This is a genomic window from Kitasatospora atroaurantiaca, from assembly GCF_007828955.1.
Classification (GTDB): domain Bacteria; phylum Actinomycetota; class Actinomycetes; order Streptomycetales; family Streptomycetaceae; genus Kitasatospora; species Kitasatospora atroaurantiaca.
Genome location: NZ_VIVR01000001.1, coordinates 7,431,893 through 7,489,563, shown reverse-complemented (window position 1 = coordinate 7,489,563; position 57,671 = coordinate 7,431,893). Strand labels below are relative to the sequence as shown.

Below are 57,671 nucleotides of genomic sequence, written 5' to 3'. Positions count from 1 at the left end.
ATCAGCATGATCACGTCGGCGAGGAGCTGCTGCGCGGCGGGGTCCAGTGTGCTCCAGCCGGTGGAAGGGGGGATCCAGAGATTGTGCCGGCGGGGCTCACCCGCCCACCCCGGCTCGGATCCCACCTGGGAGGCGACACAAGCCTCGTCCATCCACAGGAACCGCTCAGGATGCCGGGTCTCCAATGCCCGGACGGCGAGCTTTTCGGCCGCCTCCACGAACGGATGCTCGCTCTCATGGGAGGGCAGCTCCAGCCACCGCCGGACCAGCTCCTTCGGGTGAGCCCCAGGCCCGTGCGGCAGCCGCTCCTCCGTGATGTCGTCCGGCAGGGCCCACAGGGTCAGCGCCTGCAGAAGAGTCAGCCTGGTGAACCAGAACCTGTTGGCCTTCAGCATCTCCGTGGCCTGTGCGATCAGGAAGTCCCGGGACTCCCGCTGCGAGGACTGACGGAGCCGACGGTTGGCCGAGTGCTTGAAGCCATGGGCCATGGCCACCTCCAGTCCCCGCCTCCCGACCGGGTCCGGCAGCTCCTCACCACCGGGGGCCGAGGCCAGCGTGCTCAGCCAAGTGCCGAGGTTGTCGTAGGGAGTGCCGAGGTGGTGCGCCATCGAAACGGAATCCACCAGCATGGGGATGAGTCGTGCGCTCATCGTGTTGCGGTTCCAGAGGCTGCGCTCCGTCAGGCACTCCCCTTCCTCCAGGTCCCATTCGCCCTGCAGCCGCTCAGCCGCGACCGCCCGCTCCTGCTTGCGGCGCTCACGTTCGCCGCCCTGTCCCGTGACCAGCCCCGGGACCGGCTCGGCCGCGGTCTCGGTGTTGGAGTTGCGAGCCCCCTCGCCGGTGACCGTGCTGGTCGGCGCCCCGAGCTCGCCACGCAGTGCCAGGAAGGCCTTGTCCCCGCCGGCCCCGATTTCCTGCGCGATAGCGATCCGCACCCGGTAAACCGGCTCCTCAAGAGCGAAGGCGAAGAGGAGATCGTAGGCCGGCTCGCCGCCGTTCAGGGCCGCACGTCGTGAGGCAGCGCCCAAGCGCCGCACCAGGGACAGCTTGGCCGCCCGGAGCCGCTGCGGGTCCCGCTCCTGAAGCTTGTTCCACTGCCCGTGGAGTGACTCGGCGATGGCGCGGGGATCGGGCTGGGTGTCGACGCTGTCGACGTCCAGGGCGGCACCGTACATGTCCAGCACCTTGGCGTGTGGCGTACGGACCTCGCGGCCCACCTCCGGGCAGCCGCCCTCCTGCCGGATGCGACCGTCCTGGAGAAGCGCCTGGTCGGCTTCGTCCAGGAGGAGGTTCCGGATGACTCTGATCGGGCACCGCGGATCCGGTTGTCCCGGGGTCAGGCAGGTGCACTGTGCCTTCTCCTTCAGCGAGCGCGAGTGGAAGACCAGGGAGATGAGCATCTCCCGCCCTGGGTTCTGCAGTGCGGCCGGGAAGTAGTCCCCGGCCGAGGACGTGGATTCCCATCCAGGCGGCGCATCGGCCTGGTCGTGTCGATTCAGAACCGCGCCCAGGTACTGGGAACCCAGGTACGCCTGCATGATGCTGTGCTGGAAGCGCACGTACTCGCCGGCCTCCTCGACGATTCCCATCCGGGTGCCCCAGGTCGCGGCGAGCCGAACGTCGATCGCGCTTCCTTTTCTCTTGCCTTCCAGTCTTTTGAATATGGCTGGATTCGAGCCGGGTTCGAGTTCGTCGAAACTCACCGCGGCCGAGTCGCATTTCAGTCCGATGCATGCCAGCGCCTTGAGGTATTCCATCACCACCCGTCGGTCATCCCGGCTCAGTGGCAGCTCGGAATACAGCTCTCTCCCGATGAGGGCTTCGACCCAGGCCTCAAGAAGGTCGAACTTCATCTCCCACATGTTCTGGTCGACGACATTTCCACCTCCGTCGTCGCCGCCGATCCAGATCTGTTTCAGCAGATTCCTGTGGTGCAGGTCCTTCGCGATCTGCAGATACAGCGGGGACTCGGTGACATTGGCGATCTCGATGATCCGGTCGAGGTCCTGCCTGCTGGCGCGCCAGTTGCCGTTCTCGGCGATGTACTCGAGTGCGGCATCCTCGCTGAGCGGTTCCAGCTCGGTGACGGCGGCCTCCATGGCCCGGAGTGGGTCGTGCGGCCGGGAGGTGATGACCAGCGGCAGCCGCGCCTCGCCCGCCGCGCGGATCGCCTTCCGGATCTTGTTGTCCCGGTCGGCCACCATGCTCTTACCGGACAGGGCTTCCTCAAGGCCGTCCGCGAGCACGACGATCTTGTCGTGGCGTCGCAGCAACCGCCAGACCTTCTCCGTTTCGGCCGCCGAACGGGTCTTCGACTCCACCACACTGCTGAAACGTGCGTACGCGAGATCGAGGAAGTCCAGGTCCTTCTGAGCGTCCCGCAGCCGGATCGGAACCGGGAACGCCCCCTTCCTGGCCAGCATCTCGGTGAGGCGCACCACCAGTGCGGTCTTGCCCGTCCCGATCGCACCGACGACCACATGGGGGCGGCGGGCCGTACCGTCCCGCATGTTGTCCATGAGCGCCTTGCACAGCTGATCGCGTCCCACGACATGACCCATGATGCTGCCGGCCGTCTCGACCAGAACGCGCGGTTCGTGTTTCGCCTTGCGCATGTAGAACGACCGGACCGACCGGAATCGCCACACGATGAAGAAGACGGTGGTCAGGGCGAGAGTGAGAACGGGAAGAACGGTGCTGGTGAGTACACCGCACGAATACGACGAGGACGTGCAGCTCCTGTCCGGGGCGAAGCTCCAGGGCCAGGTGGGCCAGATCAGGTCCCCTGGTCCGAAGACCGCTACGGCGGCTTTGACAAACCAGAAGACGAGGCCCAGCGCCAGGAGCCAGGCGAACGTGAGTCCCAAAGTCCTCGGGAATGGGGACCACCAGCGTTTTTCCGGACAAACCCCCCTGGTCAGCAGCCAGACGGAGCGGAATTCCCTGCCGAAAGAGATGAACGGCCAGCGTAACCGAGCCCAGCTCCGCCGGAACACGCCGGAAGCCGGCAGGTCGGGATTCTTCAGAGTGATTCTGATGCGGAGAATACCGGATGCGCGACGCATGTCCCGCTCCCTCTGTCGCATGGGACTCGATACCCCGGTCCACACGATGAATGCTGAAAGCGATCTCTGCCGTTAATTTCAGACTAGGCGTCACTCACGCGGCGCCGCCAGTCGGATGACACCGCGGGCCGGTCCGCGGCCCGGAATCCACCGGCCGTACCCCGGTGCCTGTCGCGGCCGGCCGCGGTGCCTCGCCCTCCCCGACCGGCGGCGCTGGTGAACACCCGCTCGGGCGGTCGGCGGGTCATCATCGAAGTAGATCGGAGGGAGTGCGGTGACATCGACCATCTCCCGCGCGGCGGGGCGCGCTCGCCTGCTGGCCCGGCTGGCGCTGGCGTGCGTGCTGGGTGCGGTGGCTGCGCTGATTGCCGTGAGCGGGCCGGGCGGTCTGCTGATCCTCGCGATCGGGTTGACGGGCCTGGCGGTCACGGCGGCCGGGGCGTGGTGGGCGCTTGCGTACCGTGGGGCCGTACGTGTCGCCGGGACGCTGCTCGCAGTGGCCGCACCCGTGACCGTCGTGGTGCTCTACGCCCGGGCGGACGTGTGGCCGGCCGCGTTGGCAGCGATCGCCCTCATGGGATCAGCGGTGGCCTGCGCGCGGTCGGCACTGCGCCTGGTCCGGCAGCGCGACGGCATGCCCGCGGTCGCGTGCGCCCTCCCCGAGCACCCAGTACTGATCATGAACCCGAAGTCCGGCGGCGGGAAGGTCGGCCGTTTCGGACTGGTGGAGAAGGCCGAGGCGCTCGGCGCCCGGGTCGTGCTGCTGGACACGTCCGTCGAGACGGACGTCGCCGACATCGCCCGTCGCGCGGTGGCCGGGGGCGCGGACCTGCTCGGGGTGGCGGGCGGCGACGGTACTCAGGCCCAGGTGGCCGGGGTCGCGGCCGAGCACGACCTGCCGTTCCTGGTCGTTCCCGCGGGCACCCGGAACCACTTCGCGATGGACCTGGGCCTGGATCGCGAGGACCCGGCCCGCTCCCTGGACGCGCTGACCGACGGGGAGGAACTGCGTGTCGACCTGGGAGCGGTGGGCGGGCGGGCCTTCGTCAACACGGTCTCGTTCGGGGTCTACGCAGAGGTCGTGCAGCGCCCCGAATACCGCGACACCAAGGCGAGCACCGTCCTGGACGCACTGCCCGACCTCCTGCTCGGGTACTCCGGCCACCAGCTCGACGCGGTGACGGACCGCGCCCGGCTGACGTCCGAGCAAGCACTCCTGGTCAGCAACAACCCCTATGCCGGCCCCGACCCGATGGCCGCGGGCGCCCGCAGGCCCCGGCTCGATCTCGGAACCCTCGGCGTCGTCGGCGTACGGGTGAACAACGCGGCCCAGGCAGCCGAGATCGCGATCCTGGGCACCCGTGCGACGAGCCTGCACGTTCTGACATCCCCCCAGGTCACCGTCGACTCCGATGCGGACACCATCCCGGTCGCCGTCGACGGCGAGGCGCTGCACCTGCCCACCCCCGTTACGTGCGACATCCGCCCACGGGCGCTGCGGGTCCTGGTACCCACGCATCGACCCGGCTCCCGGACCGCCGGTCCACCTCTGCACTGGCGCGTGATCGTTGCGCTGGCTCTCAGCCGGCCTGAGTCGGCGTCGACCGCCGAGGATCGACCCGCCGGATAGCACCCCTTCGGCCGGCGCACGGAGACGTACGCGCTCGACCGGTGGCCTGTGGACCTGCCCGGCCCCGTTCCTGCGCTTCTACCCGGCGCCCGCCACAGACGCGCCTCAGCCAGGCCGCGGATCCCGCCCTACCACGAACCCTCCGCGCCGCGTGGCACTTTTCGGACAGACCCCTCTCATGGGCGAACCGAGCCCGAGAAACCTGCACAACAAGCCCGGGGCGACGAAGATCTGGTGCCAGCGCTGTCCGAGACGAAGGCATCAAATCGGCTGCGCTGCAGTGTTATTGATGTTTCGTCAGACAACTCCGAAAGCGGTCATGCTACTTCCGGCTCAGCCCACTGCACCCCATCGCACCAGGTCGGAGAGGACCGGCGCGGGCATCGGGACACACGAGAAACACAGCTCCCACGCCGCCGGAGCCGTCCCCCGTCCGCCCTTCCGTACTTCGATCGTTTGAGGATGCTGATGCTTCGTGCTGGATCGTCACCGAGAGGCCGGCGCTCCGCTCCCGTTCTCGTGTGGCTGCTGCCCACCGTCATGACGGCGGCCGCCGCTGTCGTCGCCGCGTCGGTGGCTTCCACCGGCGCCCGCGCGGGAGTCGTCTGGTGCGGGGTGGTGGGCACCGCGGCGGTGGCCGTGGTGGCCACCGAGGCGGCGCGCCGCGGGCGTGCGCTGGCGGCGCTGCGCGAGCGGTACGCCCAGCAGGAGAGCGAGCTGCGCCACCGGCTGGCCCGACAGGAGGCCGCGACGGTCCAGCTGGCCAGGGTCGCCCTGCCCGAGGCGGTCGCCCGGCTCCAGCGCGGCGAGTTCACCGAGGACGTGCTGAAGACGTACGAGTCCCACGACGGCGTCGTCGGCCCGGAGTTCCAGGCCGCCCGGCAGGCCGTGCTGCGCACCGTCCTGGAGGCCGTCGACAACGAGGAGGGCCTGCGCGAGTCCGCCCAGCGGGCCTTCGTGAACATCGCCCGCCGCGTCCAGGCCATCGTCCACCGCCAGGCCCAGGACCTGCGTGAGATGGAGGACCGGCACGGCAACGACCCGGCGGTCTTCGACGACCTGCTGCGTCTGGACCACGGCAACGCGCTGGTCGGCCGCCTCGCGGACAGCATCGCCGTCCTCGGTGGCGCCCGCCCCGGCAGGCAGTGGGGCAAGGCGGTGCCGCTCTACAGCGTGCTGCGCGGCGGCATCTCGCGAATCCTGGACTACCAGCGGGTGGAACTGCACCCGGTGTCCGAGGTCGCCGTCGTCGGCCCTGCCGCCGAGCCGCTGATCCACGCGCTCGCCGAGCTGCTGGACAACGCGACCCGCTACTCGCCGCCGCAGACCAACGTGCACCTGACCGCCGTCGAGGTGCAGACCGGCATCGCGATCGAGATCGAGGACGGCGGCCTGAGCCTGAGCGAGGAGGGCCGGGCCCGCGCCGAGCGGATGCTCAAGGAGGCCCAGGCCGGCATCGACCTCAACGACCTCGGCGAGACCCCCCGGCTCGGCCTGGCCGTGGTCGGCCGCCTCGCGCAGGCGTACGGCTTCCAGGTCTCGCTGCGGCCCTCCGCCTACGGCGGCGTGCGCGCCGTGCTGATCGTGCCGCAGGACCTCATCACCACGGCGCCCGCGACCGGCCGGGCCCACGGCATCGGCGCCTCCAGCCCCCGGCCGTTCCCGGCCACCGTTCCCCGGTCGGCAGGCGGAGCGCGGCCGTGGGGGTCGAGGACGATAACCGCCACCTCCGCGGGGTCGTCCTTCAGGTCCTCCCCGGGGGCCGTTCCGGAGCGGGCCCCGGCCGACAGCGAGATTCCGGGGGTGAGCGAGCCGACCACGAACGGCCTGCCGCAGCGCCGCCGCCACGCCATGCCCTCCCGGACAGGCGCTCCGGAGCCCTCCAGGGTCCCCGAGCCGGCCCAGGAGCCGGTACAGCCCGGTATGTGGCTGGCCGCGTTCCACGAGGGGGTGAACGGCCACGCGCCGTCCACCGGTGCGGCCGGCCATACCAGTGATGATTCGTCAGGTAAGGGTGAGCAGTGATTCAGCAGCGGACCAACATGGACTGGATGCTCAAGGAGCTGGCGGACGGCGTCCCGCACACCCGCCACATCGTCGTGCTCTCCGCCGACGGCCTGCGGATGGCCCAGTACGGCACCGACACCGACACCGCCGACCGCCTCGCCGCCGCCTGCGCCGGCCTGCAGAGCCTGGCCGCCGCGGTCGGACACGAGTTCCCGCACGGCGACGGCCGGATGCGGCTGGTCGTGATCGAGGTGAGCGGCGGCTTCTTCTACCTGATGGCGGCCGGCGCCAGAGCCTACCTGGCGGTGCTGGCCGACGAAGGCGTCGACGCCGGACTGATGGGCCATCGGATGCGCGACCTGGTCGCCCGGATCGGCGCACATCTCAGCACACCTCCGCGCAACGGCGAGCAGGTCGCGTGAGCGAGCGAACCATGCAGGCGGTACCCGTGCGCGAAGAGCTCGCCGAGCCCTGCGAGGCGGGCACATGAGCGCAGCCGACCAGGACTGGGAGGAAGACAGCCCCGAACGTCTCTATGTGATCACGCGCGGCCGCAGCGGTCTGGCCGAGCGGACCACGTTCGACCTGGTCACCCTGATCGTCTCCCGCTCGGAACCGGAACCCACGATGCAGCCGGAGCACGCGGCGATCCTCCGGATCTGCGGCTCTCCGCTGTCCGTGGCCGAGATCTCCGCCTACCTGCGGCTGCCGATGAGCGTGGTCACCGTGCTGCTGGCGGACCTCCTCGCCGAGGAACGGATCGAGGCCCGTGCCTCCGTCCCGAAGGCGATCCTTCCCGACCGTGCCCTGTTGGAGGCGGTGATGCATGGACTTCAGAAGCTCTGAGCTGGTGATGGGGCCGCAGAGCGCGGACCTGCTCCCGGCCTCGGCCACCATGGCGGTCAAGGTGGTGATCGTGGGCGGCTTCGGCGTCGGCAAGACGACCCTGGTCGGCTCCGTGAGCGAGATCCGCCCGCTGACCACCGAGGAGACGATGACGCAGGCCGGAGCGGGCATCGACGACATCGCCGGGGTCGAACGCAAGACCTCCACGACGGTCGCGATGGACTTCGGCCGGATCAGCATCAGCGACGAACTGGTGCTGTACGTGTTCGGCACCCCCGGGCAGGAGCGGTTCTGGTTCCTCTGGAACGGCCTGTTCGAGGGAGCCCTCGGCGCGGTCGTGCTGGTCGACACCCGCCGGCTCGAGGTCAGCTTCGACGTGATCGGGCGGCTGGAGGACCGCGGCGTGCCCTTCGTCGTCGCGGCCAACACCTTCCCCGAGTCGCCGACCTACCCGATCGAGGACCTGCGGACCGCCCTGGACCTGCCCCCCGAGGTGCCGATCGTCGCGTGCGACGCCCGGACCCGCGAGTCCAGCCGGGACGTCCTGATGGCCCTGATGCGCTACCTGCACAACCTCTCGGCCCCGCCCGTGCGGTGACCGCACCACCGTCGGCCGCCATCGGTCCTCTCACGACCGACCAGCGCTGCACGACGGCTCCCTCGCACCGACCGCCCCCGATGACCGTTCACGACGACTGCCCCACGACGACCGCCTCACGCTGACCCCGGAGATACCGTGACCACCCCGTTCCCTGACGACGCCTCCCTCACCCCGCCGCCCGGCTGCCCCGCCCACGGGCTCGGCGCCGACGGCCTCCGCCGGCTCTACGGGCCGGAGGCCGAGGCCGACCCGGCGGGCCTGTACGAGAAACTCCGCGCCGAGCACGGCGAGGTGGCGCCCGTGCTGCTGCACGGTGACCTGCCGGCCTGGCTGATCCTCGGCCACTCCGCGAACCTCACGGCCATGCGCACGCCCTCCCGGTTCTCCCGGGACTCCCGCCGCTGGACGGCGTTCAAGAAGGGCCTGGTCACCCCGGACTCCCCGCTGATGCCGGTGATCGCCTGGCAGCCGCTGTGCGTGTTCGCGGACGGCGAGGAGCACAAGCGCCTGCGCGTGGCGGTCACCGACAGCCTGAACCGCTTCGACCGGCGCGGGATGCGCCGGTACGTCACCCGCTTCGCCGACCAGCTGATCCAGGACTTCGGGCCCACCGGCCAGGCCGAGCTGGTGGCCCAGTTCGCCGAGCACCTGCCGATGCTCGTGATGACGCAGCTGGTCGGGATGCCCGACGAGTACGGGCCCCGACTGGTCGAAGCCGCCCGGGACTTGATGAAGGGCACCGAGACGGCCATCGCGAGCAACGACTACGTCGTGGCGACGCTGCGCCGGATGATGGACCGCAAGCGAGTGGCGCCCGGCGCCGACCTCGTCTCGTGGCTGATGCAGCACGACGCCGGGCTCACCGACGACGAGGTGCTGGAGCACCTGCGGGTGGTGCTGCTCGCCGCGAACGAGACGACCGTCAACCTGATCGCGGACACCCTGAAGATGGTCCTCACCGACCGGCGGTTCCGCGCGCACCTGTCCGGCGGCCACATGACGCTGCCCGACGCCCTGGACCAGGTCCTCTGGGACTCCGCTCCGATGTCGCTGGTCGCGGGCCGCTGGGCCACCGGCGACACCGAACTCGGCGGCCAGCAGATCAAGGCCGGCGACATGCTCCTGCTCGGTCTCGCGGCCGGCAACGTCGACCCGGCCGTCCGTCCCGACCTGTCGAAGCCGCTCCACGGCAACCGCTCCCACCTGGCCTTCGGCGGTGGCCCGCACGAGTGCCCCGGCCAGGACATCGGCCGGGCCATCGCGGAGACCGGCATCGACATCCTGCTCACCCGTCTGCCGGACCTCCAGCTCGCCATTCCCGAGGACGAGTTGACCTGGACCTCGGCCTGGCTCTCCCGGCACCTGGTCGAGCTTCCGGTGCACTTCACCCCGCGGACGAAGCCCGAGGGGAAGGCGGCGGTTGCCGCAGGTACCGCACCCACGACACCGCCGGCGACGCCGCCCGCACCGCCCGCCGCCCCGCAGGCCGAGCCGACCGAGGCGCCCGCAGGCCCGGCCGCCACTGCCACCATCCCCCGGCAGCGGCGCGGCTGGTGGAGCATCCTGACCGGAAGGTTCCGGCGCTGACGGCGGCGGCCGCCAATCGCACCGTCACGCACGACAGAGCGACCCACGACGACGGGGGCCGTTGACACGGCCCCCGTCTCGCACATTCCCGCCTGCGTGCGGTCCGGGCAGCTCCAGGACGTGGCTGCGCTGTGGGGACACCCAGGGTTGCTCTCGGCCACCCGTCTAATGTGGTGACCGTGATAGATGCCGATGATGTCCGCCGTATCGCGCTGTCCCTCCCGGAGACCGCCGAGAAGGAGGCGTGGAGCATGCCCACGTTTCGGGTGGCCGGGAAGATGTTCATCACGGTCCCCGATGATCAGACGTCCTTCGCCGTGCGGTGCCCCAAGCACGACCGGACGGAGTTGATCGCTGCTGAGCCGGAGAAGTTCTGGGTGCCGCCGCACGAGGCGAGTTCCGCCTGGGTGCGCGTGCGACTCGGCACTCTGGAGGACATGGCCGAGCTGTACGACATTCTGGTGGACTCCTGGAAGCAGGCCGCGCCGAAGCACCTCGTGGAGGCCTTCATCCCGCTGGGCCCCGGTGGGGCCGTTCAGGCCTGACCCGACTCCATCACGACCGGGTGGCGACGCCTGCAGTGCTAGCCACTGACCCCTCGTGTGGAACTTCCGCTCCCCCGCCCGTCCCGGGCCGGGCCCCAGGAAGGCCCGGGACGAGCCGAGCGCTGCTCAGTCGTGACCCGTCGCCCATTTGATGGAGCAGCCCATGCTCGCTCGATGCGGTTCCGGTACCGGCTTGCCCGCCAGCACCGAAGCGATCGCCCCGCGCAGCAGGTTCCCGGTGACCGGCTTGCGGTTACCGGGAGTCGACTCGTCCATCGCACCCCGGTAGGCCAGCTCCCGCTCGGAGTTGAAGAGGAAGAAGTCCGGTGTGCAGGCGGCACGGTAGGCACGGCCGACGGACTGATCGCCATCGATGAGATAGGGGAAGGCCCAGCCGGTTCGTGCGACCTGTGCGCGCAACCCGTCCGGGCCGTCGCTGGGCACGATCTCGGGGCTGTTGCTGCAGATCCCCACCACCGCGAGATCCGGGAATTCGTTCACCAGTTCCCCGAAGGCGTGCTCCACGTGCCTGACGTACGGGCAGTGGTTGCACAGGAACGCAACCAGCAGGGCCGGAGCGGCAGCGAAGTCGTCGCGCGCCACGGTCCGGCCGTCGAGCGCGGGCAGCGAGAAGTCGGCGGCGGGGGTCCCGAGGGGGACCATGGTCGAGGATGCAGCCATTGTCGTGATCCTGTCTGCGCGGACGTGTCGTCATCGTAGGACTCGTCCGCCGGACGGGGCGGGAGCGACAGGCCACCGCTCCGAGGCGCAGGCCTGACCCGCCGCGATGCGGTGCGGGCCGCGTGGCCCAACGCCTTGGTCCGGGTGGGGTGTTGACCCCGGATGACACTGATGGCAGCCATCAGATCCGGGAGCTCGGCGAGCCCGGACGTTCGTCGGCGAGATCGCGGGTCTCCGCAGGGCCTTCCGTCCGGGGTGACGACGCCCCGGCTCCCGCCGCTCCGGTGGCAAGGAACGAGCCCGCCAGGATGAGGCCGAAGGAGAGGAGGATGCCCGCCGTCAGTGGTTCACCCAGGAAGGCGACGCCTGCGCCCACCGCCACCGCCGGGTTCACATAGGTGAAGACGACCGCTCGGGTCGGGCCCGCCTCTCGGATCAGTTCCAGGAAGACGACGAAGGCGAGGGCAGTGCAGACGACGCCCAGGCCGGCCAGCGACACCCAGACCTGGGCGGTGGGTGCGGTCGCCGGCCAGGTTGCCGCGGCCGCCGGGGCGTAGACGACCGCCGCGAGCGCCAGACAGGGAGCGATCAGCTGGAGCGTGGATACCTGCTTGAGGTGGCGGGCGACGATCAGCGGCGCGGTGGCGTACCCCAGGGCCGTGATCAGCACCTCCGTCAGCGACCACGCGTCGCCGCCGGACAGGTGCGGCACGGTGAGCACGGCGACGCCCGCCAGGCCCAGGCCGAGGCCGGTGAGGCGGCGCGCGCCGAGGTGTTCCGCGGCGCCGAGGTAACGGCCGAACGCGCGCGACGCGACGAGCCCGAGGATCGGTACGGCGGCGATGAGCAGGCCCGAGGTGGAGCTGGAGAGGTGGCGTTCGGCGTCGGTCAGTGTCCACCACGGCCCGAGGATCTCCAGGCCGGCGAACACGAGCATCGGACGCCAGTGGGTGCGCAGGACCCGGCCGAGACCGCCCTGGCGCAGGGCGAACGGCAGCAGAAGTACGGCCCCGAGCGCGCAGCGGACGAAGACGACGCCGGAGGGGGACATGCCCTCCACCGCCACCTTGATCATCAGGTACGGGATGCCCCAGATGACGCTCATCAGGGAGAAGAGGAACCAGCCACGTGCAGTCACCCGGACAGTGTCGGGCGGGTCAGCGACCCATGTCTTGAACGCTGTTGCGGTACGCGGCCGGGGTCACCCCCAGCACCCGGCGGAACCAGCGCGTCAGATGCGCCTGGTCCGCGAAGCCGACCAGGCCCGCGACCTCGGCGGGGCGCAGGCCCTTGTCCAGCAGCGCGCGGGCCCGCGTCACCCGGTGCTGGGCGAGCCAGGCGTACGGCGGCATGCCCACGGTGTCGCGGAAGACGCGCAGCAGCTGATATCGGGAGAGGCCGAAGGCGGTGGCGAGTTCGGCAAGCGCGGGCGGCGCGAGGAGTTCGTCGGCCAGCCGGTCCCGGACCGCGCGGGCGATGTCGCCGGCGCCGGGGACCGTGTCGCGTACGGGGCGGGCCGAGCCGTGCCGCCTGGCGAGCGCGGTGAGCAGCCACGGCACCCGCGACTCGGCTTCCAGGGCGTCCAGGGTGTGCGAGCTGAGTTCGGTGTGGGCGGCGCGCAGGGCGGTGGCGAGTTCGGGATCGTCGAGGACGGGTTCGGGGAAATGCGGCAGAGCCTCGGTCCCCTCCGTGAGCAGCGGCCGCGCGGCGTACAGCGCCCGGTACGCGTAGCCGTCGGAGGTGCCCGGCCCGCCGGTGTGCACCTCGCCGGGCTCGAGGACGACGATCGATCCGGGGCCGACGTGGAGACGCCCGCCCCGGTAGTCGATGACTTCTGAGCCTCCGACACAGACCCCGATCGTGTACTCCTCGTGACTGTGCGGCGCGTACACGTGCCGGTCGAAGCGGGCGGTCAGCAGATCGAGCGACTGGCTCGGGCCGAGCGGAGTCCGGGTCCATATCGCCTGTTCACGGCCCGCCCTCGCGCCCATCTCGTGCCTCTCGCCTCATCCGCCGAGCTCGGGCACCCGGCGGTCACCTTCTGGAACGCCGTTGCCCCGTCTTCCATGCCGCGTGCCAGGCTGGGTTCCCGCGGTGGTCTTCGCTGTGGGAGGTGCTCCGGGGCGCACCGCGGTGGGCCGACGGCCGGCATTCACCACTTGCTGATCTGGATGGTGTCACCGTACTGGCCGCCGCTGCGGATGGAGATCTGGACGCGGGCGGTCCAATCCGTGAAGCTCTGGCCAGGATGGTGGGCGGCCATGTCGAGCGAGGTGCAGCCGCTGGGCGGGGTGGTGCCCGGGTTGCCGTTGATCACTCGGATCGGACCGTAGCCGGTCTGGACGGCGGTGTCGACCTTGTAGATGAGGACGCCCGTCGAGCAGGGGTTCGGGTCGGCGTAGGCGGCCCGGCGGGACTCGGCGACGTACGCGGTGGTGTCGCTGGTGCGGATCACCGCGATCTTGGTGCCGCCGGTGTACTCCACCGCGTTGAGGTCGACGGTGGTCCAGCCGGGGCCGGGGAGGCAGGCGACCTGGCTGTCGTCGATCCAGCCCAGCTTCCATCCTTCCCAGCCGACGTACTGCGGCGCCGGGCCGCCGACCTTGCCCATCACGTCCCACCCGCCGACGTAGGCGTGCTGGTCGGTGCCCGTGAAGGCGTACAGGTCGGGCAGACCGAAGGTGTGCCCGGTCTCGTGGTCGGCGATCCTGGGGCCCCAGTACCACATGTCCTGACCGAAGGTCACCGCCCACTTGATGCGAGTGCCGTTGGCGGTGACGCCGGCCGTGCCGGGGTCGTAGACGTAGGTGGGGGTGAAGCTGATCGCCGGGGCGGACCTGGGCGGAACGACGTAGACCAGGTCGTACCGGGAGAAGTCCGCGTACGGCGCGGCGGCCTGGACGGCGTCCCGGACGTACGCCTCGTGCTGTTCGAAGCTGATGCCGCGCTGGAAGCCGTACGAGGTGGAGTACTGCGGCATCCGGAGCCAGCGGTTGAGTGGGGTGATGGCCAGCCAGGTGCGGCCGTAGGAGGCGTTCCACATCCAGTCGGCCGCGGGGGTGAGCTGGGCGGTGTAGGTGGAGGTCGGTCCGTCGGCGGGGGCGTCGGGGAAGTCGACGAAGAGCGTCAGCACCCGCTTGGTGCCCAGTGGCTGCTGGAAGCGGGTGCGGTCGGTCCAGTGCCCCTCGTCGGTCCAGCCGGTGGTGCCGGACAGCGCACAGGACGACGCCTGCGCGGCGGCGGCGGCGGGCTCGGCGGGGGCGATGAGCAGGACGAGCGCGCCGATGAGGGCGAGTACGGCGGCCAGTGGCCGCGCGATCGTGGTGGGGGCTTGCACGGGTGTGCCTCCTGGGGGCGAGGACGGTGTGGGGCGTTCGCGACGGCGGCCGCCGGGACGTGGGGGTGCCCGGCGGCCGCCGTCGCGCGAGGAATGGGGGTGGCTACTGCTTGCTGACCGTGATCGTGTCGGAGAGCGGGCCCCGGCGCAGGACGTCGATCCGGACTCCGGTGGCGGGGTCGGTGAAGGACCGTCCCGGCCCGAAGGCGGCCATGTCGAGCGCCTTGCAGCCGTCCGGTGGTGTGGTGCCCGGGTTGCCGTTGACGACCTGGACGGGCCCCTCACCGGTCTGGGCGGCGGTGTCGACCTTGTAGACGAGCACGCCGGTGGAGCAGGCACCGGCGTCCCCGCCGACGGCCCGGCGGGATTCGGCGACGTACGCGGTGGTCTCGCCGGTACGGATCACCGCGATCTTGGTGCCGCCGGGGCGTTCGACGGCCTCCAGGCGGACGGTGCGCCTGCCGGTCGCCGGCAGGCAGGCGACCTGGCGGTCGTCGATCCATCCCAACTTCCAGCGCTCCCAGCCGAGATGCTGCGGGGCCGGGCCCGAGATGAGGCCCATCAGATCCCAGCCTCCGACGAAGCGGTGGTAGTCGGTGCCGGTGAAGGCGTACAGGTCGGGCAGGCCGAAGGTGTGCCCGGTCTCGTGCGCGGCGACCTTGGGGCCCCAGTGGTACATGTCCTGACCGAACGTCACCGCCCACTTGAGGCGATTGCCGCCCACCACGATGCCGGGGGTGGTCGGGTCGAACAGGTAGGTGGGCGAGAAGCTGATCGCGGAGGCGGCCTTGGTGGGGACGATGTAGAGCATGTCGTACCGGGAGAGGTCGGTGTGCGGCGCGGCTGCCTCGACGGCCTGGCGCACGTAGAGCTCGTGCTGCTCGAAGGTGATGCCGCGCTGGAAGCCGTAGGACGCGGAGTCCTGCGGCATGTGCAGCCAACGGTTCAGTGGGGTGATGTCGAGGCGGGTCCGGCCGTACGAGTCCTCCTTCAACCAGTCGGCGGCCGGTGCGAGTTGGCGGTAGTAGTCGGCGAGGTCGCCGGTGGCCGGGGCGTCGGGGAAGTCGACGAACAGCATCAGCACGTGCTTGGTGCCGACTGCCTGCTGGAACTGCGCGTGGTCGGTGTCGTGGCCCTCGTCGGTCCAGCCGGTTCTGCCGGGCAGGGCGCACGCGGCGGCGGGAGCGCCGGTCGGCCGGGCGGTGTCGGCGAGGGCCGGGGTGGCGGTCACCAGCGGGAGGGTTGCGGCGAGGGCGGCGGTGAGCGGGAGCAGTCTCATCTCTCTCCTTCGGTACGGGTTTCAGATCCGGTCGGCGGCCAGGTCCATCAGGCGGGCGAGGACGCGGCCGCCGGAGGCGGTCACGCCGTCGTGCTCCCACTCGTTGGTGACCCAGGCCCGCAGTGAGCCGATCGAGCGGGCGGTGCGCAGCGACAGGCCGGCGTCCACGTACATGTCGTCGTGGTAGATCGCGGCGGCCACCGGCACCCGGTTGGCGGCGAGCCGGGCCGGGTCGTAGAGGTCGGGCCAGTCGGTGCGTTCGGCGAGCAGCTCGACGGCCTCGGCGAACGGGCGCAGGCCGGCGATCTCGCGGAACATCCAGGGGTAGATCATCTCGCCGGTGAGCAGCAGCGGGTCGGCGTCCTCGGCGAACTCGGGGTGGGCGGCCAGGGCACGGGCGGCGGCCCAGCCGGTGGCAGCGCCGGAGTGGCCGTAGATGGACTCCTGCAGGGCGGCGAAGAGCGGGTTGTCGGTGAAGGCGGTCAGCTGCATGACCTGGCGCAGGAAGGTGGCGGAGGGTTCGCCGTCGGCGTCGAGGGCCTCCTCCAGCAGCCAGTGCAGGCGGGCGGAGCCGTCGCCCATGCCGAGCATCAGGCCGAGGGTGCGCAGCCGGCGGACGGTGAGCCGGTCGCCGTCGGGCAGGTGGACCGGACGGCGGCCGAGCAGGTCGGCGATGCGGCGGAGCAGCGCGCGGTCGCCGGGGTGGCGGGTGTAGTGGGCGGTGACCTTGTCACGGACCCGGGGGTAGGTGGCGGCGTACACGTCGTCGGCGGTGGTGTGGAGGCCGGGCAGGCCGCCGGTGACGTAGCAGGCGTGCAGCCCCTCGGGCGCGTGGGAGAGGTAGCTGAGGGTGAGGAAGCCGCCGTAGCTCTGGCCCAGCGTCTCCCAGGGCCGGTCTCCGCACAGTTCACGTCTGATCAGCTCGGCGTCGGCGACGATCGAGTCGGCCCGGAGGAGGGCGAGGTGGCCGGCGAGCCGCCGCGGCGAGTCGAAGCGGGTGGCCGAGCGGGCCGTCACGGGGGTGGAGCGGCCGGTGCCGCGCTGGTCGAGCAGCAGTACCCGGTGGGTCTTCAGCGCGTGGTCGAGCCAGCCGGCGGTGGCGTTCAGCGGGCGCGGCGACTTCCCGCCCGGGCCGCCCTGGAGGTAGAGCAGCCAGGGCAGTTGGTCGTCCGCTCGCACAGGGTCGGCCAGCTCGCGCGCGAAGACCTCGATCGTCGCGCCGCCGGGTTCGGTGTGGTCGAGCGGCACGGTGAAGACGTGGTCGGTCATCGCGAGCCCGGGCAGGCGATGGCTGTTCAGAATCACAGGGTCTCCGGGTAGTGGCAGGCGACTTCGTGTCCGGGCGCGACCTCCCGCAGGACGGGCCGCTCGGCGGCGCAGCGGTCGGCTGCTATGGGACAGCGAGAGCGGAAGCGGCAGCCGCTGGGCGGGTTGAGCGGGCTGGGCAGGTCGCCGCGGAGCACGATCCGCTCGCGGGCGCGTTCGGCGTCCGGGTCGGGCAGCGGTACGGCCGACAGCAAGGCACGGGTGTACGGGTGGGCGGGCGAGCCGAGGAGCGTGTCACGGTCGGCGGTCTCGACGACGGCGCCCAGGTACATCACGGCGATGCGGGTGCTGATCTGGCGGACGGCGCCGAGGTCGTGCGCGATGAACAGGTAGGCGAGGCCGTACTCGTCCTGGAGGTCCTGGAGCAGGTTGAGGATCTGGGCCTGCACCGACACGTCCAGGGCCGAGACCGGCTCGTCGCACACGACCAGCTTCGGTCGAAGCGCCAACGCCCTTGCGATGCCGATGCGTTGGGCCTGACCGCCGGAGAACTCGTGCGGGTGGCGGTCGGCGTGTTCGGCGCGCAGGCCGACCCGTTCCAGCAGTTGCTCGACCGGTTCGCCGGGGGTGAGCCCCTGGTACCGATGGGACGAGGCGAGGATGCGGCGAACGGTCTGCCGGGGGTTGAGCGAGGAGAACGGGTCCTGGAAGACCATCTGCAGCTCGCGGCGCACCGGGCGCAGGGCCTGCTCGTCCAGGTCGGCGAGATCCTGCCCGGCGAACCGGATGGTGCCGGACGTGGGGCGTTCCAGCCGGGTGAGCAGGCGGGCCACGGTGGACTTGCCGCAGCCGGATTCGCCGACCAGGCCGAGCGTTTCGCCCGCCTCGACCCTGAGCGAGACGCCGTCGACGGCGGTGACGTGCCCGGCGAGGCGCCGGGTGAGGCCGTGGCGGACCGGGAAGCGCTTGACCAGCTCCCGGGTTTCCAGCAGGGCGGTCATACCGTCGCCTCCAGGGTGGGCAGCCGGTGGGGCAGCGGCCCGTCGATGCGCGGCACACAGGCCAGCAGGCCGCGGGTGTAGGCCTGTTGCGGCCGGTGGAACACGTCGCGGACGGTGCCGCGCTCGACCGCGCGACCGCCGTGCATCACCACGACGTGGTCGGCGAGCCCGGCGACCACGCCCATGTCGTGGGTGATCAGCATGATCGCGGTGCCGGCTTCCTCTCTCAACTCGCGCAGCAGGTCCAGGATCTGGGCCTGGACGGTCACATCGAGCGCGGTGGTCGGCTCGTCGGCGATCAGCAGGTCGGGCTCCAGGCAGAGTGCCATGGCGATCATCACGCGCTGCCGCATCCCGCCGGAGAACTCGTGCGGGTAGGAGCGGGCCCGCCGTTCGGGCTCGGGGATGCCGACCCGCTCCAGCATCCGGACGGCGACCCTGTGGGCCTCCTTCCGTCCGGCGCGGTGGTGCGCCCGGTACGCCTCGGCGATCTGGAAGGCCACCGGGTAGTACGGGTTGAGGCAGGACAGCGGGTCCTGGAAGACCATCGCGATCCGGTTGCCGCGCAGCCGGCGCAGGGCGCGCTGGTCGAGGGCCGTCAACTCCTGCCCGTCGAAGTGGATCCGGCCGCCGACGGTGGCGCCCTGGAGGAGTCCGAGCACCGCGAGGCTGGTGACGGACTTGCCGCTGCCGGACTCGCCGACCACGCCGAGCACCTGCCCGGCGTCGAGGTCCAGGTCGAGCCGGTCCACGGCGCGGACGCCGGTGCGGAAGTCCACCGTCAGCTCACGTACGGTCAGCAAACTCATCCGACGGCCCTCACTCTCGGGTCGAGCGCGGCGTAGACCAGGTCGACCACCAGGTTGGCGAGTACCACGAAGGCGGCGGCGAACAGCGTCACGCCGATGATCACCGGCTGGTCCGCACCCGCGATGGCGTCCGCCGCGAGCTTGCCGACCCCGGGCAGGCCGAAGACCGACTCGGTGATCAGTGCCCCGCCGAGCAGCGCGCCGAGGTCCATGCCGAAGATGGTCACGATCGGCATCAGTGCGGGGCGCAGCGCGTGCCGGCGTACCACGGTGACCTCGGGCAGGCCCTTGGCGCGAGCGGTGCGCACATAGTTCTGGCCGAGGCTGTCGAGCATCTCGCTGCGGGTGATCCGGGCGTACACCCCGGCGTACAGCATGGCCAGGGTGATCCAGGGCATCACCATCGACTGCACCCAGCCGGCCGGGTCCTCGGTGAGGGCGACGACCCGGGGGTAGGGCAGCAGCCCGAGTCGGACGACCAGCAGGTACTGGAGCACCAGCGCCGTGAAGTAGATCGGCAGCGAGACGCCGCCCAGCGCGGCCGTCATCGCGGCGCGGTCCCACAGGCTGCCGCGCCGCAGCGCGGACACCACGCCCGCCGCCACCCCGACGGCCAGCCACAGCACCGCCGCCCCGGCGGCGATCGAGACGCTGACGGGCAGTCGGCTCGTCAGCAGCTGCCACACCGGCTGGTTGGTCTGGAAGCTGAACCCCAGGCAGGGGAACGGGCATTGGACGGCCTGCGCGCCGGTGCCGTACGTCCGGCCGGAGACGATGCCGCCCAGGTAGTCCCCGAACTGGGCGAGCGGGGAGCGGTCCAGACCGAGGGTGGCGCGGATCTCGGTGAGCCGCTCCGGGCTGCACGCCTTGCCACAGGCCCCCTGGGCCGGGTCCGCCGGCATCAGATAGAAGATCGCGAAGGTGGTGGCGCAGATGACCACCAGGATGGCCGCGGTGACGGCCAGTCTTCGCAGCAGATAGAGGATCATCGTCGCTGGCTCCGGGGGTCGAGCGCGTCGCGCACGGCGTCGCCCAGCACGTTGAAGGCGAGCACGGTGCTGAACAGGAAGGCGCCGGGGATGAGGAAGTAGGCGGGGTCGGCGGCGTACCAGGGCACGGAGGTGGCGATCATCTGTCCCCAGGAGGGGGTCGGCGACTGCACACCGACGCCGAGGAAGGACAGCCCCGCCTCGGTGGCGATGCAGGCCGGGATCGACGTCGTCGCCACGACCAGCACCGGGCCGATCAGGTTGGGCAGCACCTCGCGCGTCAGAAGGGTCCGCCGGGAGGCGCCGAGCACGCGGGCCGCCGCCACGAATTCGCCCCGGGCCAGCACCATCGCCTGCCCACGCACGATCCGTCCGACGTAAGGCCAGCCGAAGAAGCCGAGCACCACCACCAGCAGCAGTCGGCGGTCCACTCCGGGGGCGGCCGAGATCAGCGCGATCATGAAGATCAGGCCCGGGAAGGACATCAGCAGGTCCATCAGCCGGCCGATCACCGTGTCGGCCCAGCCGCCGAGAAAGCCGGCGAGCAGGCCGAGCGCCGTTCCCAGCGCCACCGAGAGTGCGGTGGCGAACACGGCGATCAGGAGCGAGACCCGCGCGCCGTACACCACCCTGGCGAGTACGTCCCGGCCGTTGACCGGCTCCACGCCGAGCCAGTGCTCGGCGCTGATCCCGCCGACGGCGCCGCGTGGCAGGCCGCCGAGCGCCGGGTCGACCGCCTCGCCGTGGAACGCCGTCGGGGAGGTGTCGGCGAGCCAGGTGATCAGCGGGGCGGCGAGGGCGGTCAGCATCAGCAGGGCCACCGCGGCCAGCGCGAGCGCCGCCGAACGCTGGGCCAGAAGCCGTCGCAGTACGGTCTGCGCTCTCGGCTCGCTCCGGGCGCTCCTGACCCGGTGTCGACGCTCCTCGCTCCGGCGCGCCCTGCCGCTCACTTGCGCAGCCCCAGCGAGACGAGGTCCAGCCTGCCGACGAAGGCGGTGTGCCCGTAGCCTCCGCTGACGTTCGGCCCCACCAGGACGGCGGCCCTGTCCCACAGGAAGGGCACCACGGGCGCGTCCTGCATGATGCGCTTGGCGAGTTCGCCGTACGCGGCCCGGGCGGCGGCCGGGTCGCCCGTCGCGGCGATCGCGTCCAGGCGCGCGTCCACCTCGGCGGAGCCGTACTGGGCTCGGTTGTTGTTGCCCTCGGTGGTGATCAGACGGCCGTCGAACAGGATGGGCAGGTAGGTGGAGGCGCCCGGCCAGTCGGGAGTCCAGCCGTCGATCACCAGGTCGTGCTGCCGGGCCGGGCTGCCCACCGTGCTGTAGAACGCCGACGAGCTGATCTCGTTGATCTTCACGGTGATCCCGGCCCGGGCCAGCGAGGCCTGGACCGCCTCCCCCTGCGCCTTGCCGGCCGTGGTGGCCGGCGTGTCGAGGGTGAGGGTCAGGCCGGAGGTACGGCCGGCCTCGGCGAGCAGGGCCTTGGCCTTCGCCGGGTCGCCCTTGCCGTCCGTGCTCGGGTACGGGTCCTCGGCCGCGTACCCGGGCAGGGTGGGCGGCAGCAGGGTGGTGGCCAGCTCGCCCGCGATCGGGCCGCCCCGGGTGGTGCGCAGGGCGTCCTTGTCCAGCGCGTACGCGATGGCCTGCCGTACCCGGACGTCGTCCAGCGGCTTGTGCCTGGTGTTGATGCTGAGGAAGCGGGTGTTGATCGACTCCCCGGTGACCAGCCGCTTGCGCAGCTGCGGGTCGTTCATGACCCGGCCGACCGACGCCGGGCCGATCGGCTCCAGCGCGACGGCGTCGGCATCCTCCCCCTGACCGGCGATCAGCCGCTGGTCGACCACGGCCGGGTCGAGGTTGAGATCGATGACGACCCTGTCGGGCAGGCCCTTGCGGACGGTGTCGGTGGCCGGGTCCCAGGAGGTGTTGCGGACCAGGGTGAGCTGCTTCTTGGGCTCGAACTTGTCGATCTTGTACGGGCCCGAGGAGAAGGGCCGGTTGTCGTAGCCGACGCCGGTGTCCTTGTCCTTCGGCACCGGGGCGAACATCGGCAGCGACACGGCGGAGCCGAAGTCGGACACCGGGCGGTTGAGCCTGAAGACGATGGTGCGATCGTCCGGGGTCTCGATCGACGCAAGCCCGCCCGGGTCCTTGTAGGGGCCTTTGTAGGCATCGCCGCCGACCAGCCAGAGCCGGGCGTACGGCGGGCCCTCGGGCAGCTCGGCGGCGAAGGTGCGCTCGACACCGTACTTGACGTCCTTGCTGGTGACGGGGCGTCCGTCCTCGAACTTCACGCCCTCCTTGAGGGTGAACGTCCACGTCTTCGCCCCGTCGCCGGCGCGTCCGGTGTCCGTCGCCAGGTCCGGCACGATCTTCCCGCCGGCCTCGCCGGCGGCGGGAGCGAAGGTGGTGAGCGTGCGGTAGATCAGGCGGCCCACGTTCTGGGTGGACGTGACGTAGGCACGGCCCGGGTCGAGGTGCTCCAGGTCGATGCTGGACAGCACGTGGAGGGTGCCGCCCTTCACCGGCGCGGCGTCCCCGGCGGCGGTGCCGCTCGATCCGGCACAGGCCGTCGCCGACAGCATCCCGAGGGCCGCGCCCAGGGCCAGGCAAGCTCTTCGTCCCCTCATGTTCACTCCTATGCGATATGACATTTCACATGTGAGACAAGATTGAGGGGCCGCGAGACCTTCCGGGAGATCTCAGCACCCCATAACATCCGGTTATGGAGCTCGAGATACGCCACCTGCGGATCATCTGCGCCATCGACGAGACCGGCAGCCTCACCCGTGCCGCCGCCGCCCTGCGCCTGACCCAGCCCGGCCTCAGCGCGCAACTGCGCCGCATCGAGACCCTGCTCGGAGGCCCGCTCTTCGACCGCAGCTCCTCCGGAGCCGTACCGACGGCCTACGGCGAGGCTGTGCTCGCCCGGGCCCGTGCCGTCCTGCCCGCCATCGACGACCTGCTGGGCACCACGGCGCCGGCCTCCCGGTCCGGTGGCGCCGTCCCCCACTTCCGGCTCGGCTCCGTCAACGCCCCGCTGCTGGGCGGACTGATCACCGCCCTCAAGGCCCACCATCCCGGAGCCCGGATCGTCACCCGGGGGCAGGGGTCGTCCGTGCCCCTGGTCGACGACGTCGCCAACGGCCGCCTCGACCTCGCCGTGGTCGGCGACAGCCCCGGCTACGAACTGGCCCCCCGGCCCGGTGTCGCGCTCCACCCGGTCGCCACCGAGCCGCTCTTCGTCGCCCTGCCCGCCGACCACCGGCTGGCGGCGCGGGACGAGGTCACCCTGGACGAACTCGCCGACGCGGACTGGGCATCCCCGCCTCCCGACGACGACCGGGTCCGCGAGTACTGGTCCACCACGTTCCTCGCGACGGGCCAGCGCATGCGCACAGCCCATGAGGTGGAGGGGCGGCTGCTCCTGGAAGTGGTGCGCAGCGGGCACGCGGTGAGCCTCTGCCAGGCCACCTTCGAAGAGGTGCCCGGCATCGCCGTACGCCCCATCGCCGGCAGCCCTCTCTGGTACCGGCACCTGCTCGCCTGGCACCGAGCCGGCCCGCTGACCCACCTGGGCCCCGCGCTCGCCCGCCGCGCCGGCGAAACCCACCGCGCGGCTGCCTCCCGCAGCCCGGCCTACCGGCGCTGGCTGCAGAACCACCGGACCGAGCCGCCGGCCGCCGACACCGCCGATGGCCCCGACGCCGACCGGTGACGCGTCTGCTCGGCCGAGCCGGTGATGAAGCCCGGGCCACCGTGCGCGCGGTCGCCCCGCTCAGGCCGCGAACCACAATCCGACACATCGCCGGTCCGAGGCGTCGAACCCGTGTAGCGCTCGGCCCCAGCGCACCTACGAGGAACTGCAGGACGGGTCAAGGTCGGTGATCCACTGAGCCATGGTCAACTCCATGACCACTCGCCCGACCGCCAACCCCTACGGAGTCCCGCCCGAACTCCTCGCGGCAGCCAGACCGGCACCGAAGGCCCTCTGACAGCGTTGCCGCCAAGGCACCCGGCAGCGACACCCGCCCCGCGGCCGCCCAGCTGCTGACGTCCGCCACCTGACGAGCCGACAGATCTCTCCCACCGGGTGAAATCGCCGGCCAGGTGTCGGCAACCCCCTGGCCTTCACCGGCAGTCGGTGCCCGCCGAAGGCCTTGGTACCCACCCTCCTCCCCGCACCGCCTCGCACTCCCCCACGGGAAGGCCGATTGAGCGACGATATGCGTTTCTGATTGAAACTGCGGCGTATCTTGCATGTTCGCTCATCCACCGCCATCATCGGGCAATACTGCCCCGCCCCTATGAGGAGACGAGATGAAGCGTCGCGACCTGCTCCGGGCCGCCGCCCTGTCCTCCGGCTTCGCACTGCTCCCCGTGAGCCTGCGCGACGCGTTCGCCCTCGACACGCCTGCCGGCGGGCTCGGAGCGATCGAACACGTCGTCATCTTCATGCAGGAGAACAGGTCGTTCGACCACTACTTCGGCACGCTGCGCGGGGTGCGCGGCTTCAACGACCCCGCCGCGATCACACTCCCGAACGGCAAACCCGTCTTCCAGCAGCCCGACGGCACCGGGTACGTGCTGCCGTACCGGGTCGGGGATCAGTTCATGTCGGGGACGCCGCACGACTGGGCCAGCGGCCACGCGGCCTGGAACAAGGGACGCCACGACCAGTGGATCCCCAACAAGGGCAAGCTCACCATGACCCATCTGGACCGCTCCGGGCTGCCCTTCTACCACGCGCTCGCCGACGCGTTCACCATCTGCGACGCCTACCACTGCTCGGTGTTGGGCCCGACCAACCCCAACCGCTTCCACCTGTTCTCCGGCACGGTCGGCTACGAGCCGGGCTCGACCACCAAACGGGCCATCGGCAACGATGCCTGGCAGAACCTCAGCCACCCCGGCTACACCTGGACCAGCTACGCCGAACGCCTCGAGGCCGCAGGCCGTACCTGGGGCGTCTACCAGGAGTGGGACAACTACGGCGACAACTCCCTCGACTACTTCGCCTCCTTCCTCGCAGTCGGCCGCAAGGCGCTGGCCCGGACCAAGGACGCCAACGGCAACCCGTACACCAAGCTCGAGTTCTTCTACTACGCGGTGCAGAAGGCCTCCTCGGCCACTCAGACCCAGCTGCTCGACGAGCTGGCGCAGGGCGTCGCCACCCTCACCTCTGCCGAACGCAGCCTCTACGACCGGGGCCTGGCCCGGCTGGGGCCCGGGCAGCTGGCGTCCGCGTTCCGCGCCGACGTGGAGGCCGGCCGGCTGCCCGCGGTCTCCTGGATCGTGGCCCCGGAGGCGCAGTCCGAACACCCCGACTGGGGCCCCAACACCGGAGCCGACCTGGTCAAGGAGGTGCTGGACGCACTCGCCTCGAACACTGCCGTGTGGAACAAGACCCTCTTCCTGCTCACCTACGACGAGAACGACGGGTTCTTCGACCACGTCCCGCCACCGGTGCCGCCGACGAGCAGCAGCGACGGCCTGTCCACGGCCGCCGTCACCGACGAGATCTACAACGGCGAGCCGATCGGCCTCGGCAACCGGGTGCCGATGCTGGTGGTCTCGCCGTGGAGCCGGGGCGGCAAGGTCTGCTCCCAGGTGTTCGACCACACCTCGGTGCTGCGGCTCCTGGAGCAGTGGAGCGGCGTCGCCGAGCCGAACATCTCGCCCTGGCGGCGCGCGGTCTGCGGCGACCTCACCGCCGTGCTCGACACCACCGCGGACACCAGTTACCCCGGCCTGCCCACGCCCGTGCCGACCAGCGGCGCGCACGGCACCAGCCCGAAGCCGCCCAGCCCGCAGAGCATGCCTGTGCAGGAGGCCGGCACCAAGCGCGCCCGGCCGCTGCCGTACGACCTGACCGCCTCCGGCCGGCTCGCCTCGGACCGGTTCTGGCTCGACTTCACCAACGCCGGCACTGCGGGCGCGCACTTCTACGTCCGTGCCAACGCGTACCGCACCGACGGGCCCTGGCGGTACACCGTCGAAGCCGGCAAGTCGCTGTCCGACTACTGGCAGAGCGGCACACCGACCGGCGCCTACGACCTGACCGCAACCGGCCCCCACGGCTTCGTGCGCCGCTTCGCCGGCAACCGCGTCACCGCCACCACCGCCGGTAACGCCAACCCCGAAGTCACCTTGGGATATGTGCCGGCCGACCAACTGGTCCTGCTGCGGATGACCAACACCGGCGGCAAGGCGTGCACGCTCACCGTCCGCGCGGGCAACCGGGGTGACGGCCCGTGGAGCTATGTGCTCGCGGCGGGCGCGAGCACCGAGGCGTCCTTCTCCACCGCCGGCTTCGGCGGCTGGTACGACCTCACCGTCACGGCCGATACCACCGATGGCTTCCTGCGCCGCTTCGCAGGCCATCTGGAGAACGGCGCGGAGAGCATCACCGACCCGGTGATGGCCGCCAACCCGCTGCCCCGCACCCTGAAGTACGCGGACAGCCAGGAGCTCACCGGCGAGAACGGCGCCGCCGCCAACGCCGTGGACGGCAAGACCGGCACCATCTGGCACACCCGCTGGTCGAACGGCACCGACCCATTGCCGCACGAGATCCAGCTCGACCTGGGCGCCGTCGCCACCGTCGCCGGACTGACCTGCCTGCCCCGGCAGGACGGCACGGTGAACGGCCGGATCGGCCGGTACGAGGTCTACCTCTCCGGTGACGGCACGAACTGGGGAACGCCGGTGGCCACCGGCGCCTTCGCCGACGACGCCACGCTCAAGACCGTCCGCTTCGAGCCCGCCCGGGCCCGATACGTACGGCTGCGGGCGCTCACCGAGGCGGGCAACCGGGGTCCGTGGACCTCGGCTGCCGAGGTCACCCCGCTCGGCTGGAGCTGAGCCCGAACGGCACGGCGGCCTGCGGGCGATCACCTTCATGAAGGGGCCCGGTTGTCGGCCGGGTCGGACCGGGGCGTCACGTCGGCTGCCGGGCCGACCGGCAGCACTCAACAGGACCGCACCGCCTCGGGATCGGTGGCTACCAGTGACGAGGTCGCGATGCGGTGGTTGGCCCGGCGGAACTCCTCGGCGACCCGCCCACAGCCGGGACACTCCTCCAGGTGCCGGGCCAGCTCCCGTGCCCGCCGCCTGCCCGGCCGGCGTACGGCGCCGGTCAGCAGCGACGTGAAGTAACGGCACTCCAGGCCGGTGCCCTCGTCCACGTGCGCGTGCAGGTACGCCTCACGCAGCCCCGTGCGGGCGCGGGCCGCGAGGGAGCGCACTCCACTCGGCGTCATGCTCATCCGCTGGGCGACGGCGGCAGCCGACTCGCCCTCCACCACGAAGAACCACAGCAGCACCTGCCACCGCTCGGGCAGGGCCCGGTAGGCCCTGGCGACCAGCGCCGTCTCCTCGGCCGCGAGCAGCGCGCCATCGGTCTCCGCCTCGTCGGCCAGGTGCTCGGCCCACGTGTGGAAGTCCTCCGCCAGCAGGACCGTGGTCTGGGTGCTCCACTCCATCGCGGTCCGGCGGACACAGGCTTTCAGGTACGGGCGCCAGGCGTACCGCGGGCCGCGGCCGCGTGCGACGGACAGGTACGTGTTCGCGTAGGCCTCGGAGGCGAGATCCTGAGCGGTCTGCGGGTCGCGGCAGAAGCGGCGGGCGTAGGCGAGCACGGCACCGTGATGGCGGGTGAACACCTCGGCCATCACCTCCCGGATGCGGGAGCCGCCGGTCGCGGTCGAGGTGGCGAGCGCCGCCGCGAGTTCGGCGTCGCTCAGCGCGCTCAAGCTCTCTTCACGGGTGCTGGTACGAAGGGTCACCTGGTTCCTCCTCAGCTATGGCCTTCTCACGGTGGGGAGTTCGCGGGGCCTGGCCGGCGTGACGGCCGCACGGGCCGGGACGGGGAACTACCTGGACGAAGGCATCGACGGCGGGCTGCTGCTGCGGCCGTCGGGACGGTGTGGCAGGAAGGGCCACAGCACACCAGTCCCACGGGTTTCAGTGCAACAGTCCTCAAAATGGTCACGCGCCCGGTGATTCCGGATCCGAATGTGGGGAATCCGTGTGCAGGGCGGCGCAGCGGCGTGCGGGTGGCGCTGCACCCGCCCTGGTGGCGGGCCGCCGCCCTCGCCGACACCCTGGCGAGACCGCGTCAAGTGCGGCGGCCTACAAATAACAGAAAAGTTCATACGGCATTTGCATGGTTGAACGTCACTGCCGGGGTTGGTTCATGACGCCGTGCCAGTTCGCCACGGCGGTTCCTTCTGCGGAGGGCGGGCATCGCACGACGGCAACAGGGCGAGGGTTCCCGCCGGCCGACGCCGGCGGGAACCCTCGCCCTGTTGTCGCTGTTGTTCCGCGGTCACCCGCTACCTGCGTGCGCGTGCTCGCCGGTGTGGTCGGCCCCGCTGACGATCACCCCGCCGAGCAGCCCGTGCAGGAGGTCCGCCGTGGCGTCGGACAGCACGACCACCCACCCGTCGCCCACCAGGTACGACCCCCCGTAGGCCTTGGCCTCCGAGGTCCAGGCGTCCTGGGCGCCCGGTGTCGGGAAGGTGGCGATCCAGATCTCCTCCCCGCCCGAGGTGCACATGCCCTGCCGGAGGTCGGCCGCATCGGTGGTGATCTCGGCCGTGCAGCCGATCCGCCGGGCCAGCCCCTCCACCGAACTGTGGCCGGGGCGCTGCGCCGCCTGCGAGGATCCGGCCAACCCGCCTGCGCCCCAGAGGAGTTCGAAGACTCCGAGGAGGAGCAGGACGAGCAGCGCGGCCCACCGGAGTGCGGTGCGGACGGGGCGGACGGTACCGGGCGGTGCCAGGGCGGCGTCCTGGGCGCTCACTTGCCGGTGGCCGGCTTGCCCTGCGGGTTGATGGCCGACCACTGGTCGCCCATGCCGTTCCCGAGGGCGTCACCGTAGCCCTGGTCGCCCGTGTAGAGGTACGCGGGCGTGCAGTTGATGCTCAACTGCCAGGTACCGTCCGGCCGCTGCATCTTGCCGATCAGCTTCGGGTCGACGCCCTTGATCTTGGTGGGGTCCACCGGAGGAGCGGGCGTCCAGGTCTTGAGGCACTGCCCCTCACAGTTGGAGCGCATGGGCCAGGCGGTGTCCTTGCCGTAGTGGTAGAGGGTCCGGCCGTAGCCGTCCACCATGATCTGGCCGAGCTGGGGGTGGACGATGACGGAGATCTGGACCTTGACCTCGGCCTGCTGGGACGGCTGCGGCATAGCGGTGGCCGGGGCCGTCGGTGCGGTGGACGCCGTGGCAGCGGCACCCGGGGCCTTGGCCTTCGTCCCGTCCGGCGCCAGGGCGTGCCAGGTGCCGCCCACGCCCTCGCCCTTGGTGTCGCCGGGCGCGGCGTCCTGCGCGTAGCGGTAGGCGGGCCATCCGCCCACCGTCAGCTGACGTGTGCCGTCGGTCCTGGTGATCTCGCCGAGCTTGCTCGGGTCGATGCCGGTGCCCGCGGAGGTGCTGCCGTCGTTGATGACGGGCGGCCAGGTGGTGGCGCAGGTGCCGGAGCAGTTGGACGCCGGCGGCTTGGCGGTGTCCTTGTCGAACCGGTAGAGGGTGAAGCCCTGACCGTCCGTCATGACGGGGCCGAGCTTGTCGTCCACCCGGACGGCCAGCTTCCCGCCGGGCTTGCCGCTGTCGGCCGCCGTCGAGGACCCCAAGTCGCCGTAGGAGCCGTATCCGCCGGCCGGGGACGGCGTCGCGCCGGCCAGCTGTCCGGAGTCGGACTTCGCGTTGGACGGGCTGGCATTGCTGTTGGCGCTCCCGAGGGCCGCCATGAGCACGAGGCCGGCCAGCAGGAGGCAGACCGCCACGAGGCCGTATCGTTTCGTCGTCAAGATCTTCCTTGCCTTTCCATCGGTGGAGCCTGAGCTTTCGAGGGATTGCGGGTCAAGGTCGTTCGTTCGGTTGGGAGTTCGGTGGGGAGTTCGGTGGAGTGAGCTGCCGCGAACCGGGCGGCGCTCACTGGATCCGCAGCGCCAGCGCCGGGCACCGGTCGACCGCGCGGGCCGCCTGCTGGAGCAGCTGCGGCGGGACCGGCATGACGCCGGCGGCGGGGAAGCCGTCTGCCTCCAGGCTGATGACCTCGGGCAGGACGCTGGTGCACAGCCCGTGGGCCTCGCAGAGCGTCCAGTCCACGACGATGCTTCCGGCGCTCTCCATGACCGGCATCGGGAGCACATCCTGGACGGACCGGCCGCAGCCGTACTGGTACGAGTGCAGCTGCAGATCTTCGTCGAAGACCTCCAAGGCCGAGGCCACGAACCGGGAGGCGGCGTCGGGGTGGCTGCACGCACCCCGTCCGATGACCGCCCGCATCCTGGTCTCGACGACGTCCAGGGCGGCCCGGCCGCCGCCCCTCACCACCTCCTCCAACGCTTTGACCAGCGCGGGCAGCCCGAGATAGCACGGCCCGCACTGACCCGCCGTCTCGTCGGCCAGCCAGCGGGCGACCCGGAGCACTTCGCCCAGCGGACAGGTCGTGTGCGGCAGCGGGAGGATCGCGCCGGCGCCCAGTGCCCCGCCGAGGCTCTGGAAGGACTGGCGCGACACCTCGGCCATGGCAGCGGCCTCGGGGGTCAGCCACTTGCCGTGGTAGCCGCCGACGAGGACGCCCTGCCCGATGTCCAGGCCGAACATCGCGAGCAGCTCGCCGAGCGGGACGCCGGAGGGCGTCTCCACCACCTGGGAGCCGGCAAGGGTCAGCAGGACCGTCCCGGGTTCCGACGGAGTGCCGACCTCGCGGTAGGGCAGCGCCCCCAGCCGGGCCGCGACCGCGAGTTGCGCGTACGTCTCGGCGTTGGACAGCAGGGTCGGCATGCCCCCGACCCCACTGTCGCTGGTCCGCACGCCACCGCCGCGCGGGAGGGCGATCCCGCTGGTGATACCGCGGGCGAGTGCGCTCCCCTCCCCCGAGACGAACCGCTCGGGCAGCCGGGCGACGGAGACCGGCAGCCGCGTGGACCGCCGCTCGGTCAGCGCCCTGCGCAGGGACTGCTCGGTGTCGGCCCGGGTGACACCGAGCACGACCTGCTCGGCGTCCAGCGCGTCGGCCGCCAGCAGGGCACCGTCCAGGACGAGGTGGGGGGTCCGCAGCAGAAGTGCGGCGTCCTTCAGACAACTCGGCTCTCCTTCCGTGCCGTTGACCACCACGACCGGGCGGCTCCGGCGTCGGGCGGCCGCCTTGACGACGGCCCGGAGCTTCCTCGCGAACGGGAAGCCGGCCCCGCCCCGGCCGCGCAGGTTGACGTTCTCGGCCAGGTCGGCCAGGTCCTCGGCCGACATCGTCGGCAGCCGGCCGTGGACGACCAGGTGTGAGCGGTGGTCCAGCCGCTCGGTGTGTTCCAAGCCCGCGAACAGGACCGGCCGGCCGAGCCAGGCGATCGGAGCGCCGCTCATGCGCCCTCCTCGCTGCGCTCGTCGGTCGCTTCGCGAAACGCGCACCTTTCAATGATTCGCTCGCTGCGCTCGCTCATCCGTCCTGCCGTTGTCGTCCGGATCCGACGCGGACCGGCGGCCGGCCGGCCGCCTCGGGCCGGATCGGGGCGGCGGTCCGAACCGGGACGGCGCTCCGGCGCGGGGAACCGCGGTCCTGGAAGGCCAGCCGCAGCCCGAGCGCGACGATCACGCCCACCACGGCCACGCTGTACAGGACGGACACCCAGGGGGCGGGCAGCCGGCCCGCGTTCAGTCCGTGGACCAGTGCGGCGCCCCAGGCCGGATAGGCGCAGATGTGGACGATCCGCCACCGCCTCGCCTCGCCGGTCCGGGCCAGCAGCCCGCGGGCCGCGCCGGCGAGGGCCACGGCCAGGAGCAGGTAGCCTGCCAGGACCCCGAGGCCCAGGAGCACCGGCCGGTGCGGGTCGGCGAACGGCACGAAGGCCGGGACCGCGCCGATCCGGTGCTGGATCAGGTTCATCCACACGTGCAGGACGAGGAAGATCACGCCCGCGACGCCCATCGCCCGGTGGATCGCCTGGGCGGCCAGGCGATGGACCGGATACAGCAGCAGCCGGTCGGTCGCCGCGAGTCCCCACAGGACGGCGGAGGAGAACGACACCAGGGCGAGGACCCCGGCGGCCACCCCGAGGAACGCCTGCAACGCGCCGTTGACGACCACGGCCGCCAGGCCCAGCCCCACCGCCAGCAGCGGAAGGAGCGACCATGCCGTGGATGCACCTTGGCTGCCGCCCTCGGGCCGGTCTCCGGTGGTCCCCTCCGGCGCCTGCTCGCTGCGGCCGGCCCGGCCCACTCGGCCCGCTCGGCGCGCTCGCGCGGGCCCTGCGGCCGAATGCCAGGATCGGCGTCCTTGCCCTGTCAACATCACTGAGCCTCCGGCCTTGTCCTTGCTCCGCTCGAATGGGGCGCCCGGAATCGGGGGCGGTCATCCGCAGCGCCGACCCTCGTTGATGCAGCTCACCATCTGGTCCAGCAGGTTCCGGTTCATCACGTTGATGAAGTCCCCGTGGTCGGTGATCGGGTTGTGGAGCTGCTCGGGGAAGCTGTCGACGGCGAAGCGCACACCGGACGGCACGTCGTAGGCGACGCGCTCCACGAGCTGGGGGATCGCCCGGAAGTTCTTCGGGCAACTGCCGTTCTTGGAGAAGGCGGTGTGGCTTCGGTGGTTGGCGCTGTCGATGTTCTTGCCGTCCCAGCAGTCCGGGAACTTCAGTGTCCGCACGACCCGGCTGCCGTTGGGGCAGATCGGGTACTTGTCGGCGAGCTGGCGGTCCTCGAACCCGGTGCAGCTCCACGAGGCGTGGGCGTTGGCCGGTCCGTTGGTGAGGGCCTTGGCGTCGCCGGTGATGATCCGCAGGAAGCGGGTCATGGGCTGGACCTTGTTCCCGGTGGTGGAGCTGTACGTGATCCCGACCTCGGCCGGCTGCAGGATGCGTCCCACGTTGCGGTCCTTGCCGCCGCCCGGCGCCTTGGCGTCGCGCTCGTTGGCGCCGTCGAGAAGCCGCAGCACCGGCCAGTAGTAGGCCGACTGGTCGCCGTTGGAGCAGGTGGTGCCGGCGCCGGCGAGTCGGCCGTTGGCGGAGAACGCGTCGGTGATGCGGTTCCCCACGTAGTCGTGCATGTGGTGGGCGCCGTTGCTCACCCCGGGGGCCACGATCACGTTGTCGGGGTTGAGATGCCGGTTCTCGTTGCGTCCGCACCGCGAGGTGAAGGTGCCGCCGGCCGGCCCGGAGCGGGCGGGTTTGGCGGTGTTCGGGGAGACGGACGTGATGTCGACGAATCCGCGTCCCAGGCCGGACTTCCCCCCGGTCGGCGCCTTGCTCCGGGCGGCCGCGCCGCTCCGGTCCTCGGGGGCGAAGTCCCGGGCGGACGCGTCGACCACCAGGTCGCGCCGGATCGCGCAGTTCGCCAGTCCGGAGAGGTCCTCGGGCAGACCGGAGTCCGGTCCGGCACTCGCCGAGAGCTTCTGCAGGGTCGCCGAGCGCTGCTCGGCCAGTGCGTCCATGACGCGCTGCTCGCCACCCCCGGAGCCGGGCTCCGAGAGGCTGCGGTACGCGTCCGCCACCTGGACGTCGAGGTCGGCGAGGTCCCGGTCGACGTCCGGCTGGGCGGCCTCCGGTACCGAGGCCAGCATCGCTCCGACGTCGCCGCAGGCGACCGTGCCCACCTGGGCGGCGGCTGGCTGCGACCGCCCCGGGCGCTGCCCGGCGAACGCCGCCGCGGCGAGTACCGACGCGCCACTGACCGCCAGTATCCCGGCCAGCAGCAGGGCAAGTACCTTCCGCCTGGCCGTGTCACGTTTGTGAATCCTCATGTTCGCACCCTCGAAACGGGATCGGGCCTGTCGAGCAGGCCGTGGACAGCCTTGTTGCCGCATGTGTCTAGCGCTGCGTCGCCCCGGGTACCGGAGCCGTGGTCGGCGAGGAGCTGCCGGTCGGCGGTCCGGAAAGGTCGCCGAATTTCACCAGCCGGGTGTCCTCCAGGACCGTCATATGGTCCAGCACCGTGGAGTTGGCCATGGTCGCGAGATCCCGGACCGTGGAATTCTGGGTGCCGGCGCGCACTTGGGCGACGAGGGCGAACACCTGGCCGTGGGCATTGCGCAGAATATTCGCGAACAGCCGGTCGAACTCTTCGCCCTGGGCGTCGTCCAGCTGTTCGAGCCATGCCTTCTGCTGGGCGGACGGCTCGCCGGGAACGTCCAGACCCAGGGTCGCGGCCGTGTCCAGCACGGCCCGGTCGAGTTCCGTGTGCCCGTCGATCAGGTGCCGGCCGGCGGTCCTGACCTCGGGACTGCCACCTTTGGCGACGGCCATCCGACCTGCGGGGATCTCCCACAGCCCGGCCAGCCGGACCCGTTTGACGAAGTCTCGGTCGAGCGGCGTCAGCGGCCCGGACGGCGTCTGCACCGTCCCCGGTGACTCGTCCGCCCGCGGGCTGCGGTACGAGCCGGCCGAGCGCACGATGGGGACCACCAGGGCCGTCATCGTGGCCATCATGGCCACGATCACGAGAAGAGTGGCGAACGATCGCGGAAAGCGGCTCACCTTGGGAATTCCGTAGGCAGCTTTCCCGGGTCCGCGCTTCTTCCTCGAAGATGACATCGGCTTCCTCATCACGCCGGGATGAGCGATCGCACCGGCCCGCCACCGGGTCAGCAAGGGACAGATTTCGGTGATCGCAGATCCTGGTCGAAGGTCACGGGAATCTGGGACGGTCAGAACCGGATACGGCTCACAGACCGCCGTGTCGGACGTCCTGCCGGGGCTCGGACGTCCGACGCGAGGGCAGTTCCTCCGCCCTGTCGCGCAGCCGAGCACACTCGGCGGCCATGCCGTGGATCTTCAACGCCAACAGGATCTCGAACCGCGCCTGCGAGGTGCGCAGGCTGCTGCCGAAGATCCGCTCCAGCTTCCGGAGCCGGTACCGCACGGTCTGCGGGTGGATGCGCAGCAGCAGCGCCGCCTCGGCCGCACCTCCGCCCTCCGGCCACGCGAGCAGGGTCTGCTCCATCCGGCCTCGCTGACGCGGTGTCATGTCGTGCAGTCTGCCGAGCCATTTGGCCACCAGGTGGCCGGCCGGCAGGGGGGCCTGGAAGAGCACCACCTCGGCCATGTGGTGCTCGACGAAGAGGAGTTTCCCGGCGGTGCCCGGCCACTGCGGCGCCAGCGCCAGCAGTGTGCGGGCCCAGCGCAGCGAGGCTCCGGCGTCGGCGCGCGCCACCATCGGGCCCACCACCGCCGACCGGCCCTGGAGCCAGCGGACTAGCGTCCGGTGCATCCCCGGGACCGGGTCGGGAATCAGCAGGTACGGCTCGGGTCCGTGGAGGTAAGCGACGACCTTCGCGGCGGACAGCCCCGGCGGGGGCGGTCCCGGTGCCGCGGAGAGCGCCACCGCCTGGACCGTCTTGGGGCCGTTCCGCAGCCCGGCCCTGTCGGCGGGCTCGGGCTGCCGGCGTCGTGCCGGTTCGCCGCGGGGCAGGGTCAGCGAATCCACAGCGGCTCCTTCCACGGTGTGCCGGGACGGCACCGCCGGCGGCGGCCGCCGGGCTTCGCGGTATCGGCGGCACCACTGCCGGGTAGAGCGGGCGTCCGCCGCGTGAGAACGCCGGACGGAGAATGCGCTGCCGGTTGACCGCTGGGGCACGGGTGCACCGGAACACCTCCCGAGGAACTGCCGGCCACTGGCGGGCCGGTCACCATGGAAAGAGGCCCGAACCGAGGTTTCGTCCCGCTACTTTGCGAATCCTTTGCCGTTCAGCAGGCGTCGGTCCCACCCACGCGAGACCGGCCGACCCCTGCCCGACCGGCCGTCAGCACACGTGAGGGGCACGGAAGACGGGCGCGCGTGCCACTTCGGTCCGGCAAATGCCGCAGGTGGACCTGCGCTGTGGCGCGAGCCCCGGTGCACGGTACATTGCCCTACCGGCCGGGCCCGCGAGGCGCCGCGCCGCCCCTGTGTCCCACACCGTCCGGACGCGAGCGAGGCCATGATGCGACTGAATCTCAATCAACTGGCGGTATTTGCACAGGTCATCGAATGCGGGGGATTCTCGGCAGCGGGCCAGGTCCTGTTCCTGAGCCAGTCGTCCGTGTCAAAACAGGTGCAGAACCTGGAGATAGCCCTGCGGACCCAGTTGATCGACCGCTCAGGCCCGAAGATCCGCCCCACCCTGGCCGGCGAGGTCCTGCTGGCGCAGACCAAGGAGGTGCTCGCACTGGCGGACCAGGCCGTCAAAGCCGTCCATGCGGCAGCGCTCCAGCGCGAGGACCCACTGGTGATCGGCAGCACGAGCACCATCAGCGGGCACTTCCTGCCGTCAGTCCTGCGGGAGCTGCGGCGCCGGGAACCCGCTGCGCGGTTCAGCCTTGCCGTCAGCACCGCCGACCAGCTCGCCGCGGCTCTGGAGGAGGGCCGGACCGGCATCGGGCTGAGCGGCAGCCCCCTGCCTCCCGGCCAGTACCGGTCGGAACGGCTCGCCAGCGAGGACATGCTGCTGATCTGCCCGGCCGACCATCCGCTGGCGGGACGGAAGATCGCCCCCGCCGACCTGTCGGGCGAGACCTTCCTGCTGCGCGAGTGCGGAGCGCAGACGCGCAGTCAGCTGACGGACCTCCTGCACAGCTGGGAGCTGGCCGGCGCCCGGACCCTCGACCTGTGGGGCACGGAAGGCATCAAGGAGGCCGTGCGGATCGGCCTGGGGGTGGGGCTGGTGCCGCGCCGGTCCGTCCAGCTCGAGCTCCGGCACGGCGTGCTGGCCGAGCTGGAGGTCCACCCGGCGCCCGAGCGCCGCACAGTGATGGCCAGCTGGACCCTGGCCCGCCCGCTGACGGCGTACGAGCAACTGCTGCTCCCGCTCCTGCGGGAGGTCGCCCAGGCGACCACGGGGACGTGACAGCAGCAGGGACCGCCACGGTGTGATGATTGCCCGCCCCAGGAACGACGAAGCACCCCCGCCCGGAGGGGCCTCCACACGTGTGCGCTCGTCGAGATGCGGCGTTGGCTGACCGTCGATCAGGCAGGAGACGGCAACGGCCCCATCGGACACGAGTCCGATGGGGCCGTTGGGAGGGTTCGACCGTCAGGCTGTGGCCGCAGGACCCGATAGGCCGAGCCGTACGCCGTCGAGGAATCAGCTCGTCATGGCGAACGAGGTCTGGAGCCGGGTGACGTAGTCGGCGAGCGCGGGGGCCCAGCAGCCGTAGTTGTGGCCACCGTCGCACGTGCGGGCCAGCGTCGACCCGTTCCCGTAGTCGACGAGGCGGCTGCGGAGTCCGAGCTGGTCCAGACGGGCCTTGACGTTCTTGGCGGCGATCTCGGTGAAGTGGTCGATGACACCCTGGTTGCCGGTGTAGAGCGTGATCTCGACTCCGGTGAGCTTGGCCAGGTTGGCCGTGGCAGCCGGGTTGACTGCCTTCCAGATGCGATCCGCGTTGAACACCGGGTATGGGGAGCCGAAGATCGCGTCACTGTCGACGGTGGGCCCGTAGCCGGTGCACTGGCCGGTACCGGACGGGCTGGAGGTGCTCACGGCGCACCATGCGCCCGTGAGGTTGAGTTCCGTGGCCAGGACTGCGCCGCGGATTTCCGCCATGCCGAAGTCGATGCCACCGGACAGGGAGGCGACATGACCGAAGAGGTCGGGACGGGATTCGGCGTAGTGCAGTGCGCCGGAACCGCCCATCGACAGGCCGACGACAGCCCGGTGGGCCCTGTCGGCGATGGTGCGCAGGTTGGCGTCGATGAACGGGACGACCTGGTCGATGTGGAAGGTCTCCCAGTTCGCCGCCCCCATGACGGTGTTCTGCATGACCCAGTCGGCGTACCAGCCCTTCAGTCCGCCGTCCGGCACCACAGTGATCATCGAGTCCGAATGCAGCGCCGGGGCGGCGGCGGCGTCGTCCACGGTGCCGCCCCCACCGTGCAGGAAGTACGTCACCGGCCATCGTTTGCCAGGGTCGGCTTCATAGCCCCTGGGAAGGAAGATTCGGATCTTGTGCGGGCCGGACAGCTGGCGGCTGGTCACTGTGATCGTGAAGTCGGTGCCGGAGTGCACCTCGGTGGCGCCGACGACCTGGGTCAGGCCGAACCCGTCGGACAACACCGGAGGGGCGGAGCCTTCCGCGTGTGCGGGTGGCGTCGCGAGCAACGCGGTCACGGCCATTGCCGCGGCAATGACAGCTGTTTTCGCGCGCAGTCGCCGAGCGGGCGGTAATGATTTCATCAGTCGTCCTCTCTGGGAGCGGGTGGCTCTCACGCTGTGGAAGAAGATCCGGCTCGTCCAGGCCGTCGCACCACGTACCGACTGGGCGCAGGCCGGACCGGGCCGGGAGGCTGTGGTCCGGCTACGGGCTACATCGCACAGAAGGCGTCGACCGCGGCCTTGGCGGTGTCGAGCTGGCCCCGGGTTCCGCCGATCAGGTGGAACTCGTTGGTCGCGTGCAGCACCTGCTTGGTACCGTCCTCGCTGGTCAGCCAGTTGCTGAGGTAGCCGAGTACCGCGCCGGTGTGTCCCCAACCCCACTGTCCGCAGGGCAGCTGCAGGTGCTGGACGCCCAGCCCGTAAGCGGCGGTGCCCGAACTGTTCGCGGGTACGGTGGTCTTGAGTTCGGCCATCTGCGCGGGCGCCAGGAGCTGTCCGGTCAGCAGAGCCCGGGAGAACGTTGCCAGGTCGTCCAAGGTCGACACCATGGCACCGGCGCTCCCGTAGACCTGCACGTTGGAGGCCGTGACGTCCTGAGTGAAGAAGGTCACCGGGTGCAGGTAGCCGCGCAGGTAGGTGCCGTACAGAGCGGGATCGGCGGTGGGGAAGCTGGTGTCGTGCAGGCCGAGCGGTTCGATGATGCGCTGCTGGATCTCGGTGGCCGCATCGGCACCCGTGACGGCCTTGATCACCATGCCCGCCAGCACGTAGTTGGTGTTGGCGTAGCTGAACTTCTGGCCCGGTACGGCGTCCGGCGCGTGCCGAGAAAGGGCGATGTCCACCAGGGTCTGCGGCGCCCAGGTCTGCCTCGGGTTGGTGTTGAGGAGGTAGGGGACGGAGACCTGCGTGCTGTCCGCGTACTCAGGCAGGCCCGAGGTGTGGTTGAGCAGCTGACGGACCGTGATCTTCGTGCCGTCGTAGCCGTTGGCATTGACCGCTCCCGGCAGCCACCGGGCGACGGTGTCGTCCAGCGACAGCCGCTGCTCGCCCTCCAGTTGGAGCAGCACAGCGGCGGTGAAGGCCTTGGTGTTGCTGCCGATCCGGAACTTCGCCTTCGGGTCGGCGGGCACCTTGGTGGAAAGGTCGCCGACACCCGCGTGCACGTACTGGGCGGTGTCGCCCTGGCGTACCAGGCCGATCACACCCGGGTATCCGTCGGTGATCCCCTGTTGGGCGCCGGCCTGCAGGATGGCGGCCGGGGTCGGGGCGGCGGCGCTCGCCGGGCCGACGCCGGCCGACGCGAGGCAAGCCATGACGGCGATCGGCAGCAGCCACCGCCGATTCCGCGGCACCCGCGGGGGCCGCCCGGCCGCACCGCCGGCGCCTGAGCTGTCCGCGTCGTTCGCGCGGGTGGCCTTGAAACCGTCGAACATGCTCATATCTGACTCCATTTCATAGGGGTGGTTGAAATCGCTCCGACCGCTTCTGGATCGACGGGAGTGCGGACCGTGCCTGTGGGGCGGCGCTGCACCGGGCGCGGGCTGAAACGCTCACCTCCAGCGATGGCACGCAAGCCAGGGCCACTTCGGCTCTGCTGGTTCGCCGCGGTCGGTCGGGCGGTCCCCCGATTCCGTCCGTCGATCGGCCGCGGCGGACCTGCTTCTCGGATGTCCTGCGGAGTGCGCCGCCCTGTGTCTGTGTGCCGACCGGGCACCACTCATCGTGGTGTTCGTACTGTTCAGGAGACAGGCCAAGGCACCGGCCATATATGACCGGCCGTCACGGCAGGCTGTCCGGCGACCGCACTCGGTGGTCGAGGGGTGCGACGTGACGGATCAGCTCGGCACGCTGCAGCACCGGCTGCGGACTCGGTCGGGGTTGACGCAGGAACAACGGGCTCCGGTTCCACAACGGGGCCGTATGGGTGTCGAACTTCAACATGGGCACTTTGATGCGGGTGCCGGTGACCGGCACCCGAAGTGCGGGGCTCACCCGGCATGCCTGAACGGCTCCTGGGGCGTGAGCCCGGTGTTGGTCGGGAACTCCTCCAGACCGTCAGTTGCCGGCGTCCTCGACGCGCGGGACCAGGCGCATGGTGGTGCAGCTCGCCTGCGGACCGGTGATGGCCCCGATGATGTAAGCGCCGTAGCGACCGTACTTGTGGCGGTAAGCGGCGTCGACCTGGTAATTGACGGCTCCGTCGGCGTCCTCGAAAGAGACGTCCTTCGTGACGCCGCCCGCGTGGACGCTGCCGCGCCCGTTGGCGCGGGTGCCGCGGTACCAGTCGGACCCCGGGCCGTTCACCGACCTGATGTACAGATCGTCGCCCACGCGCACCACCCAGATCGTGCGGGGGCCGCTCAAGCGCCGCTTCGCCACACGGAGGCCACGCGCAGTTCCTCGGCGTGTCCGATGCGGTCGAGTTCGTCGCTGGTCCAGGTGGTCATCGGCGCGGCTCCTCGGTTCGTGCCGTCGGGTTCGCCGCAGTGCGCTCCGTGGTGGGGGCGCGGTCGTCGAGGGCGTCGCGTTCGCCCGCGGCCATGTCGAGCAGGACCAAGGCGTCGTGCTCGGGAGTGCCGGGCGCGGCGAAGTAGGTGGTCAGGCGGTGGCCCGGGGTGCCTTCCAGGTTCAGGGACTGGAAGCAGAGCGTGAGCTCGCCGACTTCGGGATGGCGGAACCGCTTGCGGCAGCGGGCGATGTTGCGGTGCTTGGCCGGCCACTCGTCGATACCGGCGAGCAGGCGCAGCCCGCCCGGATTCGCGGCGAGGATGTCGGTGGTGCGGCTGAGCACGTAGCTGGGATTGGGCCGCACCGTCTCCAGCAGCAGCTTCACGTCGGGCCGCACGGTGCGGCTGGGCACCGGGTGCGGTTCCGCGGCCGATCGTGCGGCCCGGGCGGCGAGGCTGCGCAGGTGCTCGTGCTCGTCCTCCTCCAGCAGCAGGGCCCGGGCGAGGGCGTCCACCACCGACGCGCTGGGGCGGGTCTCCCGGCCGCGTTCCAGACGCGTGTAATGGTCGATGCTGATCCCGGCCAGGGTGGCGAGCTCCTCGCGTCGCAGCCCCGGTGTGCGCCGCAGCCCCGTGCCGGCCTCCAGTCCGGCTTCGGACGGACTCACCAGGGCGCGGCGTGCGCGCAGGTAGCGGCCCAGCTCGGTGCCGGCGGCGGGAAGATCACGTGTCATGGTTCCAGTCTCGCGGGGCTGTGACCTGGGCGGGAGGCATGTGGGGGGCCCTGTCACTCCCCGGAACAGCGCTCCCTGGAACAGCCCGGCCTGCCGCGGCACCACGCCGGACGGCACCATCGACAGCGTCGAGGCCCTCACCCGCACCATCGGGCCCAGGGCTCGCGCACGTTTCCGGCGCTCCGGCGAGTCCCTGACCGCCCTCGGCGCCGGCGCCGCGCAGCACCCGGTCAGCACCCCTCTGCTGATCGCAGCCGCGCTCGGCGTCGCCACGGCCGCCGGACTGTGGTGGCTCTACTTCGACGTCGTCACCCATATCGTGCGCCACCGGCTCCACCAGTCCCGGGGCACACCCGGCTGGCGCTTGCCTCCAGCGCGTACGGCGTCGGCCACTTCCCGATGGCCGCGGGCATCGTACTCACCGCTCTCGGCGTCGAGGGCGTCGTCGCACACGCCGGCAGCAGCCACCACCTGGGCTGGTTCTACGCCGCCGTGCTGTGCGGCGGCATCGCCGCCTACCTCGCCGGACTGCTGGTGTTCGGCTGGATCGCCGTGAAGGTCTGGGGCCCGTTCCGTCTCGCGGCCCTGATCCTGACGCTCGCCTGGTGCCCGGCAGCAGCCGCGCTGCCGCCCCTCGCCGCGCTCGGCGGCGTTCTCGTCGTCCTCGCGGCGGTGGGAGCCGCGGAGACGTGGCGCTACGCGGAGCTGCGCCGCCACGTGCGCACCTGATCCGGGCCAGGAGCCCTGACCTGCACAGATGCGTGGTGGGGGGTCGGTTGGAAACGCGACACCCGAGCCGTTGACCGGGGGTCACGTCACCGCTTGACAGCGACTCCCGCATACGCCGGAGCCGCCTCCTGCCAGCCTTGGTGCAGCTGCCCCTGCGGCCGCCACAGGGGCAGCTGCACCAAGCCGGGATCGACCAGTTCGAAGTCCCCGAAGAACTTCTCCACCTCGGCCCGCGTCCGCAGGACCAGCGGCGAGCTGGCACCGCTGTAGATCCGGGTGGTCTCCGCGGCCATCTGCGGCGTCATCAGGTCCTGCGTGCCGTGCGAGAGGATCAGCAGGCTTCCCGGTGCCAGTGCGTCCCGCAGCTGAGCCACCGTCTCGGCGGCCCCCTCCTCGTCCCGGACGAAGTGCAGCACCGCCACCAGCATCAGGGCCACCGGCCGGGAGAAGTCGAGTGCCTGCTTCAGGCCCGGATCGGCGAGTATGGCGGCCGGGTCACGCAGGTCGGCGTGGAGCACCGTGGTGTGCCCGGCCGGGTGGTGGGCCAGCAGGGCACGAGCGTGGGTGAGGACGATCGGGTCGTTGTCGACATAGACCACGCGGGCGTCCGGAGCGACTCGGTGGGCGACCTCGCTGGTGCTGCCCACCGCCGGGATCCCGGTGCCGATGTCCAGGAACTGCCGAACACCGCAGCCGACCGCGAACTCCACCGCACGGCCGAGGAACTCGCGATTGATCCGGGCCCCGAGCCGGGCATCGGGCATGAGCGCGATGATCTTCTCGGCAGCCTCCCGGTCGGCCGGGAAGTGGTCCTTGCCACCCAGGTAGTAGTCATACATCCGCGCAGGGTGGGGGATTCCGGTGTTCAGCTCCGCCGGAGGCTGCCACTCCCCTGTCACGATCGAGGCCATCTCACCGGGTGCCATCTCGTACTGCATCAGCTCTCCCCGAAGTCTCTGACGTCTCGTCAAGTCATCCTAGCCAACCCGGGCAGCGGCGGTGACGGGTCCACGACCTCACCCGACCGTCCGCCGGTGCAGCAGGAGGGCCGTCACCGCCACGCCCGTGAGCGGCAGCAACGCGCCGATCAGCCGGGGCGTGGGGGAATCGGCGACTCCTTGCTGATCCGGTAACAGATTGAACGAATGTGATGCAGGGCCATGGAGCGCGGTGGCACGCTGGTGGCTGGTTGCGGTGCCTGTGTGGATACGGCCTTCGGGCCGGCTAGGGGTGGGGACGTGACAGCAGGTTCGGGCCGGGTGTGGGTGTGGCGAGTCGTGGCGGGGGCCTGCGCCGTGGGTACGGTCGCACTGGTGCTGACGGCGGTCCTGGTGGATCTGGAGTCGGCCGACAAGGCTGCGAGTGTCGTGGGGGCCGTGGTCGCGCTGGCCGGGCTCGTAGTGTCGGTGTGGCAGATCACCGCAGTCTCCACCGGCGGCTCCCAGGATCCCCCAGGAGCTGTCCAAGTGCACGCCTCTGGGGCTCAGTCCTTGGCGGTCGGCGGAGACGTGATCGGCAGTGCCATCGGGAAGGGCAGCAAAGTCGTTGGGCAGCCGCCCGTGGCTCCCGGCAGGTCCGGGCCCGGCGTGGACGATGCGGCCCGCCGGGATGTCCGAGCCAGTGGGGACGGTTCGCGAGCCATCGGAGGAACCGTGAGCGGCAGCGCGTTCGGCCTTGACAGCGAGGTTCGATGACATCCCCCGATGAATCTCGGCAGCCCATCGAGACTCGGCTGGACGTCAGCGGCGAAGGGGCGATCGGCATCGCTGGGGACGTGCTGTACAGCGTCGTCGGCAGCCCTGGTGCCCGCGTCACGGTGGTCAACTCCTCGCCCGAGCCGTGGCAATCACCCAGCTGGCCCGCTCTGATCGGCCTGCTCCCCGACCGGGCCGGGTTCTACCAGGACCGTTCACAGACCCACGAGATCGCCGACGCCCTGGCCGACGGTGGTGCCGCCGTGCTCGGGCAGGTCATCACCGGCACGGGCGGTGTCGGGAAGACCCAGCTCGCCGCCGCGTACGCCCGCACCGTCTGGGAGCGCGCCGTCGCGGGTCCGCAGACGGACGATGACGGGGCGGAGCCGGTCGAGGTACTGGTCTGGGTGAGTGCCACCAGCGCGCAGGCCATCACGAGCGCCTACGCCGAGGCCGCACGCAAGCTGATCGACGGCGGCCTGCGAGGAGTCGACGCCGAGACCGCTGCCCGAGAATTCCGCGGTTGGCTGCGTACCAGCGGACGCCGCTGGTTGGTCGTCCTCGACGATGTCCCACAGCTTGCCGAGTTGAACGACCTGTTGCCGCCCGAGGTGCGAACCGGGCGGACGCTGGTCACCACCCGCAGCCGCGATGCCGCCTGGACCACGGACACCCGGCGCGTCATTCAGATCGGGGTTTTCGAGCCCCTTGAGTCCCGCGCCTATCTGCGGCGTGCCCTCGGCCGTCCCGAGCGGAACCCGGAGGACAGCGACGCCGACCTCGACCGGCTGGCCGACGCCCTCGGACATCTCCCTCTCGCGCTCGCACAGGCAAGCGCCTACCTCGTCGAGACCGGGCGCACCATTGACAAATACCTGGACCTGCTGGAACGCCGGGCCAAAACGCTCACCGAGCTGATGTCCCCCATCGGCGGCCTTCCGGACAAGCAGACCCGCACCGTCGCCGCCCTGTGGGACATGTCCATCGAACTCGCCGACGCCCACCGACCGGCAGGACTGGCCAGGCCGCTCCTGGAGCTGGCGTCCGTCCTCAACAGCGATGGCATCCCGGTCGCGGTCCTGACCAGCGAGGCCACTCGGGGCTACCTCACCCTCCGCCGACCCAGGGGATCAGCCCCGGAGCGGCAGGCCGGCGAGGCCGTCGACGAAGTGGCCGCGGAGGACGCACTGACGGCCCTCCACCGACTCAACCTCGTTGACCGACTCACCAGCCGGCAGACCACGGTGGTTCAGACGCACCAGCTCCTCCAACGCGCCGTCCGGGAGAGCCCACATGGCCGCCCGTCGGCACCGGATCCCGTGCCCGCAGCCGCAGACGCGCTCCTGGAGGTGTGGCTGCAGACCGGACAGGAGCGGGACAACGGAGACCGTCTGCGGGCCGGGGCCGCCGCCCTCAGGAGGAATGACACCCGGGACGCCCTGTGGCGGCCCGGCATGCACCAGGTCCTGGAAATCCACGGCCGGAGCCTCGGTCAAACGGGCCTGGTCCGAGCGGCGATCGAGTACTTCTCCGGCCTCACCGCGGACACGGAGCGCCAGCTGGGCGCCGACGACCCGCACACCCTGGTTGCCCGCGGAGACCTCGCATACTGGCGTGGAGAAGCCGGGGACCTAGTGGGAGCGGTCGAGGCCTACCAGCAGCTCCTGGCCGACCGACTGCGTGTGCTGGGCCCCGATCACCCCCACACCCTGATCACCCGCAGCAACCTCGCAGTACGGCGCGGGGAGCTCGGGGACACGTTTGGCGCAATCGAGGAATACGAGCGTCTACTGCCCGGCCTGGTCCGACGGCTAGGACCGCTCCACCCCGATACCCTGACCGCCCGGCACAACCTCGCCATGTATCGGGGACGGTCAGGGGATCCGGCCAGCGCCCTGGCCGCATACGAGCAACTCGTGCCCGACCTGGTCACCGTCCTGGGACCGGACCACCCCAACACACTCAGGACCCGGGGCTCGCTCGCCCACTGGCAGGCGGCGTCGGGAGACCCGGCTGGCGCGATGAAGGCCTACACGCAACTCGTGGCCGACCAAACACATGCCCTGGGGGCGGACCACCCCGACACCCTGACCACCCGGGGGGAACTCGCCCAGTGCCTGCACGCCGCGGGAGAGCCGGCTGCGTCGGTGGTGACGACCTTCGAACTGCTTCTCACCGACATGGAAAGGGTCCTGGGGCCCAGTCACCCGGTCACCTTGACCACCCGGCTTGAGCTGGCCAACGCGCAAGGCGCAGCGTGCGCACCTGCCGAAACCGTCGCAGGCGACCTGGAACGACTCCTGACCGACATGGAGCGTGTTCTGGGGCCCGAGCATCCCATCGTCCTGGGTGCCCGGATCACCCACGCCCATTGGCACAGCATGGCGCGAGATCCGGCCGCTACGGCGACGCTTCTGGAGGAGATCCTCGGCCACCTCGTCGACGATCAGCCGCAGGATGACGGCCCCGGCCACCCGGACATCGTGAACATCCGCGAGCTGATCGCCTTCTGGCAGGTGCATACCGACGACTCGGCCGACACGGCCGACGCGGCGGACGTACCTGAACGGCTCCTCTCCGACCGACTGGTAGCCCTTGGCCCTGACCACCACGTCATCCTGGAACTCCGGCACCGGATCGCTCACTGCCACGAGCGAACCGGTGACACCGCCGCTACGGCTACGGCGTTCCAGGCCTTCGTCGACGCCCAACTTCGAACCCTGGGACCTGACCATCCGGACACCCTGGGCTCCCGCCGGAGCCTCGCCCACTGGCTCGGTGTCGCAGGCGACGCGCCAGGCGCGGCGCAAGCCCACGAGCAACTGCTGGCCGACCACCTACGGCTCCTGCCACCCGACCATCACGACGTCCTCGCCGTCCGGCATAACCTCGCGGGCTGGCGAGCCGAGGCCGGCGGAGACGCGGCCACAGCGGTTGCGGACTTCGAGGCGCTGCTACCTGACCTCCTCCGCGCCCTGGGCCCGGACCATCCACTCGTCGAAACCACGCGTCGGAGCCTTGCCAGCTGGCGGGCAAAGGCCGACGGCCCGGAAGACACCATCGGCCTCATGGCCGAGCTCCTGCGTCAGAATCCCCACGCTCGTGTGATGGTCAGTGCTGGCGGTGTGCGGGTCTACGGCGCTCCGGGAACATCGAAGGGCAGCGAATCAGCTGGAGCCCTCGCCCGCGTCCAGACGTGGTGGCGCAGGCTCCGGAGATAGAGAGATCAAGGAGCGTACGAGCGGGCCACCCTGGAAACCCCGGAACCGTCACCACCGTCCTTCGCTTTGCCAAGACATCGGCTGGGGAGGCTGAACCTGCTGGCGGATGCTCAGGAGGTTGTCCCCCAGCCAGACCCGCGGAGGAACGCTCTGGACCCCCAGAGCAACAAGCAGGCCCCGTGAGCAGTACAAGGACTGAGGACTCGCCGGAGTCCTACTCCGCCGCAGCGTCATCATGGCTTCGGTCCTGGCTGTCAGCGAGGGCGTGAGACAGCCGTGCCTCAGCCGTCTGACACCTCCGACGGACTGTGCTGTCCCCAGCCGCGTGTGGGCCGCTCGGGCGACGGCCGCTCGCGTGGACGGGGCCGCGGCGCAAGATGCGAGCCCGCAGGTCAGCGCCGTCGAGCCGCGCCCCGACCGACGACGGCCGGCCCACGCCGCCTTGCTGTGCGAAGGCCCGGAGCCTGGCAGGCGCGCCGCGTGCGAGCCGGGTGTCCGAGCAGCTGCACACCGCCGCAGTTGCCGTTCGCCCTGCCCCCGGCCACCGTAGGGAGGTGGAGTCCTGCAGCGGCCGACGGATCGCCTTCGGCCTTTCGGGATGCCGGATCGACGCGAAGCCACGAGCGGCGCGTCCGCCGATCGACAGCCACTGAAGCGGCTCGGCGGCGAACATCTCGGCCGCACCGGGTGCGTACACCTCGGGCACCCGGCGTTTCCGTGACCGCGTCCTCCCGGCCCGAGCGCAAGGAAGCAGCACATATGACCGAGGCCCGACCCGGAGTGGACCGGTACCCCGCCGACGGACCGGCGGGGTTACCTCCACAGCCGGAGAACGACCACCAGGAAGCCGTCGCCGACCTGCGGCGCGTCGGGATCGATCCGGATTTCTGGTATCCGGTGGCCGTGTCCCGAAGAGTACCCAGGGGACGCACCTTCGCCGCTGTTTTCGCCGGTGAGCGGATCGTGCTGTACCGCGGCCGGAGCGGCAAGGTCCATGCCTTGGAGGACCGGTGTGCACACCGCCAGGTGCCCCTGAGCCTGGGCGTCGTGGAGGGGGAGGCGCTGCGCTGCTGCTACCACGCCTGGGCCTACCGCGGAAACGGCCACATCTCGCAGATCCCGTATCTGCCCAAGGGGTGCGAGCGGCCGCCGCGCGGCGTGCGGTCATACCCGGTCCGTGAGGCCTACGGCCTGGTGTTCGTCTTCCCCGGCGCCCCGGGGAAGGCCGAAGGGACGCCGTTTCCGGTGCTACCCGAGTTCCATGCGGCCACGCACCGAACCATGACGTTCTCCCGCACCGTGCGGTGCCACTACTCCTTCATGCACGAGAACCTGCTGGACATGAACCACCAGTTCCTGCACCGGGGTGTGCTGGGCAGGATCCAGCCCGAGCTTCTGGGGTACGAGCGCGGTCCGCGGTTCGTCGAGGCCCGCTACCTGTTCGTCCCCGCCGGGGGCAGGAAGGACCGCGGTGCCGGTCTGCTGGCCGCCGAGGGGCTCGGCGGGCGGCAGAAACCCGACGTCGTCACCATCCGCGCCGAGTACCCGTACCAGACCCTTCAGGCCGTTCCCGACGGTGCCGAACTCCCGGCGTTCTCCCTCTGGGCGGCCTACGTGCCGGAGGATGCCGACCAGCGCACCAACCACGCCTACGGCCTGCTGATGATCGCGAAGCCGCCGGTCCCCGGGGTGATCCACTTGGCGTGGCCGCTGATCCGGCGCTTCACCGAGCGGGTGTTCGCACAGGACCGGATGGCGGTCGAGGCCGAGCAGCGGGCCTGGGACGAACAGGGCGAGGACCGGAACCACGAGGTGTTCCCGTTGATCCTGGACGTCCGCGACGTCCTGCGGACCAACGGCGTGCCCCTCCGTCCCGAGCAACTCGGCGTGGGTGGACCACAGGGCGCGCCGCCGAGCGTCAACGGCTTCCCGGAAGGCCCCGGCCCGGCGGCCGACGGGTCCGCCGGTCACGGATAGTCCCGGGAGGAACGGATCTCGGTCCACAGCGGTGTCTCGATGCCCGTTACTGCGGAGGCGGGGGCGCCGTGCAGGAAGGCCACGAGGTCCGGACCCGTGACCATCACTCACCTCAACGGGAGCGCGACCGGATCGGGGGGCGGTCGTATCCCCTGGCCGCCCTGCTCGGCTCCGCCACGGTCCACAGGCGGCCCCCTAGACTCGGTGTCGCCGAGAGGAGAGCAATGGCGGACGGGCAGTACCAGGTACGGACGATCGGCTGGGTGGAGTCACCGCTTCTGGAGCGGGCGGAGGCACCCAAGCAGGGCGACGAGGGCGGACCGGACGTCTGGCTGGTCTTCGACCCCTCGGTGGCCCAGGGTCTGCGGGACCTGGAGGTGGGACAAGACGTCCTGCTGCTCACCTGGCTCCACCGCGCCGACCGCGAGGTGCTCGCTGTCCACCCGCGCGGGGACCTCTCCCGCCCGGAGACCGGTGTCTTCGCCACCCGCTCGCCGGACCGCCCCAACCCCATCGGCCTGCACCGGGTCACCATCCTGGCCGTCGAAGGTCTGCGGATCCGGGTCAGTAACCTCGAGGCCCTGAACGGCACCCCCGTATTGGACGTCAAGCCGGTATTGGGCCGGAGCACCGAACGCTAGGGCCACTCTCAGAGATCTTGCCGGGCGCGCAACGCAGTTCGAGCCCTCGGTTGTCGTACCCACGGGCATCCCTGCCGGCGCAGACGTAGGAGCGCCCGCAGAGGCCCGGCTCAGCTCGATCAGCAGCAGCCACTCACAGGCACTACGCCCCGGAATCCACCCACGGCCGCCTGGGGTGACGGCCGTCGATGCCGTCACCGAGGGTTCTCGAAATCGAAGCGGCAGCCGGCGTCCCACTCGGAGCGCTGGTTGCCGTGGGCTGCGAGAGCGCACCACGACCCCCGGCGGCCGAACGGGTATCTGACTGGTATTCACCACTTTGAATCGCGCAGGTCCCTCCACTGCACGATCGAAAACTGCACGGCCCCCGACAGGAGCGGCAGGCGCAGGCCCTTGGCAGGACCGTCAACACGGACCGGGGCCGTCCCCGCGCGGGCGGGGAGCCGAGATCAACAGTTCATCCACCCCGGCGTGGTCCGGGGGCCCTTGGGTCTCCCGTACGCCGGGTCACCCCGATATTACGGGCAACCGCCTGCCCGCGTACCGCAGACTCAGACCGAGCACTTTTCCGACCGAAGGATGGTTTTCATGGTTGACCGGCCCCTGACGCTGATGGCAGTGCACGCCCACCCCGACGACGAGGCCACCGGAACCGGGGGTGTCCTGGCGCGGTATGCGACGGAGGGCGTTCGCACTGTCCTCGTCACGTGTACCGACGGCGGTTGCGGTGACGGACCGGGGGGTGTCAAGCCGGGCGAGCCGGGGCACGATCCGGCGGCTGTCGCCGCCATGCGTCGTCAGGAACTCGAGGCGAGCTGCGAGGTCCTGAAGGTCAGTCATCTGGAGCTGTTGGAGTACGCCGACTCCGGGATGATGGGCTGGCCGGCCAACGACGCGCCCGGGTCCTTCTGGCAGACCCCGGTTGAGGAGGGCGCCGCCCGTCTGGCCGAACTGTTGCGGCGCTACCGGCCCGATGTGGTCGTGACCTACGACGAGAACGGCTTCTACGGCCACCCCGACCACATCCAGGCGAACCGCATCACGATGGCGGCGCTGGCGATGACCGGGATGACGCCGAAGGTGTACTGGACGACGGCGCCGCGCTCGATGATGCAGCGGTTCGGGGAGGTCATGCGCGAGTTCGGCGCGGACTGGGAGGAACCGGATCCGGCGGAGGCTGCCGCGATACCCGAGATCGGACTCCCCGACGAGGAGATCACCACCTGGGTGGACACCACCGAGTTCGGCGCTCAGAAGTTCGATGCGCTGGCCGCGCACGCCAGCCAGGGCGAGAACATCTTCTTCCTGAAAATGGGCAAGGAAAGGTTCACGGAGCTGATGGGCGTGGAGACCTTCGTACGGGTCCAGGACACCACCGGCGCGGCCGTGCCCGAGAACGACCTCTTCGCCGGGCTGCGCTGATCCACAGCGCAGCCCGGGCCGTTGGCGTGACCGGACCCGGAGGACCAGGTCCGGTCACGGCCGGCCCGTCGGCTTCGCGCTCGCCGTGGCCCCGGCGGCGGCGACGATCGAGGCACAAGAGCGATTGACTTCCGTGGCGGCCCAACCGGACGGCAGGGGTCGCTGTGGAGGGGGCGGCCTGCCGCTGAAATTGGCGGAGCGCGCAGCCCTGGGCGGTGGAGAGCGCTTGATCGGGCGTCGGTGGCGGTGATGCGGGAGGGGGTGTCCGAGGTCTACGGTATCGCCCCTTTCGAGTCTCCGGTCCGAGGTCTGTGCCATGGCGCCGTTCACTGAGAAGCCGTTCGTCACTCGCCGACTGCGCTCGCCGGTTCTTCGCCACCTCGACCGAGCCGTACCACCGCGCGGAGGCCCGTGAGGCCCTCGTCGCCTGGGACTACGACATCGCGGACCTGGAGACTGCCGAGGCCAGCCGGATACGAGCCCGGTTACCCTCGTTCGACGCCGAGCCGCAGGCGCTTCTCCGAACCGAGATTTCTGACTGCCCGTCAGTATTACTAATCTCTAAAAGCGGACTTGACGGGTGGTCGGAATCGGTTGAACCCCAGGTCAGACCTCATTGTCAGTGCCCCCTCGTAGTGTGGAAACAACGTTGGAGGGGGCGCCGGAAAGGCGTCGAAAGAGTGTCGGAAAAGGGGTAGAACCATGTCCGCGACCAGGATCAAGCACAAGGTCAACCACGTTTCGCTCGTGGTCGACAGGTCCGGCTCGATGCGCCAGCACGAGGCGCAGCTTGTCCGGGTGGTGGACGAGTTCGTGAAGGGCCTTCAGGAGGAGTCCGACCGGCTCGGTCACGAGACCCGCATCAGCCTCTACGCCTTCGATCACGAGGTGAAGAACCTGGTCTGGGACATGGACGTCAAGCACCTGCCATCCCTGCGGGGGCTCTACGAGGTCAACAACGGTGCGACGGCGCTGATCGAGGCGGCCGTGAAGTCCATCGACGACCTGAAGAACATCTGGGAAGGATATGGGGAACACTCCTTCCTTCAGGTCGTCGTCACCGACGGCGAGGAGAACGCCTCCGGTTGCTCGGAGACCGGAAAGATGCACATCCGCATGGACGGCAGCCAGGGCACCGCCGTCCTGCGCAGGTGGACAGGCCGCATCCAGAGCGCCATGGACAACCTCCCTGACCACTGGACCTCGGCGATCCTGGTCCCGAACTCCCTGGCCAAGCGCACCGCTCAGGAGTACGGCTTCCCGGCGGGCAACATCGCGATCTGGGATGCGGACTCCAGCAAGGGCGTCGAGGAGGCCATCGGCACCGTCAAGACGGCTGCCACGAGCTTCCTGCGGGGCCGCGAACAGGGCGTGCGCGGTACCAGGAACCTGTTCACCATGGGCCAGGACTTGAGCACTGCCGAGGTGAAGGCCAATCTCGATGCCCTGGACACCGGCAAGTACTTCCTCATCCCGGTCGACCAGCAGACGCAGATCCGCGACTTCGTCACCCGCGCCGGGCACACGTACAAGACCGGCTGCGCCTACTACGAGCTGTCCAAGCGTGAGAAGATCCAGGGCAACAAGCAGCTCGCCGTGGCGGAGAAGGACCCGGCCACCGGCCGGATGACGGGCAGGGTGTTCTCGGGCCCGGCGGCCCGCCAGCTCCTCGGCCTGCCGGGGTCGGAGGCCACGGTGAAGCCGGGCGACAACCCGTCGTACACCGTGTTCGTCCAATCGACCTCCGTCAACCGGAAGTTGGTGCCGGGCACCAAGCTGCTGGTCATCCTGTAACTGAGAATTGCGATCCAGTCACGGATTTGGCGCCAGACCGGCGGAGCACTCTGGCAGCCTGTCCGAGCTGTGCCTCGCGGACGCGGGAGCCTGACACCCGGTCAGCCGGGGCGCGCCGGGTCTACGGCAGAGGTCCTTTGCGGCGGCTGTGCAACTTGTCTGCAACTTCCGACATCGCGCCCTTGCGCGCAGCTGCTGGTGGCGACAACCTGGAGCACGCCGATCAATGCAGGGAGTGACGGACGTGGGGGGCCATGGCTGTCTGTGCTGAACCTTCGAAATCCCGGATCGCGTACGCCGGCGGCCTCCTGAGCTGACTCGGCGGCCCCTGTCGGCGTCCGATATCCCTCACCCCAACCACCTCCCGCCGCAGGCACGTTCACCAAACGCCTCCCGTCCGGGCTCCGGGCAGATCCATCGCGAGGCAACCCTCCCGTTGGCGACCGCCGGTCAAGGACGAGCAGCCAGACATCCAGGGAACGGAGTGACCATGCCAGCTGCCATCATCGGGCGCGAGGGACCGCTGACGGGGCGGCGGTTCCCGGTCGGCGACACCCCTGTGACCTTCGGCCGCAGCAGCGAAAGCTCTGTGGTGATCGCGAGCCGGAGCGCCTCGCGCCTCCACGCCGAGATGCTCCGCGAAGGCGGCCGCTACGTCCTGTACGACCGGGGCAGCCGTAACGGGACGCTGGTCAACGGGAAACGCGTGACGTCGCACGTCCTCACGTCCGGCGACCTGATCACCATCGGAGGCGAGGTCTTCCGCTTCGAGATCGCCGACTCGATGGAGACGATCACGGAGTTCATCTCCCCCGCCGTCATCGAGAGTCGCGGGCCGGTCCTGAACGTCACCGTCTCGGGCGGCGGTCCGGTGGGGCTCGCCTTCGCTCTGCTGCTCGAACACCTGATGGGCCGGCAGGTGGCCGTCACGGTGTACGACGGCCGCTGGACCGAGGACGGCTCGCGCGTCGTCTGGAAGAACGATGCGCAGGGCAACGTCCGGCGGCAGCAGGTCGTCACCGTCCAGAGTCGCCAGTTCCTGAACCTGCCGGAGGAGGTCCAGGAGCGGCTGTTCCGCGCCGGTGCGTACTCCGAGATGTGGCCGGCCGGGCCGGACTCCATTCGCGGCTACGGCCCGCGGAACATCCGGATCGCCTACATCGAGGACACCTTGCTGGAGATGGCGAACGAGAAGCCCGACACCATCCGGCTCGCTTCCACCGTCTTCGACCCTGCCGAGCGGCGGGAGGAGGTGGTCAAGGATCACGTGCTCGCCATCTGTGAGGGGAGCCGTTCCCGGACGCGCGAGTACTTCGCCGAGAGGTTCGGCACCCCCGACACGTCCATCTACTCGCTGAACGGACAGCACGTCCAGGACGTCGTGCTGGGCCTGCGGGTGAAATCCGACCTGTCGGATCCCATGACCGTCCTGCTGACCGTGGCCCAGAACCGCTTCCTGTTGAACTCCCTGCGCGGCGAGGGCTTCCTGAACATGCGCCTGACCGATGCCGAGGCGAAGGAGGTGATCGGCGTCGACCCGGTCCGGCACGTCTTCGAGGAGTGCGTCGCCTCTCGGCCCTGCCTGATGGCCCGGGAGGACGGCGGCGACTTCCGCTGCTCGACTCATGGCACGCTCTTCCTACCCGCCCTGGTCCGGGGCTCGGCACTGTGGAAGCGGATACTGGAGGGCCTGGTCCTCTTCGGCGTCGCCGAGGAGAACCTGACCGCCGTCACCGGCTTCCGCCTCGACATGGTGCAGCGGCCGCGGTTCACCGCCGAGCTCTACTCCGCCACCTCCAACACGCCCGGGACCTACGGATTCCTGCTTGGGGACGCCGCCAACGCCATCCACTTCTGGCCGGGCCGCGGACTCAACAGCGGCCTGGCCTCGGCGATCTCGCTCGCGCGGTCACTCAGCGACAGCTGGCGCGGGAAGGCGTTCCGCGACGCTGACTTCGTCCGCCACGAAGCGGCCATGTCGATGCTGCAGTACCGGCACAAGAGCCGAGCGTGGAAGGCCATGGTCACCAGCGACGGACACGGCGTCAGCTGCGCGATCAAGGACAAGATCGCCTGGAGCATCGAGGAGGCAGCTCCGGAGAGCGCGGAGGGCGAAGCACACCTCGACGCGCTGATGGACCGGCTGCGGAAGATCCGGAACCGCCTGTCGCCCCGGCTTCCGGGCATGCCCGACGACCGGGCTCTCCGCGACCACCTGCGGCGGCTGAATAGCGAGACCGTCCGGATCCTGGTGGCCAGCGGGCCCTGGGACACGTTGGTCGTCGGCGGCGAGGAGGTCGACCTCGACATCTTCTACCGCGGCCGGCAGCGCCCCGACGCAGCCTTGACCGAGACGACAGAGCTGCGTCCACAACCCGCTCGGCGCGACGCCCACGAGATCCCGCCTCGGCCGAACCACCGACCGGCGGCGCCGGGTCCGCTCAGCTCGAACCCGCCGCCTGCCTGATTCTTGTCCGGATCGCCGGTAGCGCTGGGTCATCGGCTACCGCCGACCCTCGGAGAGCCGGCGCCGGGGTGGCCGGTGCCGCGATCCCCTGCGAGCAGTCCGTCATGCGTGCGATCCGAAACTCCACCGATCGACGGGCGCGAACTGCTCGGCAAGGACGACTCGCCGACCACGCCGAGCACCTGCCCGGCGTCTAGGTCAAAGTCGAGCCGATCCACGGCACCCGCAGCACCGGTCGTGTCCTCGATGTCCGGCATCGACACATCCCGAACCGAGGTGGAGTTCCGGTCGGTGACCGGCTCCAGCTCGCAACGGTGCAACCGGGGCGCGGGGAGTCAGCGGGAAATCAACGGCCTTGGAGGGACTTGACGTTGTCGCCGAAGGTCCAGCCCTTAGAGCCGTCCCAGTTGACCGACCACGTCATGAGCCCCTTCAGCGAACCACCGAAGGCGTTCCACGACTGGCCGACCAGGCTCGGCGCCATGTAGCCACCACCCGCGCCGGGCTGGGCCGGCAGGCCGGGCACCTGCTTGTCGTAGGGCACCTTGATGGTGGTGCCCTGGATGGTCAGGCCGTTGTTCAGGCACGTGGTCTGCGCGGTGAAGCCCTGGACGGTACCGGCCTGGTAGGAGTCGCCGGAGCAGCCGTACATGCTGCCGTTGTAGTACTGCATGTTCAGCCACCACAGGCGGCCGTTGTCGGCGTACTTCTTGATGATCGGGAGGTAGGCCCCCCAGATCGACCCGTAGGTGACGCTTCCGCCGGTGACGTACGCGGTTTCGGGGGCCATCGTCAGGCCGAAGCCTGCGGGCATCTGGGCCAGCACGCCGTCGATGATGCGCTCCAGGTTGGCCTGGGAGGCGGACAGCGTGTTGATGTTGCCGCTTCCGGACAGGCCGGTCTCGATGTCGATGTCGATTCCGTCGAAGTTGTACTTCTTGAGGATCGGGACGACGGTCGCCACGAACCGGTCGGCGACCGTACTGGAGCTCAGGTCGATGCCTGCGGCGGCACCGCCGATCGACATCAGGACCGTCGCCCCGGCCGCCTTGGCCTGGCACATCTCGGCGGGGGTCGAGACCTTGACGTTGGTGTCCATGCCGTCCTGCCACAGGACGGTGCCGTCCGAGAGGATCACCGGGAAAGCGGCGTTGATGACGATGTAGCCGTGCGCGGCGATCCGACTGTCCGTGATGGGGACCCAGCCCATGCCGGGGTGGACTCCGTTCGCGGCACCGTCCCAATTCTCCCAGTATCCCTGCAGGACCTTGCCCGACGGCTTGGGCTTCGTGGGGCAGGTGTCGCCCGACGGGCTGGTGCTCGGCGAGGCACTGGTCGGCGGACTGGTGCTCGGCGAAGCGCTGGTCGAGGAGCTGGCGGTCGGCGAGGCAGTGGCCGACGGGCTGACGGTCGGCGAGGGGCTGCTGCCACCGGGGCCGGTGAGCGACACGTCGTCCGCGTAGTACGCGGGCTGCCCGTACCAGCCGTGCACGTAGACGGTGACCGAGGTGGTGTTCGCCCCGGTGGTGAAGCCGACGCTGAGCTGGCCGTACGACGAGCTGTTCGGCGTCCAGGTGGACGGGGCACTGGTGAGGCCGGCGCCGGTGGCGCCCAGGTAGACGTAGCTGCCTTGGACGTAGGCGCTCAGCGTGTACTGGGAGTTGGGCTGCACGCTGATGGTCTGCGTGCACTGGGCGTTGTCCTGGCCGGTCGGCGTGGCCTTGAGCGCGGACGCGCCGGAGTGGACCGGACTGCTGACGACCGCGCCGGAGCCGCTGGAGCAGGCCCAGTCGGAGAGTCCGTTCTCGAATCCGGAGTTGGCCACCAGGTTGGGGGTGGCAGCCCCCGCCGTGACGGAGCCGGCCACGGCGATGCCGGCACCGATGACGGCGGCGGCGCTCACCCCGGCGAGGGAACGCCTCAGGACGGTCGGTCGGTGCTTGGCGCGGCTGGTCCGGTTCACCTGTAATGCGCGGTCCACGGCCGCCCTCTGCGGGCGAGGAGCTGGGACCGGCTCGCTCCCCGCCTGGTCGCCTTCGAGGCGGCCGTGATCCGCACAAGGGCGGAATGCGCCCGACAGACGTGGAGTACGCGACCTCCGACGGAACATACTGTGCTCCCTTCCCGCCGAGCGCCATGGACATGACCGACGCGTGGGGGCGTGACGCTCGGCTCCGGGTGAGGTGGGGACATGTGGGGCTGTGCCGCACCGGATCGTAGGAGGGGCGACACGGCTCGTCAATAGGTCTGGACCAATAGCAACGTTGGTCTGCGGCGAGTGCTCAGCTGGGTCACCCTCCGGGGTGGCCACTGGCGATTCTCCGGAGTCGCCGTCAGTCACCCACAAGAGCCGGACGAGTCGGAGCAGCACCCCCTCGACGAGCAACAACCTCAGCCGTTGTCAGGCCCGCCGGACGCACCTTCGTCGCTATGAGCGGCAGGTTGATCGGCCCGGCCAGTCGGGGCCGACGACGTTCTTGAGTCTCACTCCTCACGTCATGGTGCCGTCGCCTCTGTCGGCGCGTCAGACAGCAGGCTTCCGGACGGAGGCCGGCTTGGTGGTCAGAAGTGCCGTGATCTCATCGGCAAGGTGCGGGCCGAGCTCGCCCCAGCCGTCCTTGTAGCCGTAGACGCCGGCCAGGGTGCGGGCCTCGTAGTCGCCGTTCATGATCTCGATGTCGTTGGCCGTGATGAGTGCCGGGTGGGCGACGCCGACGGCCGCCGAGATCTTGATCAGCTCCGTGCGCAGGGTGCGCAGGTAGGCAGCGGCCCGGGTGGCCTTCGAGGCCGGGTCGAGGCCGCGGGCCAGCCACGGGTTCTGGGTTG

At 70.6% G+C, this 57,671-nt stretch carries 43 protein-coding genes and 3 pseudogenes (2 of these 46 running past the window's edge); 18 read left to right on the top strand and 28 right to left on the bottom strand.

Annotated features, from left to right (window positions below):
* Positions 1-3,065: the 5' portion of an NACHT domain-containing protein gene (locus FB465_RS33510; protein WP_170290753.1), read on the bottom strand. 439 nt of this gene lie to the left of the window's left edge; 3,065 of the gene's 3,504 nt are visible here — the first part of the coding sequence; the start codon lies at positions 3,063-3,065; its stop codon lies beyond the left edge, outside the window.
* Positions 3,066-3,339: 274 nt separating this feature from the next.
* On the opposite strand from FB465_RS33510, the gene FB465_RS33505 reads away from it, so the two are divergent.
* The 7 genes from FB465_RS33505 to FB465_RS33475 all read left to right on the top strand — a co-directional run bounded on the left by FB465_RS33505 (position 3,340) and on the right by FB465_RS33475 (position 10,281).
* The gene (locus tag FB465_RS33505; RefSeq protein ID WP_246193038.1) at positions 3,340-4,695 is read left to right on the top strand and encodes a diacylglycerol/lipid kinase family protein; all 1,356 of its coding nucleotides are present in this window, start codon (positions 3,340-3,342) and stop codon (positions 4,693-4,695) included.
* Positions 4,696-5,163: 468 nt separating this feature from the next.
* The gene (locus FB465_RS33500; RefSeq protein WP_145797751.1) at positions 5,164-6,720 is read left to right on the top strand and encodes a sensor histidine kinase; all 1,557 of its coding nucleotides are present in this window, start codon (positions 5,164-5,166) and stop codon (positions 6,718-6,720) included.
* Complete coding sequence (locus tag FB465_RS33495; RefSeq protein ID WP_145796630.1) at positions 6,717-7,124, top strand: roadblock/LC7 domain-containing protein; 408 nt, start codon at positions 6,717-6,719, stop codon at positions 7,122-7,124. The genes FB465_RS33500 and FB465_RS33495 overlap by 4 nt, the downstream gene beginning before the upstream one ends.
* A gap of 64 nt (positions 7,125-7,188) precedes the next feature.
* Entirely contained in the window at positions 7,189-7,548 is a 360-nt protein-coding gene (locus FB465_RS33490; protein WP_145796628.1) for a DUF742 domain-containing protein, read from the top strand.
* A complete protein-coding gene (locus tag FB465_RS33485; RefSeq protein WP_145796626.1) occupies positions 7,529-8,146 on the top strand; it encodes a GTP-binding protein in 618 nt (205 codons plus the stop codon). The genes FB465_RS33490 and FB465_RS33485 overlap by 20 nt, the downstream gene beginning before the upstream one ends.
* Before the next feature lie 138 nt (positions 8,147-8,284).
* Positions 8,285-9,736: a cytochrome P450 gene (locus FB465_RS33480; RefSeq protein ID WP_145796624.1), complete on the top strand. Its 1,452-nt coding sequence runs from the start codon at positions 8,285-8,287 to the stop codon at positions 9,734-9,736.
* A gap of 179 nt (positions 9,737-9,915) precedes the next feature.
* Positions 9,916-10,281, top strand: a complete 366-nt coding sequence (locus tag FB465_RS33475; protein WP_145796622.1) for an MmcQ/YjbR family DNA-binding protein — start codon at positions 9,916-9,918, stop codon at positions 10,279-10,281.
* A gap of 126 nt (positions 10,282-10,407) precedes the next feature.
* Here the strand turns inward: FB465_RS33475 and FB465_RS33470 are convergent, their stop codons facing one another.
* The 11 genes and pseudogenes from FB465_RS33470 to FB465_RS33420 all read right to left on the bottom strand — a co-directional run bounded on the left by FB465_RS33470 (position 10,408) and on the right by FB465_RS33420 (position 22,272).
* Positions 10,408-10,962 (bottom strand): thioredoxin family protein, encoded by a 555-nt coding sequence (locus tag FB465_RS33470; protein WP_145796619.1) that lies wholly within the window; start codon positions 10,960-10,962, stop codon positions 10,408-10,410.
* Between the two features lie 181 nt (positions 10,963-11,143).
* On the bottom strand, positions 11,144-12,100 hold the full coding sequence (locus tag FB465_RS33465) for a DMT family transporter (RefSeq protein WP_145796617.1): 957 nt from the start codon (positions 12,098-12,100) through the stop codon (positions 11,144-11,146).
* Positions 12,101-12,119: 19 nt separating this feature from the next.
* Positions 12,120-12,953: an AraC family transcriptional regulator gene (locus FB465_RS33460; protein ID WP_145796615.1), complete on the bottom strand. Its 834-nt coding sequence runs from the start codon at positions 12,951-12,953 to the stop codon at positions 12,120-12,122.
* Positions 12,954-13,114: 161 nt separating this feature from the next.
* Positions 13,115-14,299 carry a M6 family metalloprotease domain-containing protein gene (locus tag FB465_RS33455; protein ID WP_145796613.1) on the bottom strand — a complete coding sequence of 395 codons (1,185 nt, stop codon included), beginning with the start codon at positions 14,297-14,299 and terminating at the stop codon, positions 13,115-13,117.
* A 103-nt stretch (positions 14,300-14,402) separates the two neighbouring features.
* A complete protein-coding gene (locus FB465_RS33450; RefSeq protein ID WP_145796611.1) occupies positions 14,403-15,578 on the bottom strand; it encodes a M6 family metalloprotease domain-containing protein in 1,176 nt (391 codons plus the stop codon).
* Between the two features lie 21 nt (positions 15,579-15,599).
* A complete protein-coding gene (locus FB465_RS33445) occupies positions 15,600-16,847 on the bottom strand; it encodes an alpha/beta fold hydrolase (RefSeq protein ID WP_145797750.1) in 1,248 nt (415 codons plus the stop codon).
* Between the two features lie 32 nt (positions 16,848-16,879).
* Positions 16,880-17,845: an ABC transporter ATP-binding protein gene (locus tag FB465_RS33440; protein ID WP_145796610.1), complete on the bottom strand. Its 966-nt coding sequence runs from the start codon at positions 17,843-17,845 to the stop codon at positions 16,880-16,882.
* Positions 17,846-17,865: 20 nt separating this feature from the next.
* A pseudogene (locus FB465_RS33435) lies at positions 17,866-18,654 on the bottom strand (ABC transporter ATP-binding protein); the annotation flags it as partial.
* A complete protein-coding gene (locus FB465_RS33430) occupies positions 18,651-19,643 on the bottom strand; it encodes an ABC transporter permease (protein ID WP_145796606.1) in 993 nt (330 codons plus the stop codon). The gene FB465_RS33430 and the pseudogene FB465_RS33435, both read right to left, overlap by 4 nt.
* Entirely contained in the window at positions 19,640-20,593 is a 954-nt protein-coding gene (locus FB465_RS33425) for an ABC transporter permease (RefSeq protein ID WP_342791867.1), read from the bottom strand. The genes FB465_RS33430 and FB465_RS33425 overlap by 4 nt, the downstream gene beginning before the upstream one ends.
* A complete protein-coding gene (locus FB465_RS33420) occupies positions 20,590-22,272 on the bottom strand; it encodes an ABC transporter substrate-binding protein (protein ID WP_170290752.1) in 1,683 nt (560 codons plus the stop codon). Before FB465_RS33420 ends, FB465_RS33425 begins: the two co-directional genes overlap by 4 nt.
* Before the next feature lie 95 nt (positions 22,273-22,367).
* On the opposite strand from FB465_RS33420, the gene FB465_RS33415 reads away from it, so the two are divergent.
* Together FB465_RS33415 and FB465_RS33410 are read left to right on the top strand one after the other, a co-directional pair.
* The gene (locus FB465_RS33415) at positions 22,368-23,360 is read left to right on the top strand and encodes a LysR family transcriptional regulator (RefSeq protein ID WP_145796602.1); all 993 of its coding nucleotides are present in this window, start codon (positions 22,368-22,370) and stop codon (positions 23,358-23,360) included.
* Positions 23,361-23,962: 602 nt separating this feature from the next.
* Positions 23,963-26,506, top strand: coding sequence for a phosphocholine-specific phospholipase C (locus FB465_RS33410; RefSeq protein ID WP_145796600.1), 2,544 nt, complete (start codon positions 23,963-23,965; stop codon positions 26,504-26,506).
* A gap of 107 nt (positions 26,507-26,613) precedes the next feature.
* Here the strand turns inward: FB465_RS33410 and FB465_RS33405 are convergent, their stop codons facing one another.
* The 8 genes from FB465_RS33405 to FB465_RS33370 form a co-directional block, all read right to left on the bottom strand.
* Positions 26,614-27,429 (bottom strand): RNA polymerase sigma factor, encoded by an 816-nt coding sequence (locus tag FB465_RS33405; RefSeq protein ID WP_145796599.1) that lies wholly within the window; start codon positions 27,427-27,429, stop codon positions 26,614-26,616.
* A 542-nt stretch (positions 27,430-27,971) separates the two neighbouring features.
* Positions 27,972-28,448, bottom strand: coding sequence for a hypothetical protein (locus FB465_RS33400; protein WP_145796597.1), 477 nt, complete (start codon positions 28,446-28,448; stop codon positions 27,972-27,974).
* On the bottom strand, positions 28,445-29,455 hold the full coding sequence (locus tag FB465_RS33395) for an SCO0930 family lipoprotein (RefSeq protein WP_246193036.1): 1,011 nt from the start codon (positions 29,453-29,455) through the stop codon (positions 28,445-28,447). The genes FB465_RS33400 and FB465_RS33395 overlap by 4 nt, the downstream gene beginning before the upstream one ends.
* 124 nt (positions 29,456-29,579) lie before the next feature.
* A complete protein-coding gene (locus tag FB465_RS33390; RefSeq protein ID WP_145796595.1) occupies positions 29,580-31,016 on the bottom strand; it encodes an NADH-quinone oxidoreductase subunit NuoF family protein in 1,437 nt (478 codons plus the stop codon).
* Between the two features lie 73 nt (positions 31,017-31,089).
* Positions 31,090-31,758, bottom strand: a complete 669-nt coding sequence (locus FB465_RS33385) for a hypothetical protein (RefSeq protein ID WP_211785916.1) — start codon at positions 31,756-31,758, stop codon at positions 31,090-31,092.
* A 243-nt stretch (positions 31,759-32,001) separates the two neighbouring features.
* The gene (locus tag FB465_RS33380) at positions 32,002-33,390 is read right to left on the bottom strand and encodes a DUF1996 domain-containing protein (protein ID WP_145796593.1); all 1,389 of its coding nucleotides are present in this window, start codon (positions 33,388-33,390) and stop codon (positions 32,002-32,004) included.
* A gap of 67 nt (positions 33,391-33,457) precedes the next feature.
* On the bottom strand, positions 33,458-34,072 hold the full coding sequence (locus FB465_RS33375; protein WP_246193035.1) for a DUF4142 domain-containing protein: 615 nt from the start codon (positions 34,070-34,072) through the stop codon (positions 33,458-33,460).
* Positions 34,073-34,310: 238 nt separating this feature from the next.
* The gene (locus tag FB465_RS33370; RefSeq protein WP_145796590.1) at positions 34,311-35,072 is read right to left on the bottom strand and encodes a helix-turn-helix domain-containing protein; all 762 of its coding nucleotides are present in this window, start codon (positions 35,070-35,072) and stop codon (positions 34,311-34,313) included.
* Positions 35,073-35,565: 493 nt separating this feature from the next.
* On the opposite strand from FB465_RS33370, the gene FB465_RS33365 reads away from it, so the two are divergent.
* Positions 35,566-36,471, top strand: a complete 906-nt coding sequence (locus FB465_RS33365) for a LysR substrate-binding domain-containing protein (RefSeq protein WP_145796588.1) — start codon at positions 35,566-35,568, stop codon at positions 36,469-36,471.
* A 237-nt stretch (positions 36,472-36,708) separates the two neighbouring features.
* Here the strand turns inward: FB465_RS33365 and FB465_RS33360 are convergent, their stop codons facing one another.
* The 4 genes from FB465_RS33360 to FB465_RS33345 form a co-directional block, all read right to left on the bottom strand.
* A complete protein-coding gene (locus FB465_RS33360; protein ID WP_145796586.1) occupies positions 36,709-37,800 on the bottom strand; it encodes an alpha/beta hydrolase in 1,092 nt (363 codons plus the stop codon).
* 128 nt (positions 37,801-37,928) lie between these two features.
* The gene (locus FB465_RS33355; protein ID WP_246193033.1) at positions 37,929-39,158 is read right to left on the bottom strand and encodes a serine hydrolase domain-containing protein; all 1,230 of its coding nucleotides are present in this window, start codon (positions 39,156-39,158) and stop codon (positions 37,929-37,931) included.
* A 616-nt stretch (positions 39,159-39,774) separates the two neighbouring features.
* A complete protein-coding gene (locus FB465_RS33350; RefSeq protein ID WP_425461231.1) occupies positions 39,775-40,056 on the bottom strand; it encodes a DUF2255 family protein in 282 nt (93 codons plus the stop codon).
* Between the two features lie 106 nt (positions 40,057-40,162).
* Positions 40,163-40,900 carry an MmyB family transcriptional regulator gene (locus FB465_RS33345; protein ID WP_145796584.1) on the bottom strand — a complete coding sequence of 246 codons (738 nt, stop codon included), beginning with the start codon at positions 40,898-40,900 and terminating at the stop codon, positions 40,163-40,165.
* On the opposite strand from FB465_RS33345, the pseudogene FB465_RS38035 reads away from it, so the two are divergent.
* Positions 40,899-41,189, top strand: a pseudogene (locus FB465_RS38035) (hypothetical protein); the annotation flags it as partial. The gene FB465_RS33345 and the pseudogene FB465_RS38035 overlap by 2 nt on opposite strands.
* 110 nt (positions 41,190-41,299) lie before the next feature.
* The gene (locus tag FB465_RS37615) at positions 41,300-41,629 is read left to right on the top strand and encodes a low temperature requirement protein A (RefSeq protein WP_145796582.1); all 330 of its coding nucleotides are present in this window, start codon (positions 41,300-41,302) and stop codon (positions 41,627-41,629) included.
* An 86-nt stretch (positions 41,630-41,715) separates the two neighbouring features.
* Here FB465_RS37615 and FB465_RS33330 read toward each other — a convergent pair whose 3' ends face one another.
* On the bottom strand, positions 41,716-42,567 hold the full coding sequence (locus tag FB465_RS33330) for an SAM-dependent methyltransferase (RefSeq protein ID WP_246193031.1): 852 nt from the start codon (positions 42,565-42,567) through the stop codon (positions 41,716-41,718).
* A 752-nt stretch (positions 42,568-43,319) separates the two neighbouring features.
* Here FB465_RS33330 and FB465_RS33325 point away from each other — a divergent pair.
* From FB465_RS33325 to FB465_RS33300, 6 genes are all read left to right on the top strand, one after another.
* Complete coding sequence (locus FB465_RS33325; RefSeq protein ID WP_145796581.1) at positions 43,320-46,544, top strand: tetratricopeptide repeat protein; 3,225 nt, start codon at positions 43,320-43,322, stop codon at positions 46,542-46,544.
* A 759-nt stretch (positions 46,545-47,303) separates the two neighbouring features.
* Positions 47,304-48,521, top strand: a complete 1,218-nt coding sequence (locus FB465_RS33320; RefSeq protein ID WP_145796580.1) for an aromatic ring-hydroxylating oxygenase subunit alpha — start codon at positions 47,304-47,306, stop codon at positions 48,519-48,521.
* A 224-nt stretch (positions 48,522-48,745) separates the two neighbouring features.
* A complete protein-coding gene (gene tsaA / locus FB465_RS33315) occupies positions 48,746-49,162 on the top strand; it encodes a tRNA (N6-threonylcarbamoyladenosine(37)-N6)-methyltransferase TrmO (protein ID WP_145796579.1) in 417 nt (138 codons plus the stop codon).
* A gap of 588 nt (positions 49,163-49,750) precedes the next feature.
* A complete protein-coding gene (locus FB465_RS33310) occupies positions 49,751-50,584 on the top strand; it encodes a PIG-L family deacetylase (RefSeq protein WP_145796578.1) in 834 nt (277 codons plus the stop codon).
* 702 nt (positions 50,585-51,286) lie between these two features.
* Positions 51,287-52,378, top strand: a complete 1,092-nt coding sequence (locus FB465_RS33305) for a vWA domain-containing protein (protein ID WP_145796577.1) — start codon at positions 51,287-51,289, stop codon at positions 52,376-52,378.
* Positions 52,379-52,868: 490 nt separating this feature from the next.
* Positions 52,869-54,845, top strand: coding sequence for an FHA domain-containing protein (locus tag FB465_RS33300; RefSeq protein ID WP_145796576.1), 1,977 nt, complete (start codon positions 52,869-52,871; stop codon positions 54,843-54,845).
* Positions 54,846-55,191: 346 nt separating this feature from the next.
* Here the strand turns inward: FB465_RS33300 and FB465_RS33295 are convergent, their stop codons facing one another.
* The 3 genes and pseudogenes from FB465_RS33295 to FB465_RS33290 form a co-directional block, all read right to left on the bottom strand.
* Positions 55,192-56,295, bottom strand: a complete 1,104-nt coding sequence (locus FB465_RS33295) for a chitinase (RefSeq protein ID WP_246193378.1) — start codon at positions 56,293-56,295, stop codon at positions 55,192-55,194.
* 90 nt (positions 56,296-56,385) lie between these two features.
* Positions 56,386-56,955 (bottom strand): annotated as a pseudogene (locus tag FB465_RS37275) (carbohydrate binding domain-containing protein); the annotation flags it as partial.
* A 414-nt stretch (positions 56,956-57,369) separates the two neighbouring features.
* A protein-coding gene (locus FB465_RS33290; protein WP_145796574.1) for an FMN-binding glutamate synthase family protein crosses the window boundary here: on the bottom strand, positions 57,370-57,671 show its final stretch. It continues 1,243 nt past the right edge of the window; only the last 302 of its 1,545 coding nucleotides appear in the window; the start codon falls outside the window, past its right edge; its stop codon occupies positions 57,370-57,372.

Coding starts and splice junctions, on each gene's coding strand:
- FB465_RS33375 (WP_246193035.1), bottom strand. CDS start 34,072: ATGGCCACGATGACGGCCCTGGTGGTCCCCATCGTGCGCTCGGCCGGC.
- FB465_RS33450 (WP_145796611.1), bottom strand. CDS start 15,578: ATGAGACTGCTCCCGCTCACCGCCGCCCTCGCCGCAACCCTCCCGCTG.
- FB465_RS33415 (WP_145796602.1), top strand. CDS start 22,368: ATGGAGCTCGAGATACGCCACCTGCGGATCATCTGCGCCATCGACGAG.
- FB465_RS33490 (WP_145796628.1), top strand. CDS start 7,189: ATGAGCGCAGCCGACCAGGACTGGGAGGAAGACAGCCCCGAACGTCTC.
- FB465_RS33420 (WP_170290752.1), bottom strand. CDS start 22,272: ATGAGGGGACGAAGAGCTTGCCTGGCCCTGGGCGCGGCCCTCGGGATG.
- FB465_RS33320 (WP_145796580.1), top strand. CDS start 47,304: ATGACCGAGGCCCGACCCGGAGTGGACCGGTACCCCGCCGACGGACCG.
- FB465_RS33440 (WP_145796610.1), bottom strand. CDS start 17,845: ATGACCGCCCTGCTGGAAACCCGGGAGCTGGTCAAGCGCTTCCCGGTC.
- FB465_RS33355 (WP_246193033.1), bottom strand. CDS start 39,158: ATGAGCATGTTCGACGGTTTCAAGGCCACCCGCGCGAACGACGCGGAC.
- FB465_RS33410 (WP_145796600.1), top strand. CDS start 23,963: ATGAAGCGTCGCGACCTGCTCCGGGCCGCCGCCCTGTCCTCCGGCTTC.
- FB465_RS33390 (WP_145796595.1), bottom strand. CDS start 31,016: ATGAGCGGCGCTCCGATCGCCTGGCTCGGCCGGCCGGTCCTGTTCGCG.
- FB465_RS33360 (WP_145796586.1), bottom strand. CDS start 37,800: ATGAAATCATTACCGCCCGCTCGGCGACTGCGCGCGAAAACAGCTGTC.
- FB465_RS33300 (WP_145796576.1), top strand. CDS start 52,869: ATGCCAGCTGCCATCATCGGGCGCGAGGGACCGCTGACGGGGCGGCGG.
- FB465_RS33345 (WP_145796584.1), bottom strand. CDS start 40,900: ATGACACGTGATCTTCCCGCCGCCGGCACCGAGCTGGGCCGCTACCTG.
- FB465_RS33445 (WP_145797750.1), bottom strand. CDS start 16,847: ATGACCGACCACGTCTTCACCGTGCCGCTCGACCACACCGAACCCGGC.
- FB465_RS33305 (WP_145796577.1), top strand. CDS start 51,287: ATGTCCGCGACCAGGATCAAGCACAAGGTCAACCACGTTTCGCTCGTG.
- FB465_RS33325 (WP_145796581.1), top strand. CDS start 43,320: ATGACATCCCCCGATGAATCTCGGCAGCCCATCGAGACTCGGCTGGAC.
- FB465_RS33330 (WP_246193031.1), bottom strand. CDS start 42,567: ATGCAGTACGAGATGGCACCCGGTGAGATGGCCTCGATCGTGACAGGG.
- FB465_RS33485 (WP_145796626.1), top strand. CDS start 7,529: ATGGACTTCAGAAGCTCTGAGCTGGTGATGGGGCCGCAGAGCGCGGAC.
- FB465_RS33365 (WP_145796588.1), top strand. CDS start 35,566: ATGATGCGACTGAATCTCAATCAACTGGCGGTATTTGCACAGGTCATC.
- FB465_RS37615 (WP_145796582.1), top strand. CDS start 41,300: ATGGCCGCGGGCATCGTACTCACCGCTCTCGGCGTCGAGGGCGTCGTC.
- FB465_RS33460 (WP_145796615.1), bottom strand. CDS start 12,953: ATGGGCGCGAGGGCGGGCCGTGAACAGGCGATATGGACCCGGACTCCG.
- FB465_RS33470 (WP_145796619.1), bottom strand. CDS start 10,962: ATGGCTGCATCCTCGACCATGGTCCCCCTCGGGACCCCCGCCGCCGAC.
- FB465_RS33310 (WP_145796578.1), top strand. CDS start 49,751: ATGGTTGACCGGCCCCTGACGCTGATGGCAGTGCACGCCCACCCCGAC.
- FB465_RS33380 (WP_145796593.1), bottom strand. CDS start 33,390: ATGAGGATTCACAAACGTGACACGGCCAGGCGGAAGGTACTTGCCCTG.
- FB465_RS33430 (WP_145796606.1), bottom strand. CDS start 19,643: ATGATCCTCTATCTGCTGCGAAGACTGGCCGTCACCGCGGCCATCCTG.
- FB465_RS33500 (WP_145797751.1), top strand. CDS start 5,164: ATGCTTCGTGCTGGATCGTCACCGAGAGGCCGGCGCTCCGCTCCCGTT.
- tsaA (WP_145796579.1), top strand. CDS start 48,746: ATGGCGGACGGGCAGTACCAGGTACGGACGATCGGCTGGGTGGAGTCA.